The 55,426-nt window shown below is 71.0% G+C and carries 59 protein-coding genes and 2 pseudogenes (1 of these 61 cut by a window edge); 15 read left to right on the top strand and 46 right to left on the bottom strand.

The window, feature by feature from the left end; translation table 11 throughout:
- The 7 genes from tpiA to uvrC all read right to left on the bottom strand — a co-directional run.
- Positions 1-595, bottom strand: partial view of a triose-phosphate isomerase gene (gene tpiA / locus C1A33_RS08705; RefSeq protein ID WP_101831005.1) — the 5' portion only. It extends 242 nt beyond the left edge of the window; the window shows 595 of its 837 coding nt (coding positions 1-595); the start codon lies at positions 593-595; the stop codon falls past the left edge of the window.
- A gap of 17 nt (positions 596-612) precedes the next feature.
- Positions 613-1,815: a phosphoglycerate kinase gene (locus C1A33_RS08700; protein WP_101831004.1), complete on the bottom strand. Its 1,203-nt coding sequence runs from the start codon at positions 1,813-1,815 to the stop codon at positions 613-615.
- Between the two features lie 88 nt (positions 1,816-1,903).
- Entirely contained in the window at positions 1,904-2,911 is a 1,008-nt protein-coding gene (gene gap / locus C1A33_RS08695; protein ID WP_101831003.1) for a type I glyceraldehyde-3-phosphate dehydrogenase, read from the bottom strand.
- A gap of 442 nt (positions 2,912-3,353) precedes the next feature.
- Positions 3,354-4,340 (bottom strand): DNA-binding protein WhiA, encoded by a 987-nt coding sequence (whiA, locus tag C1A33_RS08690; protein WP_101831013.1) that lies wholly within the window; start codon positions 4,338-4,340, stop codon positions 3,354-3,356.
- Between the two features lie 5 nt (positions 4,341-4,345).
- Positions 4,346-5,440: a gluconeogenesis factor YvcK family protein gene (locus tag C1A33_RS08685; protein ID WP_480014314.1), complete on the bottom strand. Its 1,095-nt coding sequence runs from the start codon at positions 5,438-5,440 to the stop codon at positions 4,346-4,348.
- A gap of 2 nt (positions 5,441-5,442) precedes the next feature.
- Positions 5,443-6,312: an RNase adapter RapZ gene (gene rapZ / locus C1A33_RS08680; RefSeq protein WP_101831001.1), complete on the bottom strand. Its 870-nt coding sequence runs from the start codon at positions 6,310-6,312 to the stop codon at positions 5,443-5,445.
- On the bottom strand, positions 6,309-8,504 hold the full coding sequence (gene uvrC / locus C1A33_RS08675) for an excinuclease ABC subunit UvrC (protein ID WP_101831000.1): 2,196 nt from the start codon (positions 8,502-8,504) through the stop codon (positions 6,309-6,311). The genes rapZ and uvrC overlap by 4 nt, the downstream gene beginning before the upstream one ends.
- 250 nt (positions 8,505-8,754) lie before the next feature.
- On the opposite strand from uvrC, the gene C1A33_RS08670 reads away from it, so the two are divergent.
- Positions 8,755-9,168 carry an SsgA family sporulation/cell division regulator gene (locus C1A33_RS08670; RefSeq protein ID WP_101830999.1) on the top strand — a complete coding sequence of 138 codons (414 nt, stop codon included), beginning with the start codon at positions 8,755-8,757 and terminating at the stop codon, positions 9,166-9,168.
- Positions 9,169-9,209: 41 nt separating this feature from the next.
- Here the strand turns inward: C1A33_RS08670 and uvrA are convergent, their stop codons facing one another.
- Positions 9,210-12,131: an excinuclease ABC subunit UvrA gene (gene uvrA / locus C1A33_RS08665; protein WP_101830998.1), complete on the bottom strand. Its 2,922-nt coding sequence runs from the start codon at positions 12,129-12,131 to the stop codon at positions 9,210-9,212.
- Between the two features lie 237 nt (positions 12,132-12,368).
- On the opposite strand from uvrA, the gene C1A33_RS08660 reads away from it, so the two are divergent.
- Complete coding sequence (locus C1A33_RS08660) at positions 12,369-13,061, top strand: MBL fold metallo-hydrolase (RefSeq protein ID WP_101830997.1); 693 nt, start codon at positions 12,369-12,371, stop codon at positions 13,059-13,061.
- Positions 13,062-13,631: 570 nt separating this feature from the next.
- On the opposite strand, the gene C1A33_RS08650 is transcribed toward C1A33_RS08660, so the two are convergent.
- The 7 genes from C1A33_RS08650 to C1A33_RS08620 form a co-directional block, all read right to left on the bottom strand.
- Positions 13,632-14,117, bottom strand: coding sequence for a Panacea domain-containing protein (locus tag C1A33_RS08650; RefSeq protein ID WP_101830995.1), 486 nt, complete (start codon positions 14,115-14,117; stop codon positions 13,632-13,634).
- Positions 14,118-14,377: 260 nt separating this feature from the next.
- On the bottom strand, positions 14,378-14,794 hold the full coding sequence (locus C1A33_RS35615) for a hypothetical protein (RefSeq protein WP_101830994.1): 417 nt from the start codon (positions 14,792-14,794) through the stop codon (positions 14,378-14,380).
- Between the two features lie 176 nt (positions 14,795-14,970).
- Entirely contained in the window at positions 14,971-15,366 is a 396-nt protein-coding gene (locus C1A33_RS08640) for a hypothetical protein (protein WP_133150608.1), read from the bottom strand.
- Between the two features lie 130 nt (positions 15,367-15,496).
- Positions 15,497-15,811 (bottom strand): helix-turn-helix transcriptional regulator, encoded by a 315-nt coding sequence (locus C1A33_RS08635; RefSeq protein WP_115537928.1) that lies wholly within the window; start codon positions 15,809-15,811, stop codon positions 15,497-15,499.
- Positions 15,808-16,023 carry a hypothetical protein gene (locus C1A33_RS08630; protein WP_243407332.1) on the bottom strand — a complete coding sequence of 72 codons (216 nt, stop codon included), beginning with the start codon at positions 16,021-16,023 and terminating at the stop codon, positions 15,808-15,810. The genes C1A33_RS08635 and C1A33_RS08630 overlap by 4 nt, the downstream gene beginning before the upstream one ends.
- 198 nt (positions 16,024-16,221) lie before the next feature.
- A complete protein-coding gene (locus C1A33_RS08625) occupies positions 16,222-16,398 on the bottom strand; it encodes a DNA-binding protein (protein WP_101830992.1) in 177 nt (58 codons plus the stop codon).
- A gap of 101 nt (positions 16,399-16,499) precedes the next feature.
- Positions 16,500-16,757, bottom strand: a complete 258-nt coding sequence (locus tag C1A33_RS08620) for a hypothetical protein (RefSeq protein ID WP_133150607.1) — start codon at positions 16,755-16,757, stop codon at positions 16,500-16,502.
- Between the two features lie 112 nt (positions 16,758-16,869).
- On the opposite strand from C1A33_RS08620, the gene C1A33_RS37370 reads away from it, so the two are divergent.
- Positions 16,870-16,998, top strand: a complete 129-nt coding sequence (locus C1A33_RS37370; RefSeq protein WP_279354599.1) for a hypothetical protein — start codon at positions 16,870-16,872, stop codon at positions 16,996-16,998.
- Here C1A33_RS37370 and C1A33_RS34075 read toward each other — a convergent pair.
- From C1A33_RS34075 to C1A33_RS08585, 8 genes are all read right to left on the bottom strand, one after another.
- A complete protein-coding gene (locus C1A33_RS34075) occupies positions 16,972-17,313 on the bottom strand; it encodes a hypothetical protein (RefSeq protein ID WP_133150606.1) in 342 nt (113 codons plus the stop codon). The genes C1A33_RS37370 and C1A33_RS34075 overlap by 27 nt on opposite strands.
- 1,377 nt (positions 17,314-18,690) lie before the next feature.
- Complete coding sequence (locus C1A33_RS08615) at positions 18,691-19,101, bottom strand: hypothetical protein (RefSeq protein WP_101830990.1); 411 nt, start codon at positions 19,099-19,101, stop codon at positions 18,691-18,693.
- A 46-nt stretch (positions 19,102-19,147) separates the two neighbouring features.
- Entirely contained in the window at positions 19,148-19,711 is a 564-nt protein-coding gene (locus tag C1A33_RS08610; protein ID WP_133150605.1) for a hypothetical protein, read from the bottom strand.
- A complete protein-coding gene (locus tag C1A33_RS08605; protein WP_133150604.1) occupies positions 19,708-20,013 on the bottom strand; it encodes a hypothetical protein in 306 nt (101 codons plus the stop codon). Before C1A33_RS08605 ends, C1A33_RS08610 begins: the two co-directional genes overlap by 4 nt.
- Positions 20,010-20,324, bottom strand: coding sequence for a hypothetical protein (locus C1A33_RS08600; RefSeq protein WP_101830987.1), 315 nt, complete (start codon positions 20,322-20,324; stop codon positions 20,010-20,012). The genes C1A33_RS08605 and C1A33_RS08600 overlap by 4 nt, the downstream gene beginning before the upstream one ends.
- Entirely contained in the window at positions 20,321-20,701 is a 381-nt protein-coding gene (locus C1A33_RS08595) for a hypothetical protein (RefSeq protein WP_101830986.1), read from the bottom strand. The genes C1A33_RS08600 and C1A33_RS08595 overlap by 4 nt, the downstream gene beginning before the upstream one ends.
- Before the next feature lie 110 nt (positions 20,702-20,811).
- Complete coding sequence (locus C1A33_RS08590) at positions 20,812-21,345, bottom strand: hypothetical protein (protein ID WP_101830985.1); 534 nt, start codon at positions 21,343-21,345, stop codon at positions 20,812-20,814.
- A 156-nt stretch (positions 21,346-21,501) separates the two neighbouring features.
- Positions 21,502-21,717 (bottom strand): hypothetical protein, encoded by a 216-nt coding sequence (locus C1A33_RS08585; RefSeq protein ID WP_101830984.1) that lies wholly within the window; start codon positions 21,715-21,717, stop codon positions 21,502-21,504.
- Between the two features lie 129 nt (positions 21,718-21,846).
- Here C1A33_RS08585 and C1A33_RS08580 point away from each other — a divergent pair, with 129 nt between their 5' ends.
- Positions 21,847-22,737, top strand: a complete 891-nt coding sequence (locus C1A33_RS08580; protein ID WP_101830983.1) for a GntR family transcriptional regulator — start codon at positions 21,847-21,849, stop codon at positions 22,735-22,737.
- Here C1A33_RS08580 and C1A33_RS34070 read toward each other — a convergent pair.
- The 4 genes from C1A33_RS34070 to C1A33_RS08565 form a co-directional block, all read right to left on the bottom strand.
- Positions 22,734-22,988 (bottom strand): hypothetical protein, encoded by a 255-nt coding sequence (locus C1A33_RS34070; protein ID WP_207770219.1) that lies wholly within the window; start codon positions 22,986-22,988, stop codon positions 22,734-22,736. The genes C1A33_RS08580 and C1A33_RS34070 overlap by 4 nt on opposite strands.
- Positions 22,989-23,075: 87 nt before the next feature.
- Positions 23,076-23,843, bottom strand: a complete 768-nt coding sequence (locus C1A33_RS08575) for a hypothetical protein (protein WP_101830982.1) — start codon at positions 23,841-23,843, stop codon at positions 23,076-23,078.
- On the bottom strand, positions 23,840-24,220 hold the full coding sequence (locus C1A33_RS08570; protein WP_101830981.1) for a hypothetical protein: 381 nt from the start codon (positions 24,218-24,220) through the stop codon (positions 23,840-23,842). Before C1A33_RS08570 ends, C1A33_RS08575 begins: the two co-directional genes overlap by 4 nt.
- A gap of 42 nt (positions 24,221-24,262) precedes the next feature.
- A complete protein-coding gene (locus tag C1A33_RS08565; protein ID WP_101830980.1) occupies positions 24,263-24,892 on the bottom strand; it encodes a hypothetical protein in 630 nt (209 codons plus the stop codon).
- On the opposite strand from C1A33_RS08565, the gene C1A33_RS08560 reads away from it, so the two are divergent.
- Positions 24,873-25,313: a hypothetical protein gene (locus tag C1A33_RS08560; RefSeq protein WP_243407331.1), complete on the top strand. Its 441-nt coding sequence runs from the start codon at positions 24,873-24,875 to the stop codon at positions 25,311-25,313. The genes C1A33_RS08565 and C1A33_RS08560 overlap by 20 nt on opposite strands.
- Here C1A33_RS08560 and C1A33_RS08555 read toward each other — a convergent pair.
- The gene (locus C1A33_RS08555) at positions 25,310-25,912 is read right to left on the bottom strand and encodes a hypothetical protein (RefSeq protein ID WP_243407330.1); all 603 of its coding nucleotides are present in this window, start codon (positions 25,910-25,912) and stop codon (positions 25,310-25,312) included. The two genes, C1A33_RS08560 and C1A33_RS08555, sit on opposite strands and share 4 nt — an antisense overlap.
- 290 nt (positions 25,913-26,202) lie before the next feature.
- On the opposite strand from C1A33_RS08555, the gene C1A33_RS08550 reads away from it, so the two are divergent.
- The 3 genes from C1A33_RS08550 (at position 26,203) to C1A33_RS08540 (ending at position 28,952) form a co-directional block, all read left to right on the top strand.
- The gene (locus C1A33_RS08550) at positions 26,203-27,534 is read left to right on the top strand and encodes an NsdA family TPR-like regulatory protein (RefSeq protein WP_101830979.1); all 1,332 of its coding nucleotides are present in this window, start codon (positions 26,203-26,205) and stop codon (positions 27,532-27,534) included.
- A complete protein-coding gene (locus C1A33_RS08545) occupies positions 27,531-28,097 on the top strand; it encodes a GNAT family N-acetyltransferase (protein ID WP_101830978.1) in 567 nt (188 codons plus the stop codon). Before C1A33_RS08550 ends, C1A33_RS08545 begins: the two co-directional genes overlap by 4 nt.
- 207 nt (positions 28,098-28,304) lie before the next feature.
- Entirely contained in the window at positions 28,305-28,952 is a 648-nt protein-coding gene (locus C1A33_RS08540) for a hypothetical protein (RefSeq protein ID WP_101830977.1), read from the top strand.
- A 307-nt stretch (positions 28,953-29,259) separates the two neighbouring features.
- On the opposite strand, the gene C1A33_RS08535 is transcribed toward C1A33_RS08540, so the two are convergent.
- From C1A33_RS08535 to C1A33_RS08505, 8 genes are all read right to left on the bottom strand, one after another.
- On the bottom strand, positions 29,260-33,912 hold the full coding sequence (locus tag C1A33_RS08535) for a phage tail tape measure protein (RefSeq protein ID WP_101830976.1): 4,653 nt from the start codon (positions 33,910-33,912) through the stop codon (positions 29,260-29,262).
- Positions 33,913-33,915: 3 nt separating this feature from the next.
- Positions 33,916-34,395 carry a hypothetical protein gene (locus tag C1A33_RS34705; protein WP_165818293.1) on the bottom strand — a complete coding sequence of 160 codons (480 nt, stop codon included), beginning with the start codon at positions 34,393-34,395 and terminating at the stop codon, positions 33,916-33,918.
- A 194-nt stretch (positions 34,396-34,589) separates the two neighbouring features.
- The gene (locus C1A33_RS08525) at positions 34,590-35,300 is read right to left on the bottom strand and encodes a recombinase family protein (protein ID WP_101830974.1); all 711 of its coding nucleotides are present in this window, start codon (positions 35,298-35,300) and stop codon (positions 34,590-34,592) included.
- A gap of 253 nt (positions 35,301-35,553) precedes the next feature.
- Positions 35,554-35,991 (bottom strand): hypothetical protein, encoded by a 438-nt coding sequence (locus tag C1A33_RS08520; RefSeq protein ID WP_101830973.1) that lies wholly within the window; start codon positions 35,989-35,991, stop codon positions 35,554-35,556.
- The gene (locus tag C1A33_RS08515) at positions 35,988-36,665 is read right to left on the bottom strand and encodes a hypothetical protein (protein ID WP_101830972.1); all 678 of its coding nucleotides are present in this window, start codon (positions 36,663-36,665) and stop codon (positions 35,988-35,990) included. Before C1A33_RS08515 ends, C1A33_RS08520 begins: the two co-directional genes overlap by 4 nt.
- 40 nt (positions 36,666-36,705) lie before the next feature.
- Positions 36,706-37,287, bottom strand: coding sequence for a hypothetical protein (locus tag C1A33_RS08510; RefSeq protein WP_101830971.1), 582 nt, complete (start codon positions 37,285-37,287; stop codon positions 36,706-36,708).
- Positions 37,284-37,451, bottom strand: a complete 168-nt coding sequence (locus tag C1A33_RS34700; protein ID WP_165818292.1) for a hypothetical protein — start codon at positions 37,449-37,451, stop codon at positions 37,284-37,286. Before C1A33_RS34700 ends, C1A33_RS08510 begins: the two co-directional genes overlap by 4 nt.
- Positions 37,451-38,026, bottom strand: a complete 576-nt coding sequence (locus tag C1A33_RS08505) for a hypothetical protein (protein ID WP_101830970.1) — start codon at positions 38,024-38,026, stop codon at positions 37,451-37,453. Before C1A33_RS08505 ends, C1A33_RS34700 begins: the two co-directional genes overlap by 1 nt.
- Before the next feature lie 110 nt (positions 38,027-38,136).
- On the opposite strand from C1A33_RS08505, the gene C1A33_RS34695 reads away from it, so the two are divergent.
- Positions 38,137-38,283 carry a hypothetical protein gene (locus C1A33_RS34695; protein ID WP_165818291.1) on the top strand — a complete coding sequence of 49 codons (147 nt, stop codon included), beginning with the start codon at positions 38,137-38,139 and terminating at the stop codon, positions 38,281-38,283.
- A 5-nt stretch (positions 38,284-38,288) separates the two neighbouring features.
- Here C1A33_RS34695 and dnaB read toward each other — a convergent pair whose 3' ends face one another.
- The 4 genes from dnaB to C1A33_RS08485 form a co-directional block, all read right to left on the bottom strand.
- A complete protein-coding gene (dnaB, locus tag C1A33_RS08495; protein ID WP_243407329.1) occupies positions 38,289-39,617 on the bottom strand; it encodes a replicative DNA helicase in 1,329 nt (442 codons plus the stop codon).
- Positions 39,614-40,561: a hypothetical protein gene (locus tag C1A33_RS34065; protein WP_133150602.1), complete on the bottom strand. Its 948-nt coding sequence runs from the start codon at positions 40,559-40,561 to the stop codon at positions 39,614-39,616. The genes dnaB and C1A33_RS34065 overlap by 4 nt, the downstream gene beginning before the upstream one ends.
- Positions 40,562-40,765: 204 nt before the next feature.
- Positions 40,766-41,035 (bottom strand): hypothetical protein, encoded by a 270-nt coding sequence (locus C1A33_RS08490; RefSeq protein WP_101830967.1) that lies wholly within the window; start codon positions 41,033-41,035, stop codon positions 40,766-40,768.
- Positions 41,032-41,262, bottom strand: a complete 231-nt coding sequence (locus C1A33_RS08485) for a hypothetical protein (RefSeq protein WP_207770218.1) — start codon at positions 41,260-41,262, stop codon at positions 41,032-41,034. Before C1A33_RS08485 ends, C1A33_RS08490 begins: the two co-directional genes overlap by 4 nt.
- A gap of 134 nt (positions 41,263-41,396) precedes the next feature.
- Between C1A33_RS08485 and C1A33_RS36385 the strand changes: the two genes are divergently transcribed.
- Positions 41,397-42,266, top strand: coding sequence for a hypothetical protein (locus tag C1A33_RS36385; protein WP_243407328.1), 870 nt, complete (start codon positions 41,397-41,399; stop codon positions 42,264-42,266).
- 573 nt (positions 42,267-42,839) lie between these two features.
- Here C1A33_RS36385 and C1A33_RS36380 read toward each other — a convergent pair.
- Positions 42,840-43,592 (bottom strand): annotated as a pseudogene (locus C1A33_RS36380) (recombinase family protein); the annotation flags it as partial.
- Positions 43,593-43,625: 33 nt separating this feature from the next.
- Between C1A33_RS36380 and C1A33_RS36375 the strand changes: the two are divergent.
- A pseudogene (locus C1A33_RS36375) lies at positions 43,626-43,811 on the top strand (MBL fold metallo-hydrolase); the annotation flags it as partial.
- A gap of 123 nt (positions 43,812-43,934) precedes the next feature.
- Here the strand turns inward: C1A33_RS36375 and C1A33_RS08470 are convergent.
- Both C1A33_RS08470 and C1A33_RS08465 read right to left on the bottom strand, forming a co-directional pair.
- A complete protein-coding gene (locus C1A33_RS08470; protein WP_165818289.1) occupies positions 43,935-44,762 on the bottom strand; it encodes a methyltransferase domain-containing protein in 828 nt (275 codons plus the stop codon).
- A gap of 166 nt (positions 44,763-44,928) precedes the next feature.
- The gene (locus C1A33_RS08465; protein WP_101830963.1) at positions 44,929-45,888 is read right to left on the bottom strand and encodes a glycosyltransferase family 2 protein; all 960 of its coding nucleotides are present in this window, start codon (positions 45,886-45,888) and stop codon (positions 44,929-44,931) included.
- A gap of 656 nt (positions 45,889-46,544) precedes the next feature.
- On the opposite strand from C1A33_RS08465, the gene C1A33_RS08460 reads away from it, so the two are divergent.
- On the top strand, positions 46,545-47,273 hold the full coding sequence (locus C1A33_RS08460; RefSeq protein ID WP_101831008.1) for a helix-turn-helix transcriptional regulator: 729 nt from the start codon (positions 46,545-46,547) through the stop codon (positions 47,271-47,273).
- A 38-nt stretch (positions 47,274-47,311) separates the two neighbouring features.
- Here the strand turns inward: C1A33_RS08460 and C1A33_RS08455 are convergent, their stop codons facing one another.
- Both C1A33_RS08455 and C1A33_RS08450 read right to left on the bottom strand, forming a co-directional pair.
- Positions 47,312-48,382, bottom strand: coding sequence for a TerC family protein (locus C1A33_RS08455; RefSeq protein ID WP_101830962.1), 1,071 nt, complete (start codon positions 48,380-48,382; stop codon positions 47,312-47,314).
- A gap of 287 nt (positions 48,383-48,669) precedes the next feature.
- Positions 48,670-50,043, bottom strand: a complete 1,374-nt coding sequence (locus tag C1A33_RS08450) for a zinc metalloprotease (RefSeq protein ID WP_101830961.1) — start codon at positions 50,041-50,043, stop codon at positions 48,670-48,672.
- Positions 50,044-50,214: 171 nt separating this feature from the next.
- Here C1A33_RS08450 and C1A33_RS08445 point away from each other — a divergent pair, with 171 nt between their 5' ends.
- Positions 50,215-51,819: a PucR family transcriptional regulator gene (locus tag C1A33_RS08445; RefSeq protein ID WP_101830960.1), complete on the top strand. Its 1,605-nt coding sequence runs from the start codon at positions 50,215-50,217 to the stop codon at positions 51,817-51,819.
- Positions 51,820-51,886: 67 nt separating this feature from the next.
- Positions 51,887-54,019, top strand: coding sequence for an excinuclease ABC subunit UvrB (gene uvrB, locus C1A33_RS08440; protein WP_101830959.1), 2,133 nt, complete (start codon positions 51,887-51,889; stop codon positions 54,017-54,019).
- A gap of 10 nt (positions 54,020-54,029) precedes the next feature.
- Here the strand turns inward: uvrB and coaE are convergent, their stop codons facing one another.
- Positions 54,030-54,641, bottom strand: coding sequence for a dephospho-CoA kinase (coaE, locus tag C1A33_RS08435; RefSeq protein WP_101830958.1), 612 nt, complete (start codon positions 54,639-54,641; stop codon positions 54,030-54,032).
- Between the two features lie 170 nt (positions 54,642-54,811).
- On the opposite strand from coaE, the gene C1A33_RS08430 reads away from it, so the two are divergent.
- Positions 54,812-55,357: a hypothetical protein gene (locus C1A33_RS08430; RefSeq protein WP_243407327.1), complete on the top strand. Its 546-nt coding sequence runs from the start codon at positions 54,812-54,814 to the stop codon at positions 55,355-55,357.
- Positions 55,358-55,426: the final 69 nt, after the last annotated feature.

Genomic DNA, 55,426 nt, shown 5'->3' with positions numbered 1-55,426 from the left:
TGCCGATCGCCCACACCGGCTCGTAGGCGATGACGATGGTCGCCGCCTGCTCGGCGGTGATGCCGGCCAGGGAGCCGCTGAGCTGGCCCAGCACGTGCTCGACGTGGGTGCCGGCGACCCGGATCGCCTCGACCTCGCCGACGCACAGGATCGGGGTGAGGCCGGCCGCGTACGCCGCCTTCGCCTTCGCGGCGACGGTGGCGTCGTATTCGTGGTGGTCGGCGCGGCGCTCGGAGTGCCCGACGACGACGTAGCTGCAGCCGAGCTTGGCGAGCATCGCGCCGCTGATGTCACCGGTGTGCGCGCCGGAGCCGTGCGGAGAGAGGTCCTGCGCGCCGTAGCCGAGGGCGAGCTTGTCCCCGTCGATCAGCGTCTGGACGCTGCGCAGGTCGGTGAACGGCGGCACGACGACGACCTCGACCGCCTCGAGCTCGGCCGGCTTGAGGTCGAACGCGACCTTCTGCACCAGAGCGATGGCCTCGAGGTGGTTGAGGTTCATCTTCCAGTTGCCGGCGACGAGCGTCCGCCGCCCGCTGCCCCTGTTCGTGCCCACGGTCCTGCCCTTCTCGGATCGTCCGCGTCCCAGCGGTGCCATGTCGATCGGCCCCGGTCTCAGACGCCGAGGGCCGCGAGGCCGGGCAGCGTCGCACCCTCGAGGTACTCGAGGCTCGCGCCACCGCCGGTGGAGATGTGACTGAAGCCGCTGTCGGGGATGCCCAGCGTGCGGACCGCCGCCGCGGAGTCCCCGCCGCCGACGACGGAGAACCCGTTGCCGGCGGCGATCGCCTCGGCGACGCCGCGGGTACCGGCGGCGAACGGCGCCATCTCGAAGACGCCCATCGGGCCGTTCCAGAACACGGTGACGGCACCACCGAGGCGCTCGGCGAACGCGCGGGTGGACGCGGGGCCGATGTCCAGGCCGAGCCAGCCCTCCTCGATGGCGTCCGCGGCGACGACCTTCGTCGCGGCGTCGGCGGCGAACCGGTCGGCGATGACGACGTCGGTGGGCAGCACGATCCGCTCGCCACCCTCGGCGAGCAGCTCCTTGCAGGTGTCGATCATCTCGGCCTCGAGCAGCGACGAGCCGACGCCGTGGCCGAGCGCGGCCAGGAAGGTGAAGCACATGCCACCGCCGACGAGCAGCGCGTCGACCTTCGGCAGCAGGGCGCGGATGACGCCGAGCTTGTCGGAGACCTTCGAGCCGCCGAGGACGACCGCGTACGGCCGCTCGGGGGTGGCGCTCAGCCGGCGCAGCACGTCGAGCTCGGTGAGAACCAGCCGGCCGGCGGCGTGCGGCAGCCGCTTGGGCACGTCGACGACGCTCGCGTGCGCGCGGTGCACGGCGCCGAACGCGTCCCCGACGTAGAACTCGGCGAGCGCGGCCAGCGCGTCCGCGAACGCGGCCCGGACCACGGCGTCCTTGCTGGTCTCGCCCGGGTTGAAGCGCAGGTTCTCCAGCATCGCCACCTCGCCGTCGGCCAGCGCGCCGACGACCTCGCGGGCCCGCTCCCCGGCGATGTCGCCGCTGCCGTCGCCGGCGAAGGCCACCGGGCGGCCGAGCAGTTCCCCGAGCCGGGCCGCGACCGGCTCCAGCGAGTACTTCGCGTCGGGCTCGCCCTTGGGGCGGCCCAGGTGGGAGGTCACGATCACCCGGGCGCCGCGGTCGAGCAGCGCGGCGATCGTCGGGACGCTGGCGCGGACCCGGCCGTCGTCGGTGATGCGCGGGGCGTCGCCGGAGCGGTCCAGCGGCACGTTGAGGTCGCTGCGGACCAGGACGCGGTGCCCGGCGACCTGCAGGTCGTCGATCGTCCTCACTCTTCGCTACTCCAGGGGTTCGAGGCCGGGAACTGCGGGATCGGGGCCGGAACCGGCGAGTGCCGGCCCCGGCCCGGGTGACGGGAACCTAGAGCCGGGCGCCGACCAGCGCGGTCAGGTCGACCAGGCGGTTGGAGTAGCCCCACTCGTTGTCGTACCAGCCGATGACCTTGACCTGGTTGCCGGCGGACATCGTCAGCAGCGAGTCGAAAGTGCACGAGGCCGGGGTGTTCACGATGTCCGAGGAGACGATCGGGTCCTCGGTGTAGACCAGGTAGCCCTTGAGCGGGCCCTCGGCGGCCGCCTTGAACGCCGCGTTGACCTCCTCCTTGCTCGCCGGCTTCGCGAGCGTGGCGACGAGGTCGGTGACCGAGCCGTCGAGCACCGGCACGCGCATGGCCAGGCCGTCGAGCTTGCCCTTGAGCTGCGGCAGGACCAGCGCGGTGGCCTTGGCGGCACCGGTGGTGGTCGGGATGATGTTCTGCGCCGCCGCCCGGGCCCGGCGCAGGTCCGAGTGCGGGAAGTCCAGGATGACCTGGTCGTTGGTGTAGGCGTGCACGGTGGTCATGAGGCCCTGGGTGATGCCGAAAGCCTCGTCGAGCACCTTCGCCAGCGGCGCCACGCAGTTCGTGGTGCAGGAGGCGTTGGACAGGATGTGGTGCGTCGCCGGGTCGTAGGCGTCGTCGTTCACGCCCATGACGACGGTGATGTCCTCGTCCTTGGCCGGAGCCGAGATGATGACCTTCTTCGCGCCCGCGGCGATGTGCTTGCCGGCGTCGGCGGCCTTGGTGAAGCGGCCGGTGGACTCGATGACGATGTCCACGCCCAGCTCGCCCCAGGGCAGCGCGGCCGGGTCCCGCTCGGCGAGGACCTTGATCAGCGTGTCGCCGACCTTGATGCCGCCGTCGGTGACGCTGACGGGCGAGGCCAGCGTGCCGAGCGTGGTGTCGTACTTCAGCAGATGCGCGAGGGTCTTGCTGTCGGTCAGGTCGTTCACGGCGACGATCTCGAGGTCGCTGCGCTTGCTCGCCGCGAGCGCCCGCCAGAAGTTACGGCCGATCCGCCCGAAGCCGTTGACACCCACCCGCGTAGCCACGTCCTGGACTCCCTACCGTTGTGTCTCGTCGTTATCGATGTGTCGAGGGAGGAGCCTAACGAGTTCGCACATCATCGGCGGTAATCCGAAGCGTGCGGTGTTGGTCTCCTCACACGAGGCCGCCCGCCCGCCGACGGCACTGCTTCCCGTCAGCCACGCCAGCGTGCCGTGGCCGGAGGGACCGCCGCCGCCCCGCACGGCCCCCTGGCCTGGAACGACGCGCCAGCCGGGCCGGCACCGTCCGGCGTGGGCGCCCGTCCGGACGCGCCCCGCCGTGGGGCCGGTCCCGCTCCCGCGGGCGATCCCGATGGTGCTACACGGGTCATTATTCCACGCGGACCGGGCATCGTTGATCAGGGCCCGACCGGTCGGCGCGGCGGCCGCATTTGCCGATCTGGTTAGCGAAATGCCCGGAATCAACCAAATAGTATATTGTCGCGCTTCAGGCGTTCTCCAGGAGATCCGGTGAGACGCTCGCCTCGGTATTGGGGATACCGAGGGCGTGAGCGCGCTTGTCCGCGAGCGCGAGCAGCCGGCGGATCCGACCGGCGACCGCGTCCTTGGTCAGCGGCGGATCGGCCAGCGCGCCCAGCTCCTCCAGCGACGCCTGGGCGTGCTCGAGGCGCAGCCGGCCGGCGGCGAGCAGGTGCTCGGGCGCGTCCTCACCGAGGATGCGCATCGCCGCCTGCACCCGCGCCCCCGCGGCGACGGCCGCGCGGGCCGAGCGGCGCAGGTTCGCGTCGTCGAAGTTCGCCAGCCGGTTCGCCGTCGCCCGGACCTCGCGGCGCATCCGCCGCTCCTCCCAGGCCAGCAGGCTCTCGTGGGCGCCGATACGGGTCAGCAGCGCGCCGATCGCGTCGCCGTCCCGGATGACGACCCGGTCGACGCCGCGCACGTCGCGGCTCTTCGCCTGCACGCCGAGTCGCCGCGCCGCGCCGACCAGCGCCAGCGCCGCCTCCGGCCCCGGCGAGGTGACCTCCAGCGAGCAGGACCGGCCGGGCTCCGTCAGCGACCCATGGGCGAGGAACGCGCCCCGCCAGGCCGCCGCCGCGTCGCACGCCGACCCGGTGACGACCTGCGGCGGCAGACCGCGCACCGGCCGGCCCCGCTGGTCGAGCAGCCCGGTGGAGCGGGCGAGCTGCTCGCCGTCGCGCTCCACCCGGACGATGTAGCGCACCGAGCGGCGCAGGCCGCCCGCGGCGAGCACCGCCACGGTGGACGGGAACCCGAACACCTCCGCGACCTCACGGCGCAGCCGGCGCGCGGTCGCGCCCGTGTCCAGCTCCGCCTCGACGACGATTCGGCCCCCGACGATGTGCAGTCCCCCACCGAAACGCAGCAGGGCGGCCATTTCGGCCCGCCGGCAGCAGGGCTTCGCGACCCGCAGCCGGCTCAGTTCGTCCTTGACGGTGGCCGTCATCGCCGCCACACCGATCACTCCTTGGCTTCACCGGATGAGGTCCGGCGAACCGCTCCGCCGGACGATGGGTACGTGGTGACCGGCCGCCGGGAGGAGGCGGGCGGTCCAGTGCGGGCGGCGGGCGGTGCGGGCACCGCCGCTGCCGGCCGCGGCAGGGCCGCGAACAGCGTCCGGAAGGCGGCGGCGAGCAGGGCCGGATCGTGCACGGGAGCGCCGGGCACCCGCACCGGCGCCAGGTGCAGCAGCGCCCCGAGCTCGGCCGCCGCCCGGGTCAGGGGATCCGGCTCGGGCACCGCCGTCGGGTCGGCGAGGACGACGTCCACGCACAGGCCGGGCACGTGCCGGCGCAGCGCCTCCAGGTGCGCCGGCGGGGTGTAGCCGGCGGTCTCGCCGGGCTGGGCGGCCAGGTTCAGAACCATCACCCGGCGCGCCCGCGACTGGGTGATGGCCTCGCGCATGCCAGGCACCAGCAGGTGCGGCAGCATGCTCGTGTACAGGGAGCCGGGGCCGAGCACGAGCCAGTCGGCGGCCCGCACCGCCGCGACCGCCTCCGCGCAGGGCGCCGGCGCCGCCGGGGTGAGCCGCACGCCGACCACCCGGCCGGCCGTGGTCGCCACGGCCGCCTGCCCACGGACCTCGCTCGTCGCCGCCGGCGCCGCCGGGTCGAGACCCGCGACGTCGGCGACGATGTCGATGCCCTCGGTGGCCAGCGGCAGCACCCGCCCACGCACCCCGAGCAGGACGGCGGCCAGGTCCAGCGCGGCCACCGGCGAGCCGGTGCGCTCCGCGAGCCCGGTGAGCACGAGGTTGCCGACCGCGTGCCCGGCCAGCGGACCGTCGCCGCCGAAACGGTGCTGGAACAGCTCCGCCCACGTCGCCGGGACCCCGCCCGGCTCGGCCAGGGCGGCCAGGGCCATCCGCAGGTCGCCCATGGGCAGCGCGCCGAGCTCGGTGCGCAGCCGGCCGGACGAACCGCCGTCGTCGCCGACGGTGACGACGGCGGTGAGTGACGGGGTGAGCCCACGCAGCGCCGCCAGCGAGGCAGCGAGGCCGTGGCCGCCGCCGAACGCGACGACCGACGGTCCGGCGGACGGAGTGGGATCCGGCACGCTCACTCCCGTCCCAGGTCGCGGTGCACGACCCGGACCCCGACACCGTCGGCGGCGAGGCGCACGCCGAGCTGCTCCGCCATGGCGACGCTGCGGTGCTTGCCGCCGGTACAGCCGACGGCGAGCGTCAGGTACCGCTTGCCCTCCCGGGCATAGCCGTCGCCCACCAGGCGCAGCAGCGCCGCGTACTGGTCGAGGAACTCGGCGGCGCCCGGCTGGGCCAGCACGTAGTCCCGCACCTGCGGATCACGCCCGGTGTAGGGGCGCAGCTCCTCCACCCAGTGCGGGTTGGGCAGGAAGCGGCAGTCGGCGACGAGGTCGGCGTCCAGCGGCAGGCCGTACTTGTACCCGAACGACACGACCGTCGCGTTGAGCCGGTTCGCGGTCGGCAGCCCGAACGCCGCGTCGATCTTCGAGCGCAGCTCGTGCACGTTCAGGTCGGTGGTGTCCAGCACGAGGTCTGCCTCGCCCCGCAGCTCGGCGAGCAGGGCCCGCTCCCGGCCAATGCCGTCGACGACCCGCCCGTCGCCCTGCAGCGGGTGCGGCCTTCGGACGTGGTCGAAGCGGCGGATGAGCGCGTCGTCGCTGGCCTCGAGGAACAGCATCCGCGGATGCATGCCGCGGGCGTCGAGGGCGGCGACGGCGGCCCGCAGGTCGGAGAAGAAAGCCCGCCCACGCACGTCGACGACGACGGCGATGCGGCTGACCGCGCCGCCGGAGCGATGGCCGAGCTCGGCCATCGTGGACAGTAGCCCGGGTGGCAGGTTGTCGACGACGAACCAGCCGAGGTCCTCCAGGCACTTGGCCGCCGTGCTGCGGCCCGCCCCGGACAGCCCGGTGATGATCGCGAGATCGAGGGTGGGGGTGGTCATGACACGCTCCCCGCGTCGGCATGCTCCGCGTCGGCATGGTCCGCGACCGGACCGTCGTCGAGGATCTCACCGGTGGCCGGGTCGACGGCGGGCGCGGGTGCCGAGACGCCCCCTGGGGCGGAGCGGGCGAGGGTGGCGAGGATCGCCTCGGCCGTGCGCGGGCCGATCCCGGGCACCTCGGTGAGCTGCTCGACGCTGGCCGCCCGCACCTTCGCGACCGAGCCGAACCGCCGCAGCAGCGCCTTGCGCCGGGTCTCCCCCAGCCCCGGCACCTCGTCGAGGGCGGAGACCACCATGGCGGCGGACCGCTTCTGCCGGTGGTAGGTGATCGCGAACCGGTGCGCCTCGTCGCGCACCCGTTGGAGCAGGTAGAGCGCCTCGGACGTGCGCGGCAGGATCACCGGCTCGTCGCTGCCGGGCAGCCAGACCTCCTCGAGGCGTTTGGCGAGCCCGCACAGCGCCACCCCGCCGGGCCCGTCGTCGATGCCGAGCTCGTCGAGGGCGCGGGCGGCAGCGGCGACCTGCGGCGCGCCGCCGTCGACGACGACGAGGTTCGGCGGGTAGGCGAACTTCCGCGGCCGGCCGGTGTCCGGATCGATCGGCCCCCCGGCGGCCTCCCCACCGCCCGCGGCGTCGGCGTCGGCGTTGGCGTTGGCGTCGGCCGTGGCGAGGGCGTCCGCGCTGGCCGCGTCGTCCGGGGTGTCCGCGATGCCGACGAGCTCGCCGGTGCGGGACCTCTCGGCGAGGTAGCGGGAGAAGCGGCGGTGGATCGTCTCGTGCATGCTCGCTACGTCGTCGGTCGCGCCGTCCGACGCGGCGCCGCGGATGGAGAAGCGGCGGTACTCGGACTTGCGGGCCAGCCCGTCCTCGAAGACGACCATGCTCGCGACGACGTTGGTCCCCTGGATGTTGGAGACGTCGAAGCACTCGATGCGCAGCGGCGCGTCCGGCAGCTCCAGGGTCTCCTGCAGCTCGGCGAGCGCCCGGCTGCGCGCGGTCAGGTCACTGGCCCGCTTCGTGCGGTGCAGCGCGAGCACCTGGCGGGCGTTGCGCTCGACGGTCTCCAGCAGCGTGCGCTTGTCGCCCCGGCGGGGCACCCGCAGGTCCACCCGGCCACCGCGGATCTCGCCGAGCAGCTCGGTCACGGCGTCCGCGTCCGGCGGCAGGACGGGGACGAGCACCTCCCGCGGCACCCCGGCACCACCGTCCGCCGGCGCCCCGCCTCCCGACGGCTGCCCATCGCCGGCCGGCGCCCCACCGTCCAGGTACTCCTGGGTGAGGAACTGCTCGACGAGGTCGGCGGTCGTCACCTCGTCGACCTTGTCGATGACCCAGCCGCGCTGGCCGCGCACCCGCCCGCCGCGCACGTGGAAGATGGCGACGGCGGCCTCCAGCTCGTCCTCGGCGAGAGCGATCACGTCGGCGTCGGTGTCGTCGGGCAGCACGACGGCCTGCTTCTCGATGGCCCGGCGCAGCGCCCCGGCGTCGTCGCGCAGCCGGGCGGCCCGCTCGTACTCCTGGGCCTGTGCGGCCTCGCGCATCTCCCGCTCCAGCCGGCGCAGGTAGCGCGCGGTGTGACCGGACATGAAGTCGCAGAAGTCGTCGACGATCGCCCGGTGGGTCTCGGCGTCGACCCGGCCGACGCACGGCGCCGAGCAGCGGTCGATGTAACCGAGCAGGCACGGCCGGCCGACCTGCCCGGCCCGCTTGAACACCCCGGCCGAGCAGGTGCGTGCGGGGAACACGCGCAGCAGCAGGTCCAGGGTCTCGCGGATCGCCCAGGCATGGGCGTACGGGCCGAAATACCGCACGCCCCGGCGCTTCGGCCCGCGCATCACCTGCAGCCGCGGGAACTCCTCGTGCAGCGTCACGGCGAGACTCGGGTAGCTCTTGTCGTCGCGGTAGCGGACGTTGAAGCGCGGGTCGAACTGCTTGATCCAGGTGAACTCCAGCTGGAGCGCCTCGACCTCGGTGGTGACGACGGTCCAGTCCACGGCGCTCGCGGTGCGGACCATGGTCTGGGTGCGGGGGTGCAGCGTGTACGGATCGGCGAAGTAGTTGGCCAGCCGGGCCCGCAGGTTCTTGGCCTTGCCGACGTAGAGCACGCGGCCGTGCTCGTCGCGGAAGCGATAGACGCCGGGGGTCTCGGGAATCGAGCCCGGCGGGGGCCGGTAGGACGCCGGATCAGCCATGAACCGAGCCTACGGCGACCATCATCCGGAACGAGCAGCACCTGCACGTAACCATTTCATCACGCATAGCTCGGAGCCTCCACGGCGGGTCCTCGCGAAGCGTCTCGGAGGAGTGACGGACGGGAGTGGAGCCATGGGCGTAAAGTAATCACATCTACACCTTCCGCTGTCGTGGGTCACCCCGCTGGCGCCCGGGCGAGGGGGCTGCGACCCTCGACACACCGGGCAAGCGAACCGAGGGAGCCAGCACGTGCTTGGAAAGGACGTCACGGCGGAGTTCGTCGTGGACGACGGGGCCAGCCGCGGGCGGGTCACGGTGCTCCAGTTCGGCTGGCGCGCCTGCGACCCGTTGGCCGTGTCCCTGTCGCTGGTGTCCAGGCCGGAGCACCCCGCACTGCCGCAGGGCACCTGGGTGGCGCCCCGCGACGCGCTGCGCACCGGGCTGGAGACGGCCGTGGGCGACGGCGACGTGCGCATCGGCCCGGACCCGGCACGCCGCGGCGTCCGGCTGGACCTGCTCGACGGCGGCCAGCGCCGGGTGGTGGTGGTCGCGACCTCGTCCCTGCGCCGCTTCCTGGACCGCACCGAGCGGCTCGTCCCCACCGGCCAGGAGCACACCGAGGCGGAACTCGATACGGTCCTGGCCGACCTGCTGGAGAACTGACAGGCCTCCCCCGGCCGCCCGTCCCGATCCCGCCGCCGGCCTCAGCGGGCCGCCGCGGCCTCGGCGAGGCGCCGGCCGCGCCCCCCGTTCTTTCCGGGGCGCGCCTCGGCGGCGGCGACCCGGTCGCCGAGGATCTCCCGGAGGAAGACGGCGGTGTGGCTCTCGGCCACCGCAGCCACCGTCTCCGGTGCCCCCTGGGCGACGACCCGGCCGCCGCCGGTGCCCCCCTCCGGTCCCATGTCGACGATCCAGTCGGCCGTCTTGATCACGTCGAGGTTGTGCTCGATGACGATCACCGTGTTGCCGGCGTCGACCAGCCGGCCGAGCACGCCGAGCAGCTTGCGGATGTCCTCGAAGTGCAGGCCCGTCGTCGGCTCGTCCAGGACGTAGACCGTGCGGCCGGTGGAGCGCCGCTGCAGCTCGCCGGCGAGCTTGACCCGCTGGGCCTCACCGCCGGACAGCGTCGGCGCGCTCTGGCCGAGGCGCACGTAGCCGAGGCCGACGTCGTTCAGGGTGCGCAGGTGGCGGGCGATCGCCGGGACGGCGGCGAAGAACTCGGCGCCCTCCTCGATCGGCATGTCGAGGATCTCGGCGATGTTGCGGCCCTTGTAGTGGACCTCCAGCGTCTCCCGGTTGTACCGGGCGCCGTGACAGATCTCACACGGAACGTAGACGTCCGGCAGGAAGTTCATCTCGATCTTGATGGTGCCGTCGCCGGAGCAGGCCTCGCAGCGGCCGCCCTTGACGTTGAACGAGAACCGGCCGGGAAGGTAGCCACGCACCTTCGCCTCGGTCGTCTCGGCGAACAGGCGGCGGATGTGGTCGAACACGCCGGTGTAGGTCGCCGGGTTGGAGCGTGGCGTCCGCCCGATCGGCGACTGGTCGACCCGCACGGCCTTGTCCAGGTGGTCGAGCCCGCTGACGGTGCGGTGCCGGCCGGGCACCTCGCGGGCGCCGTTGAGCCGGTTGGCGAGCACGGTGGCGAGGATGTCGTTGACCAGCGTCGACTTGCCGGAGCCGGACACTCCGGTGACGGCGACGAAGCAGCCGAGCGGGAACGACACGGTGACGTCGCGCAGGTTGTGCTCGCGGGCGCCGTGGACGGTCAGCGCCCGGCCCTTGGTCGGCGTGCGACGGATGTCGGGCACCGGGATCTGCCGGCGGCCGGACAGGTAGGCGCCGGTCATCGACTCCTCGCTGGCCAGCAGGTCCGCCACCGGCCCGGAGACGACGACCCGCCCGCCGTGCTCCCCCGCGCCGGGCCCGATGTCGACCACCCAGTCCGACGCCCGGATCGTGTCCTCGTCGTGCTCGACGACGATGAGCGTGTTACCGAGGTCACGCAGCCGCAGCAGGGTCTGGATGAGCCGGCGGTTGTCCCGCTGGTGCAGGCCGATGGACGGCTCGTCGAGCACGTACAGGACGCCGACGAGACCGGAGCCGATCTGGGTGGCGAGCCGGATGCGCTGTGCCTCGCCGCCGGCGAGCGTCCCGGCGGCGCGGTCGAGGGAGAGGTAGTCGAGGCCGACGTCGAGCAGGAAGGTCAGCCGCGCGTCGACCTCCCTGATCACCCGGCCGGCGATGGTCTGCTCCCGCTCGGTGAGCTCCAGCTCCCGCAGGAACGCCGCGCACTCGCCGATGGCCATTCCGGACACCTCGGCGATCGACCGCCCGCCGACGGTCACCGCCAGCGACTCGGGCCGCAGCCGCGCGCCCCGGCAGGCCGGGCACGGCACGTCGCGCATGTAACCCTCGTACCGCTCGCGGCTGCTGTCGGACTCGGCCTCCCGGTGCCGCCGGCCGAGGAACGCGATCACACCCTCGAACGAGGTGTAGTAGGAGCGATTGCGGCCGTAGCGGTTGGTGTAGCCGACGTGGATCTCCGTCTCGCCACTACCGTGCAGCACCGCCTTGCGGGCCCGCTCGGGCAGGCCCTCCCAGGGCGTGTCCATCCGGAAGCTGAGGTCCTCGGCGAGGGCGGTGAGCAGCCGCTCGAAGTACTCCTTGTTGTGCCCCGCGGACCAGGGGGCGATCGCGCCCTGCGCCAGCGACAGCGTCGGGTCGGGCACGACGAGCTCGGGGTCGACCTCCTTGCGGGTGCCGAGGCCGGTGCACTCCGGGCAGGCGCCGTACGGCGAGTTGAACGAGAACGACCGCGGTTCGAGCTCCTCGAAGGAAAGGTCGTCGTAGAGGCAAGCGAGGTGCTCGGAGTACATTCGCTCGCGCTCCGGGTCCTCCGCCGGCCGGTCGACGAAGTCGACGAGGACGAGCCCGCCGCCGAGGCGCAGCGCCGTCTCCACCGAGTCGGTGAGCCGCTGCTTGGCGGACGCCTTCGCCGCCAGCCGGTCGACGACGACCTCGATGGTGTGCTTGCGCTGCTTCTCAAGCTTCGGCACGTCGGTGAGGGCGACGACGGTGCCGTCGACCCGGGCCCGGGCGAACCCGGAACTCTGCAGCTCGGCGAACAGGTCGACGTACTCGCCCTTGCGCCCGCGCACCACCGGGGCGAGCACCTGGAAGCGGGTGCCCTCGGGCAGCTCGAGCAGCCGGTCGACGATCTGCTGCGGGGTCTGCCGGGAGATCGGCCGCCCGCACTTCGGGCAGTGCGGCCGGCCTGCGCGGGCGAACAGCAGCCGCAGGTAGTCGTAGACCTCGGTGATGGTGCCGACGGTGGACCGCGGGTTGCGCGAGGTCGACTTCTGGTCGATGGATACCGCCGGCGACAGGCCCTCGATGAAGTCGACGTCCGGCTTGTCCATCTGGCCGAGGAACTGGCGCGCGTACGCGGACAGCGACTCGACGTAGCGCCGCTGACCCTCGGCGAAGATCGTGTCGAACGCGAGGCTCGACTTGCCCGACCCCGACATCCCGGTGAAGACGATCAGCCCGTCCCGGGGCAGATCGAGATCGACGTCGCGGAGGTTGTGCTCACGCGCGCCACGCACGACAAGTCGGTCGGCCATCGTCGATCCCTCGTGATCTTCCGGAAAATCGGACCTGGTCGGGTGTGGCCATGCTACGGACGGGGTCCGACAGTTTTCGTGGCCGCCCGCCGGCGCCACCGCAGGACCGGGCGCGCCCGCCTCCGCGTCGCCCGCCACCCGCCGGACCGTAACGACCTGACGGATGATGGTGTTCCACCCACGTGTGGTCCCAGCACGGTCCGCCCAGCCCCGCCGGGGGCGAGAGGAGTCCCCTCCATGACCAGCGAGCACGACACCGCCACGCCCGCGGCCGGCGGCGCCTACACGGGCCGGGTCACCGTCGGCGGCCCGGCCGACACCCGCGCGCTACCCGGCCTGATGGTGACGAAGGTCGCGGTCGGCCCGATGAACAACAACGCCTATCTGCTGCGCTGCCCCACCACCGGCGAACAGCTGCTCATCGACGCCGCGAACGAACCCGGCACCCTGCTCACCCTGATCGGCGACGCCGGTCTCGCCACCGTGGTCACCAGTCACCGCCACAGCGACCATGTCCAGGCCCTCGCCGAGGTCGTGGCCGCCACCGGCGCGACCACGGTCGCCCATGCCGACGACGCAGCCGAGATCCCGGTACCGACCGCTCGGATCATTCACGACGGCGACGGGGTCACCGTCGGCCGCGCCACCCTGCGGGCGATCCACCTCGTCGGCCACACCCCCGGCTCGGTCGCCCTGCTCTACGACGCCGACCCCGCCGCCCCGCACCTGTTCACCGGCGACTGCCTGTTCCCCGGCGGCCCTGGCCGGACAACAACTCCGGATGAGTTCACGAGCCTGATGGACGACTTGGAGCGCAAGGTCTTCGGGCCGCTGCCGGATGAGACATGGGTGTATCCGGGCCACGGCTGGGACTCGACGATCGGCGCGGAGCGGCCTCATCTGGCCGAGTGGCGGGCCCGCGGCTGGTAACCACCTCTCGGGCTGGGTGCAGGGCTCTTCGGGTTCGCGCCCCGCTCACTGGACATGGTCGTCGAGGCCGCATCACTCGGTCGTACGAGGATCAGGGCAGGATCCAGCGGCCACCAGACCACCTCGAACCGCTCGGCCAGATCTTGTGCTCCGGGTCCCACCAAAGGACATGGAAGACGTTCCCGACCCTTAGCCCGTAGATCCGGATCGGTCCACCATGCCTAAGCCGGGACACCCGATCTTGATCGTCAAGACCGAGTGCCTGCCACCGCCTGTTCGCCTCGTCTTGGGGGAACCCACGCTCCAGGGAGTAGTCCTTCCCCGTATCCCTGCCGGCGGCGAACAGTTCGTGCACAGTCATGCTCTCGAACTGTCTGAGATGCCCGATGACCTCGGGCCATGATGCTGGCGTGATCGCCCATGAGCCTTCGGTGTCAGCGAGGTTGAACCGCCAGCAGATCCGCGCAGAGCTTGTGTCCTGGTCCGGGACCTTGGAGGCACGCCGGGGGGCGTCGTGGCGCTGCGGAGGGAGCGTGATCGGCGGGGTCTTCTTCGATCGCCCCTTGCCCATCAGTCTTCGGGAACCGCCGAGCCACGCACTGGCTCGCTGGGGCTGTCGTCCTGGAGCAGGGAACCGTAGTAGTCGGCCATGGTCGTGGGCTCGATGACCTCGGAACCCCGCTCAAGCGGTTGCAGGCCACGGCGAGCCTCCTGCCATGGCCGCTCGCTGTGCGACAGGACGCTGAGCTGTTGGGCGGTGAAGCTGCCGTAGGCGTTCAGCACCTCGTCGATGCTTTCGCGCTGCGCGTCGGTGAGCGCGTCCCCGCTGCCCCACCGCCAGGGGGCTTCCACCGTGTACCGGCCGCGGTGCTGGGCGTACAGCGCGGGGACGACGGGGCCGTTGGCCCATGCCTCGATCGGCTCGGGGAACAGGACGTCGTCGTCCCAGACGAGGTGCCATGCCTGCGAGTAGTAGACGAGCTTCTGGAGCTTCATGGCGGTCATGGGGCCGGCCTGGTCGAGGATGTAGGCGGCGACGTCGTGCACGGAGGGCATCTGCCTGGTACCTCCCCTCGGTAGTTGCGTCCGACGTGGCGGTACTGGAACAACGCTAGATCTACTGTCCATCATTTCCCCCGTGGAGCGACGTAGAACACGCTGCAACGTAGCAGGTTTCCACTCGCCGCCTAGCCCGGAAGCGCCTGCCGGGAGGGGGCATGCCCGAGAGCTGTTGATCCATCGGGCACGGCGTGGGACTTGGTGATCGTCAAGGTGTGGCTGAGCGGCGGCCCCGCAGTTGACGACCAGCGGAGCGGCTATGGCCCCCCTTCCGCTGGGCGGCCGAGCAGGCGGCGGACGAACTCGACGGACGCCCAGCCATTCAGGACAGCGCCGCCGGCGAGCAGGTAGCCCTGCCATCGGCGCGCGTCGCGGACGAGGATCACGATGCCGACAAGCACGGACGCCGCGACAACGAGGGCCGCTAGCGTTGCCATCCACCGGACCACAGCGCGGTCGATTCGCGCTGCTGGTCCAGGTCGCAGTCCGAACCCTCTGCGGTCCGCGATCAGGATGGGAAGTGTGGCTGTGACGACGCTGGCGGCCATGAGGAACAGGCCCATGGTCGACGTGTCGTAGAGCTGGACGACCACGATCCCGAAGGACCCGCACACAAGGCTGACAGTCGAAGCAAAGATCACAGTGAACAGGAAGTCGCGATCGATCGGCCGCATCCAGTTCCCCTCGCCGGTCGCATACCCGGCCGAGTCTCACGCCTCCGGAACGGCGCGGGCGACGGGTTGGCTGGTTTCGTCACCGCCGTGACGGCTTGCTGCGCTCTGTCCGACTTGCGGATGGTCGAGGGCATGGGGAACGGCGCGACTACCCTGCGATCCCGCACTGAGGGCTCTCAGATGCCAGGTGGCCGGCTCAGGATGCGGTAGCCCAGAGCCCGGAAACCGGCAAGCGCACAGAGGGATTCAAAGATCAGCAGGTATCCCCGCCACTGGCGGATCCCGTCTCGCGTCACCGCAGTAACGCCCAGCCCGAAGGCTGCGGCCACTACGACTCCGATCAGCGCGAGGACGGCGCCGGTCGTGGCCCGGTCGGCGCGTGCGGTGCCGCCGTGCCGTTCGGCGGACACGAGGGCGGCTCCGACTAGCAGGATGCCGACGGCCACAGGCTCACATATGAGGTCCGCCGACCAGCCGAGGGCGACAGCGACGACGCCTTCGGCGGCGCACGCGGCAGCGAAGAACGCGGTGAAGAACATGACGCCCAGCGGGTAGCGCCCGGTCGACCCCATCTGCGTCCCCCTCGCCGGTGGCATTCCTGGTTTGAGGGTCGGCGCTGGGCCATCTCTGTGACGCAGGTTCCGGACGATTCGTCGGGGCGGTGACCGTCCGGTCGGGCTTGTCCGGTCCGCCGGTCTACTGCTACTTGCCGATCAAGGGCACCGCCTGTCGATCACTCTCGAACTGCTGGTCCAGCCAGGCGCGGACGTCAGAGGGACGGTAGCGGACAAGCCGGCCGAGTTTCGCGTATGGCGGTCCTGTGTTGGTCTGCCGCCAGTAGCGGACAGCTCCTTCGCTGACGTTGCAGTGCTCGGCGACGTCGTTGGTGGTCCACAGCTCGTCGAGGTCCACGACCGACACCGGCTCGACACGGACCGATCGAACGCCCGACCACCGAGGGTCTTCCTTGATGTCCGGGGCGCCGGAAGGCTTTCTCGCGGCCGGGATCGCCGTCACGCGCTCTCACCTCGGCGCCGTGCCTGCCGCACCTTCACGCTGCGTACCGCCATCTGCTGCATGTGCGCTTTGAAGGCGTACTCGGCGCGTCTGGCCCGCTCGTCGGCTGAGAGCACCCCATCCGGGTCGACCTGCGTCTCGAACCGGGCCAGCGCCGCCGCCCGCGCGGGCGCCGTCCGCCCCGACCGGTCCACCGTCCGCGCCCACGACACGTTCGCTGCCGCGCGAGCTTTCAATGATCGAATTGCGGGGCTCAGCTTCTCCATGCGCTGTGCATGCCCGTCCAGAGCACGACGACAGCTGGACCGCTGTGGCCCCCATGTGGCCCTTCGCTCAGCACCTAGACCGGGGTCCGGCCGCGTCGCACATGCGGTGCCGAGTCGTGATCGCCTCGGCTAAGGCCGCGATGGTCAGGGGGTCTTCGCGGTCCGGCCGGTGGTGCGCATCCACGTGTCGATGTCCTCAGCGAGCCAGATCCGGCCGGCTTTGATCACGTCGTAGGCGGCAGGGAAGCTCGGGTGTTCGGTGAGCTGGTGTGCTCGTTGGCGGGAGACGCCGAGCTTGTCTTCGATCTCTCGGAGGCCCATGAGGCGGCCTGTCGCCCGGTGTTCTGCCATAGGCAACAGTCTACCGGGCAGTCACCATCTAGGGGGTTGCCTAGCTAGGTAGTTGCCTACTAGGGTGTTGCCTACAGGAAGTCGGCAACCCGGGGGCAGCGATGACGATCACCGAACTCACCACGTACACCGCCGCCCCCGTTGAGCACCCCGTCAGCATCACCAGCGCCGCGGCCACCCTCGACGTTCAGCCCCAGACCATCCGCCGCTACCTGCGAGCCGGGAAGCTCGACCGGCTCGGCGACGGCGTCAGCGCCGCCAGCGTCCACACCTACGCCGAGCGGCGCGCCGCGAACATCACCCGCACCCGCGCCGTCCCCGGCTGGCACCGCCGCCGCATGGGCCGAGGCTGCCCGACTGGAGGCCCTGGCGCGGAAGCTGAAGGCCAAGGCGCGGCCCGTACTGGAAGAGGCAGGGCCGGGGGTCTACGGCCGGTACGAGGTGCGGTTCACCGACGGGCAGATGCGCCAGGACGGCGAGCTGATCGAGCGGATGTGGTTCCTGGTGTTCGGCGAGGCGGCGCCGCGGCGGCGTACCGCACCGTCACCGAAGATCATCCCTGCCGTCTGATCGCGTAATGGTCATTGTGACCATATTGCGGTCGTCGGCCCCCTCGGCGCTGCCGTTCTCGGCCGGGTCCTCCGCGGCCCGGTAGACGGACCGGAGCCGCTCGTAGGTCGTCGGCGTCAAACCCAGCTCACGAGCCACGATCGACGACACCTTGCCGCGGTGGGTGTCCTCAGCACACTCAGCATCACCGGATGCTGAGTGTTGGGCGGCTCGCCCTGGAGCCGTCCCGCCGTGCTCTCGACGCCGCTCCCGGGCCTTCGGCGCTTCCAGCTCTTCCAACGCCTTCCCGAGTGACATGAGTTCGGACAGTTCCATCTCCTTCCGGGGGACGCCGTCTCCGCGGCCCGTCGAGGTGACGCACCGGGCAGTGCACCTCGGCCGCAGTGCAACGCAGCGACGCAGCGCAGGCGGCCGGCGCAGTGCAGCGACGCAACGCAACGGGCGGCAGCGCAAACCCCGGGGGCAGCGCAGCAGCGCAGCAGCGCAACGCATCAGATGCCCGGCGCACGGTGCAGCGCAACGAACGCACGTCGAGGTTGCGTCGCCACCCTGCCCCGACGCAGCGCAACGCAACTTTGCTTCGCATGGCTAACAACGCAAATATGCAGGCCAGCACCGGTGTGCATCCGCTGGTTGCGTCGGCTGGCGGTGCAGCGCACGACGCAAGTCCCGACGCACCCGACGCAGCGCATCAGCGTCGAGCAGCGCAGCCGGTGCAGGGACCCCAGCGCAACGCAATGGCAATGGGACCGTATGGCGCCGCCGTACGCTTCCGGACGGTTGGCCGCCGAAGCGGTCCCCGCGCCGTACGGCCGTACGGACCGCGCCGCACCGTACAAGCTGGCGGCGTTCACCATCTCCGTACGGGATCCGCAGGCCGCACGGCCACCATGGGGAACCTGGCCGTACGTCTGTGGGCCTCGGCCGCCTTACCAACGGCGCGTGGATGCCGGACGTACTGACCGCGCCGCACCGAACGCCATATCCGCGCCGGCCAGCGGCACTGTTCGTACGGACCCGGCCGCACCAGCCGGGACCACATCGGGTGCCGCGGCGCCGTACGGACGGTGCCGCACCGTACGGGCCGCAGCCCGGTCGTACGGGCCGGGACCGCACCGGCCACCGCCTCCCCCGGGCCGCACGACCCGCCATGCTCGTCCCGATGCGGCGGGCCGGGCCGCACCGCGGCCGTACGTACGGTGCCCGCCGCAACCTCCGCACCGCAGGCCCTGGCGCAGACCGCACCGCAAGTCCCGCCGAGCGCCGCACCGCACGACCACCGCAATGCGGCACCGGGTGCGGCGTGCGGGTTGGCACCGCACCGCATCACCGCAGGACCGCAACGCCGCAACCCCGCACCGCACCGCACGTCCTGCGACACCGCACCGCAAGAAACACCGCAAAATCGCAGGTCAGCTCGGCACCGCTTGCGGTGTGCGGCGCCGCACCGCATCCCGTCCAGACCGCACCGCATGCGGTGTCAACCGCAACGCCGCGCGCCGCGAGGAGGCCCACCGCACCGCAGCCGACACCGCACCGCACCACCGCAAGAGGTGCCACCACCGCACACCGCACCCGCGGGCCGCAAACGCCGCAGCCCCGCACACCGCACCGCAACCGGCTCCCCGCACCATTGCGGTGCGGTGTGCGGTTGCGGTGGTCAGCGTGCGGGGCTGCGGTGCGGCGACCGAGTTACGCCGCGGTGTCGAGCGTCGCCGTCTTCACGTTGAGGGGGGACACAGTGGCGAGCAGACCGGCCGCGCCGTTGAGCAGATGCCGCCGACGCGACCGATCGTCACGCAGCACGGTGCAGGTGTCGACGAAGTCGGCGAACAGCTCGGCGATGGTCCGGCACTCGTCGGCCGCCAGCCTCGGCGCGTCGCGGCTGGTGTCCCCCTGGTCGCGTGCGTCGCCGTCCTGCAACGCAGCGAAGATCGTGAAGGCGCCAGCGGCCATCATCTGAATGATCTTGATGCTGTTCTCGGACAGCTCCCCCCACTCGCTGAGACCGCGCAGCGCGTCGGCGATGTCCTCGAAGACGGAGACGGTTTCGTTCTCGGTCTCGTCCGTTTCGGGGCTGTCCGCGTCGAGGTCGATGCACATGGCCTGGTTCATCCTTCCGATCGGGTGGCGCGAGTGGTGCGGTCTGTCAGCGGGCCAGCTGCGCGGCGATACCGGCCGTGCAGATCAGTGCGGTAGCGGTGGTGAGGAGCAGCAGACCGGCCCGGGTCCTCTGCCCCTGCACGTCGACAGCGCGGGCGAGACGGCTGATCTCCGCGTCGGCCGTGTCCTCGTCGCCGGGGTCGCTGTCGACGACGCCGCCGGGCGCGGGCTGGTGGGCGACCAGTCCGAAGCCGAACATCGCGGCGGCGGCGAGCATGGCGGCCAGGGCGGCGCAGACGAACCCGGCGGGCAGGGTCCCGAGCCTGCCGGGGTTCCAGATGGCGGCGGTGAACCCGGCGGCGGCGAGGCTGACCGCCAGCAGGGCCACCGCCCGATTGCCGGCGTGGGTGATGTCGGCGCGCATCCGGGCGAGGAGTCCGGCCCGGTGCCGGGCGTGCGGGCAGGGTTCGGCGTCGATGATGCCGGCGATCTCCCGGGTGGACAGGGCGAGGGACAGCAACGCGGCGGCGGTGGCCTGCTCGACCGGCGGTGTGGCGCCGCCGGACCGGCCGAGGGCGGCCACAGCCTCGTTGAGGGGATCGGTTCTCATGTCGGCTGCCCCGTCAGAGGAAGCGTTCCCGTGGCGGGGTCCAGCTCGTGCCAGCGGGCCCGGCCGGCACGGACGTGGGCGACGATGCTGCGGATCGCTGCCGCAGCGAGGGCCGGGTCGTATGCGTCGAGCGCGTCGACCAGCACCTCGGCGTAGGGCAGGGTGACCGTCGCCATCCTGCGCGGCCACTCGTCCACCGTGGCGACCCGGGACAGCATCCGGGTGGCGTGGGCCTGCCCGGGGCTGTCGGGGGCCAGGTCGGCAAGCAGGATCGCCACCGCGGGTACCGCTACGGCGCTCATACGGTCAGCTCCCTGCCGGGCGGCCACGCGGGATAGTCGGCGTCCCAGATGTCGGCGGACTGGCGCCACCGGGCGGTCCACTCGTCGTGGACTCGGAGCGCCGCACGCATGATCCGGATGAAGTGGGCGGCCTGGTCGTGGTCCCCGCGGGCCAGGGCGGCGGCGAGGTCGTCGAGGTGGACGGCCCAGATCGCCAGTTCGCGTTTGCAGTCGTTGTAGCTGTCGCAGTCGGCGAACGACTTCCGGGCGTCGGTCAGCTCGGCGGGGGTCGGTTCCAACTGGTCGACGGGGACGATCGGCACGGCGGTCATCCCTGTGCCGCCTCGTCGTCGTTCTCGTCGTCGTCCGACGCTCTGACGAAGATCAGCTGTGTGGATTCGTTGCCTTCGGTGTCCCACGGCATCCATCCGCCGGCGAGGAAAAGGTCGTCGGGCAGACCGTTCAGGGCCTCGCGAAGCAGCGCGACGGACGTTGCGCTCCGCGCCTTCGACCCGAGGATCTTCGCGTGCGGGATTACGACCGCGACGAGCTGGTTACTCCAAAAGTCGTCGATGACGTCGCCGATCCCGCAGAACACGTCCGCGTGGTCCTGGCCCATGCGGCGCAGGTCCCGCCAGGTCACATCCACGGGTCCGATGGGCGTCCCGGTGCTGTCCGGGCTGGTCAGAGCCCGGTCGTCGAGGTTCATGCACGTTCCTTTGAGAAGGTGGTGAAACGGCGACGGCCGCCCCGCCGCTGGCGAGTGGGAGAAGCGGCGGGGCGGCCGTCGGGGGATGACCGGCGCGGATGGAGTCCGGTCTAGATCAGGGGTGCGTCCCGGACTTCACGGACTGCTCGGACCACCTCGACGACCTTTTCGAGGATGTCGAGGGCCCCGCCAGCCCTGGAACTGGCGGTCAGGCTGGCGGCGGTGATGGGATCCACCTCAACCGGGTATCCGACCGGGACCGGCTCTCCCTTGGGGAGCTGACGCGCCTGCTCCGACCAGTCGTTGACCGTCATGGCCAGCTCGACGAGGCAGCCGGGCGAGCAGGGCGAGAACTCGCGTGCCACCCACCACTCGTCGAGCAGCAGGGACGACGCGGTGACGCAGGCGGTGGAGCAGGTTCCGACGGAGATCAGGGGCTTGAACTCGCGGCCACCGGCGGCCTTGCCGGCGCGGGCGATGTGGACGATGGTCTTACGCTGCGCGAGGAACGCTTCCGACGCCCAGTCGCTGATCATCGTGTCCGCCAGCATGACGCTGATCCGCGTGACGGGATCGAGGAGCGGGTCTGCTAGCGGCTTGTCCAGGTTGGCGACGATGGGATCATCTGCGACAATGTGGTTCATGATCTTCTCCTCAGGTGTGTGAGAGTTGATCAGCCGGCCCCCTTTCGGTGTTCACCGCACCTGAGGGGGCCAGTTCTTTTCCGTGTGTGGCCTTGAGCGGCTAGTCGCCGTTCGGCCCGCACGGATCGCGGCGATGCCTTCGGATGTCGGGTGCTACTACTGGCCGCCGGTCGCCTTGTGCAGGGCCTCCAGTGCGGCGGATCGCCGTGCCGGGTCGACGATCTGCCGGGCGGCGTCGGCGGCCGCTTCGACCAGCGTCGCCGAGGTGGCGGGCAGCATGTGCCGGATGATCGTCGTGAGCTGGTGCGCCTTGTCCTGCGGGTTGGTGATCTCCATGGCGGCGGTGATCGCTTCGTCCCGAATGCTCGCCACGTGGCTCCCCTTTGCTGTGGGTGTCGGTGTGATGCGGGGAACGATACGCAGCTCACCTATGCATGTCTAGGGGAGTTGCCAGGATGGTGACAACCCGACAGGTCGACCTGTCTAGGGGAGTCCGGTAGCGTGATCGCCGTGACAGACGGTGGCGACGGGCGCGCGCTCTACATCCGCATCGGCGATGACATACGGTCCAAAATCGCCAGCGGTGAGATCGCCAGCGGCGCCCGGGTCGGATCAGAAAGCAGCCTCGCCGCCGAGTGGAACACCACCCGCGAAACCGTCCGCAAGGCACTCGAAGTGCTGCGCGTCGAAGGCTGGATCGTCCGCCAGCACGGCCGCGGATCCTTCGCGCGCCGCCGGCCAGCGGTTGACGTTCAGTGGGCCACCGACCGCTATCAGCGGAGCGCCAGCGGTCCGACGTCGCCGTTCGCCCGCGACACGGCGAAGGTCAAAGCCACCCCGGACTGGCAGTGGGTCACCCGCAGGGAACGCGCAGATCCGGACGTCGCGGCCCGCCTCGGCATCGACGTCGGCGAGCATGTGATGCGCACGGAGTACGTCTTTCGGGCGAACGGCGAGCCGACGCAGACGTCGGTGAGTTGGGAACCGTTCGCGCTCGTCGGCGGCACACCGATCGAGGAACCCGAAGGCGGCGACGGCCCGGTCGGTGTGGTCGCCCGGTTCGACTCGATCGGCGTCCTGATCGACGCGGTAGAGGAGATCGTGACCGCCCGGCCTGCGACGGACAGCGAACGGGCTGCGCTCAGCCTCGCGTCCGGCGCATGGGTGCAGGTCGTGGAACGAACTCACCTTGCAGGGGATCGGCGCGTTGAGACCGCCGACATTGTGCGTCCCGCCGAGCAGGCCGCCCGCGGCTACCGGATCCCGATCCCGCTTCCCGCCGAGAAAGACCGGCCGGCGGCGACAACATCGGACGACCGCGGCACGCACGGCAGCGAACCGGAGGCGGCGGCCGGCGACACCAGCCCGCAGCCGGACGCGACGTCCGGTTAGACCGTCACCTGAGACTTCACCGCGGCCCACACCTCGGCGACACCGGCACGGAAGCCGTCACGGTAGCCGGTGGCACCGGTGTTGGTAGCGCCGATCTCGACGGCGGCGCCGAGCACGTCATCCCCGCCGAACCCGTCCGGCGCGGTCGAGGCCATCACCCGTTCAACGTCGGGCAGCGACCGGGCCGTGTTCTTCGCCCAGCTATGCCCATCGCTGCGCCCCCGTTCCCGGTTCTGCCCTGTTGTGGTCACAGTTCGGGCGGCGTCCGCTGCCACCTGAAGCCGGCTAATCGTGCTGCTGAAATCCTCTGCCATGGCCTGCCTCCATTCCGCCAGTTCCTATGATCGCGGATCCGACGTCTCCGGTGCGGCTGCGGCCCCGAGTAGTAGCAGCCTTCCGGCGATGGTCAGCGCCAGCGCGCCGCCCTTCGCACGGGACAGGGCGCCGGCCCGCACAGCCTGATCGGTCCACTCGTCGAACCTGGGCAGGGTGATGCCCAGCCGGCGGGCGACGGCGTCCGGATTGATGGGCCGGTCGGGGTGGGGCTGTTCGGCGGCGATCGCGGCCCACGCTTCCCCGTCGGTGAGGCGGGCGGTGCGGACCTGCTCGGCGCGGGCGAGACCAGCCCGTGTCAGCGTCCACCGGTGCCCGTCAGTGAGCGCGAGCAGCTCCGCGGCCGTCCACGTCGCCAGGCGCAGCGCGAGCCAGGTCCGATCGACCGGGCCGGCGGGCGCGTCGAGCGCGACGGCGATGGTCTGCGTGGTCGCGTCGCCGGTGCTCCGCCACACCCCGGCGACCGCCGCCCACAGTTCCCGCCGGCTGATCCGGGCAGGCGGACGGCAGCCGGCCGGGGTGAGGTCGTCCAGGCCGGCCCGGTAGTAGATCGACAGACCGTGGCGGGTGCGCTGGGAGGTGAGCAGCTCGAGGGTGGCGAGGACGTCGAAGGCCGCGGTGATGCCGGCCACGGAGGCGTGGAGGCGATCCGCGGCACGCTGCGCGGTGAACCCACCCGACGCCCCGGCGGCCTGGTTGTGCGCCCAGAGCAGGACCCGGTGCAGCTCAGCGGGGTCGATGGCGCCGACCGGCCGGACCGGCGCGGGGCTCACGATTCGCTCCGCGCGTCGGCGAGCTCGTGGTCGTCGGCGTGGGGCAGTTGGTCCAGCGTGCCGACGCAGACGGCGGCGGCCAGGGCCCGCCAGACCGGCGCGGGCAGCGTGGCGGTGCGCTGATGCAGGTAGCCGTAGCCCAGTTCGATCGTGCCGTCGTGGAGTCGGGCTCGGCCGCCCGACGCGGTGAGCGAGGTCCACGCCTCGCCGAGCCGGCCGGCGCGCATCGCGCGGACGACGCCGAACCAGACGACCAGCGGAAGACGAAGGTCACGGCGGGTGTGGCCGGTGTGGTGGCGGATGACGACGTCGGCGCCGGAGCGGGCGACGCGGACTGTCGGTGCGTCCGAGGCGACCGGGGTGGTCTGCCAGGACATGTGATCTCCCCCGTACGGTTCGTGCCCGGCGGCAGCCGGCGGTCAGGTGGTGGCGGTCTCGGCGTCGCGGACGAGCGTGTCGAGCTCGCCGGCGAGGGTGGTGGGGATCCGGTGAGCGGTGGCCGTGTGGAAGGCCCGCAGGTACGGCACCAGGTCGAGGAACGGCCGCCGTGCCGGCCAGTAGGCGGCCGGGTCGGCGGTGTGCTGGGCGCCGCGCAGCACATACCCCACGCTGACGATCTTGTCAGCGGTGAGGGCGGCTGCGACCAGGTCGGGAAGCCGTTCCAGGCGGCGCAGCGCCATCGCCGGCGCGGCGCCATAGCTGTCCATGGCGGTGTGCTCGCCGTACATCAGCCACACCATCGTCAGGGTGCGTTGGCCGCACTGGCGAGCAATCGTGCTGTCCACCAGGTCGGAACCGCGGTAGTCGAGCACGTCGTGCAGGAGAATCGCCGCGGTCAGCTCGGGTGGGACGGCGGGCAGGTGCCGGCCGAGGGTGAGCGCGACCCGCACCGCGTGGCCGAGCGCGGGCGCGCCGTCGATGATCTGCCCGGCGCACCAGTCGCGGGCGATCCCGAGAGCGTGTTCGATGACCGGTGACCGTGGCCGGGTGAGTACGGACCTGCGCGTCGGATGCGGTGATGATGGGCGGGTGGGGTTCGGCGAGGTCATGGATCATCCCTGGGATGAGGATGCGCTGTGCGCGGTCTGCCCGGGTCAGGTCCACGACCCGGGCCGGTTCGACGTGGTCGACGGCCCGCAGCCCGGATGCCGGTACGACTCCACGACCGGGTATCGGCGGGAGGCGGCGAGCGGGGTGCCGGTGTGCATCCACCCGGAGCGGATCGGGGTGCGGCCCGGCCGGTACGCCTCCGCGGGTGAGCGGTGGCCCGCACCGACGTCTTCGGGTGCGGCGGTGGGGCCGATGCCGACGGACGCCGACGCGCTGGCCGGATGGGTGACGGCGCTGGTCCGCCACGCAGGTCCCGGCCGGGTGGATGTGGTGCTCGGTGACGCGGAACGGGAGGCGGCCCGCAGCTTCCCCGCCGAGGTGGTCGTCGAGGCGCTGCGGGCCGCGCTGTCCGCTCTCTAACGGCCGAAGGTGAGGAAGTGGGCCCGGCCGCCGGCCTGTACGCCGATCGACTCGTAGTGTTCGAACAGGATGTCGAGACGCCGCTTCGTCTCGGCCTTTCCGAGCCAGTAGCGGCGCGGCAGCTCACCCCAGCCGGCCGCCCGGTACACCTGGTCGGTGTAGCCGTCGACGTCGTAGTCGAACCGTTCCGCGTCGGTCGAGTGGATGAAGACGAGCGCCAGGTCGTTCTGGATCCGCGAGAGGATCGTGAACTGCGCGGTCAGCGCGTGAACCATCTCGTCGACCGGCGCGGAGACGAGCAGCTCGGCGGCCCGCTCGTCGCGGGTCAGCTCGAACACCGCGGCCTTCATGGCCATCGTCCGCAGACCCTCGACGAACAGGTTCGGCCCGTCGGCGTCCAGGTCCCACTCCGCGATCAGCGGGTAGCCCGTGAACGTAGCCCAGCAGGTGGGGTACTTGAGCGTGCTCGCGCGCAGCCGGTTGAACTCGGGGTGCTCCTGGATCAGGTCGAGGATCACCGCGGCACGCTCACCGGCAGTATGCGGGCTGGGCAGGTCGACCGTCGCGGTCGCCGCCGAGCCTGCGGTCTCGTGGTTCATGGCGCATCCTCCTGTGGGGTTGGGGTGCGGGTGGGCCGGTCTCGACGCTCGGGCCGAGACCCGGGTTGGCGGGGAGAGGCATGATCGTCCGGTGGCCTCTCCCCGCCTCGGGCCGCCGAAGGGCCCGGATGCGGCGGGATGCCGGCGTTGAGGGAGTGGCCGGCATGTTTCCCGCCGTGCACGACCTATGACACAGCGCGTGACATCCGGCGGGGAGGGTGAGATCGTCCCCCGCAGGGGTGAGGCATCATGTCCCACCCATCGCGTTCCGCCGGCCGAGGGGAACCGCCGTGCACGCTGATGCTGTGGACGCCCTACGCCAGCGGCTCGCCGCACGGTTCCGCGACCTCCAGGACGACCACGGCCTGTCGGGGAAGCAGATCGAGGCACGGACCCGCTACGACCGCAAGAACGTCTCCCAGGTGCGCAACGGCGGCCGACTACCCGCCCGCCACGTTCTCCAGGCGTACGACGAACTGTTCGGCTGCGGCACCGAGCTGACCGACCTGGGCGACCGGATCCGCGCCGCCGACCAGGCCGAGCGACTACGCGGCCTGTCCGCACGCGCCAGCATCCCCGCCGAGGACACCCCGAACGCCGGCCCGTCGGATGGTGCGGACCGGCGGGAGTTCGTCGAACTCGGCGCGCTCACCGTCGCCGCCGGCCTCGCCGCCGAAGTCTCCCGCCGGGTAGCCTCGGCCGACCCGGACCCGCTCACCCTCGACGAACTCGACGAACACCTCGACCAGATCGGCAGCAGCTACACCAGCACCCCACATGCCACGCTCACCCCGCTGATCGTGGCGGGATGGCGGGACGCGGAACGACTGCTCGACAGCCGCCTGTCCGCCCGGGTCCGGACCCGGGTCACCACGATGGCTGGGCTGTTCTCGTTCTACGGCGGCCGGCTCGCGTTCAACCTCGGCGACGACGCCGCCGCCCGCCGCTTCGCCTCCCTCGCCGAGCTGTACGCCCGCGACGTCAACGACCCGCTGCTCTCCGGCTCGGTAGCAACCCTGAAGACGTCGATCGCCTACTACACCGGCCGGCACACCGCCGCCGCCGAGATCGCCGCACAGGCCCGGATCGGCGCGCACCCCTACCTGCGGGCCCGGCTCGCCGCCTACGAAGCACGGGCCCGCGCCGCCGCAGGCCAGCACGACCAGGCCCGCCAGGCACTGCGCGACATGCAGGACTCGGTGTGGCTCGGCGAACCGATGGTCGGTACCGAACCGTTCGGTGAAGAGCTGATCCACTGCTTCCTCGCGGTCGTCTCGGGCCGGCTCGGCGACGGCGAGTACGCCGAACCGCACGCCCGCCGATCCCTGGCGATCCTCCAGACCACCGGCGGCGGCTACGAGGACATCGGCGGCACCTACAACGCCCTCGCGCAGGCGTTCCTCCGGCGAGCCCAGCCGGATCCCGAGCAGGCCGCCGACGCCGCCTCCCGCGCCCTGGCCGTGCTCGACGGGCGGCCGACCCGGACCGTGATTCAGCGGTCCGGGCAGATCTGGCAGGAACTCGGCGCACGCTGGGACGGTCAACGGGCCGTCGTCGAACTCGGCGAACGACTCCAAGCACACCGGCGGGCACTACCGGCAGGAACAGGGAGTGGCGCATGACCCTCGACTACGGCGAACCCGACTCCCACGGCGTTCCAACCGTCCTCACGCCGCGGCTGGTGCTGCGCGGCTGGCAGGCCGGCGACGTCGCCGACTATCTGGAGATCGTCACTGGGCCGGGTATGGCCGATCACACTCCCCAGCCGAAGACGGACGCCGCGGCCTGGTCGCAGACGGCGTTTCAGATCGGCCACTGGGCGTTACGCGGCTTCGGGATGTGGGCGGTCGAGGACCGGGCCACCGGGCAGCTTCTCGGCCGGGCTGGGCTGTATGAGGCGTTGGGCTGGCCGGGCTGTGAGGTCGCGTGGACGATCCGCCGGGAACGGTGGGGTGAGGGGTTGGCGACCGAGGCGGGGCGGGCTGCGGTCGAGTTCGCGTTCGACGTGGTCAAACGTGACGGGCTGATCTCAATCATGACCGCCGACAACACCGGCTCGATCCACGTCGCCACGAAGCTCGGCCTCACCTTCGACCGCGCGGAGACGATCCAGGGCGGCGAGTATTCGATCTACACGATCAGCCGGGCGGTGTGGGAGACTTCCGCAGATGGGCGCCCGGCCTGAGTCGGGGTTTTCCCTTGCCGGCGTTGCGATCCGACGCGGCGGGTAGTGTCCGGCCGCATGCGAATTGTCAGGATCACGGGGGCCTGTGTCGCGCTTCTCGCTGCTGCCGCGTGCGGAAGTAGCGGACACCCGCAGCCGGCGGCCCCCCGCGCAGCATCCCAACCCGCTCCGGTCCGCTCGACGCCGGGCGACGCCGCGGACCGGTTCGTGTCCGGGTTGACGGTCACCACTGTCAAAGCCCAGCAGGACCTGGTGCCCTTGACGTCACCGAACTCGGCGGCACGGGCGTACATCAACTACATCGTGGCCTACACGGACGCGGTGACGTCCGCGGGGCACACGCTGCCGGCCGGACGGTTCACGAGCCAGGGGAAGCCGGGGACGTTGACCGAATGCGACAACGTCCCAGAAGATCAGCATCCGTGCGCCGAGTTCTCGAACTTCCACTACGACGGGCAGGGGCGTATCGCCAGTTTCGACATCGACGGCCAGCCGGTGCGCACGGTCGTCGCAGTCGGCGGCCCGGCGCAGACCGTCAGCGGTGTCACCGTCGCGCCGATGGGCGCCTACTCGGACACCGGCAATGGCACGGTGGTGGTGGCCTACCGGGTGACGAACGGGACGTCGGGGACCATCACGATGGCCTATAACGGCGCTGAGATGGTCTCCGGCGGCAGGCAGCATGACACGTCGGGTGGCAGCGGACCGGACAAGCTGCCGCCGCAGGTGAGCGGCCTGTTCCTCGCAGGGTTCGCCGCGCAAGATCCGACGGGCACATTTCAGGTCGAGGCCGACCGGGACGGCGGCGGCGGTCCGCTGGCGAACCTGACGGTCAACCTGGTCTCGGTGCCGTAGGCCAGCCGCGAGGCGGGGCATGCCGAGCTGGGCCGGGTGCCCCGACCAGCGTCTCCATTGCCGTCCGAGGCGGCCAACATCCGGACTACTGCATGCCGGGCCGCGACCGGACCATCCTCGTCTGCATGGGCGTCGAGTCACCCCGTGAGAGGCAGAATCCGGCAGCGATTGTCCTGCGATGCCGGATGCATAGGCACCGGCGGAGGGGGCCGGGGGTCACCCTGACCTTCCGGCCGCTTCCATCGAGGAGCACATGCCCGGACTGTCGGATGGTGCAGGCCCGGGACCAAGCCGAGGATGACGCAGGTTAGACCTCGCCCCCGACGCCTTGGGTGAGCATCTGGTCGAGGGTCACCATGTGATCCGCGATCGCGCGGCGGGCGCCGCGTTCCGCGGCTTCCTCGGTAGCCCGCGGGTCGGTGGCGCCGCGGGCGTCGACGTTGAAATGGTTCACGACCTGCACCGACCGGCCGCCGGACACGGGAACGCTGGCCTTCGCCGCCAGCTGCGATTCCCGCCAGACGTACTCGTTCTCGCCCGACAGGTTGTAGCCCAACGTTCCGGACGGCCACCGCTTCCCGTTCCCCGTGTCATAGCCACCCGGACGGCCCCAGGCGGACAGACTGCCGTAACGGCCCAGCGTGTACATGGTCGCCGCGTAGATGTTCGCGGTCGGATCGGTCGACACCCCGTACAGGAACGGGCCGGTTCCCGCATAGCGGCCGGCGTAGGCGCGGAACGTCGGGCCGATCACCTGCATCAACCCCACCGACGGGGTGCCGTGCTGCCAGTTGATATCCGTCCGGTTGACCGCCGTCGGGTTACCGCCGGACTCCTGGTTGAGACGTTGCAGGCCGAGCGCCAACCACGACTCGGGCTGGCCGACCATGCCGAGGACCTGCCGGAACACCCCCGCCCAGCGGGCGGCACCCCCGGGTGTGCCTGCGGGAGCCTCGGTGTCCTTCTTGTCCTGGCCGCGGAGCAGCTCGACGATCGCGTCCATCGGCCGCACCGCGAGCCGACCGGCAGCACCCTTCCAGTCCTCGCCCGTGCCCAAGGTGCTGTTCACGATGGCGCGGATCGGCGCGAACGCGGCCTGAGCGGCAGCCGCCAACGCCCCCCGCACCCAGTGCACCGCGGTCCCCAGCACGTCGAGGGTGCCCTCCCCCAACGATTCCAACGTGTCCAGCGGATGGGTGACCGCGTTCCCAATCGCCGAGACGACACCGCCGAGCGCGTAGCCGCCGCCGCGGGACTGCCGGCCTTTTCCGAACAGCTGGCGCATCGCGAACATGGCCTGCTGGCCGCCGGCCGCAGCAACCTCATCAGCGGTCCACACATGCTCACCGGGCATCAGCATCGCGAGGACGGAGTCACGGCCCGCGACGCCGCCGGTGATGGGACCTCCAGCGGCGAGACCGTTGATCGGCTTCAGCTCGTCCTCGTGGACGATCTTCGCGAAAGCGTTCCACACCTTCAGGATCCCGTTGTCGTACACCGTGTTGATCAAGAAGTTGATCGGGGCCTTGAAGATCTCCTTCAGACCGTCCCACGCGCCCTTCACCCAGCCGGTGGCCGTTTTGACGCTGGTCGTAATGTCATTTTTGATCCGTTCGAACCAGCCGGTCACATCCTTCCACAGATTGGAGGCGGTGGTGACCATCTCATGCCACAGGTTGACGAACGGTGTCGACGTCTCATGCCAGATACGACCCGCCCATCCGGTCACATCCCGCCACATGTTCGAAAACCAGTTGGCCACGTCATGCCACAGGTTGGACACAAATCCGGACACGTCATGCCACAAATTCGTGAAGAATCCTGCGACGTCATGCCAGGCCCGTGACGCCCAGCTGGTCGCATCCCGCCAAAGGTTCGAGAAGAAACCGGCTACGTCATGCCATATCCTCGACGCGAAACCGGTAACCTCCGACCACATGCGGGAGAAGAAACCGGCGACGTCATGCCAGGCTCGGCTCGCCCAGCCAGTCACATCGTTCCACATGCGGACGAAGAAGCCGGCGACATCCGAGGCCATGCGGGACACGAATCCGGCGACCTCATTCCACATCCGCTGGAAGAATCCGGCGACATCCCTCCAGATCCGCACCGCGAAGCCAGACACCTCCGACCACATACGCGCGAAGAAACCGGCCACGTCATGCCAGATACGCGAGGCGAAACCGGAGACGTCGCGCCATAGGAACGCGAAGAAACCGGCCACCTCATGCCAAGCTTTGGCGGCGGCACTCGCGATCTCACGGCCTAGGAACATGAACGCGTCGGCCACGCTGCGAACGATGAGCAGCGCGAAGTTGTGGATTGCGTTCCACATTTCGGCGAAGAAGTTGACGATCCGATTCTTGTTGTTGACGATGACCACGATGATCAGTCCGAACACGCCGGTTATGATCACCAGGATGAGGCGCCAATGCCGTCCGACGAAATCAACCACCTCTGACACGACATGAGCCACCGCGTCATACACCGCCTTGAACGCGCGGCCCACATCGCGGGCGATACCAGTAACGATGTTGACCAGGTCGTTCCACATTCGGCGGAACCAGCCGGCCGCATCACCCGCGATACGCGACACGAACCCGGACACGTCATGCCACATCCGCTCAAAGAAACGGCCGACCGCCTTCGTCGCGGCTTCCACCGCGCCGAACGCGGCGGTGAGCCCACGGCCGACCGCCTTCCCGGCATCCACGACCGCATGGAAGGCACGGTCGATGCCATGCCACATCGACTCGGCCCAGCCAACGACAGCATGGAAAGCGTCAACCAGCCCATGCCAGATCGTGACGCTGAGATGCGCCACCCAGACCGCGGCCTCTTTCAACGCCCGGCCGACCGCGTTCACCGCATCCCGGAACCAGCCAACATGCTTATAGGCCAAGATCGCGCCAGCCACGAGGGCCGCGATCGCTATCACCACCAGCATGATCGGATTGGCGTCCATCGCCGCATTCCACAGCCATTGCGCAGCGGCGATAAGCCGCAACGCGACATTCAGAGCAAACAGCGACACCTTCTGGAAAATGAAAGCCGCGGTGTTCCGTAGCACCGTCACCAGGCTGGAGTTGTAGGCGGCAGTCAGCAGGCGGGTACCGATCAGATTCTGCGTTTTCGCCGCAGAGTTCGCACCCAACGCGGCCGTGAACCCGGACTCGCGGATCACGCTGATCAACCTGACCGCGTTTCCTGCCGCTGTCGCCGCGGTCAAAGCGAACGTCGCAACCTTGTTCGCGAGCATCACCCCACCGATCGCGATCAGCGCCACCTTCAACACGGTGGTGTGCTCAGCGGCCAAATGGATCACAGACTCGAAGGCGTGTAGACCGACAAGGAGACCACCACCAACAGCGGCTGCCACGGTCAGGAACGTCGGCGCCAAATCGGAGACGATCTTCTTGACGTCACCCATCGTCTTCCCGAGACGTTCCATCTCCGCCCGCACGACCGCGCCAACAGTCGCGATCTTGTTGAATGATCCGTCATCGAACTCGGTTTTCCCTGTCCGCAAACCACTAGAAAGCGCCGGAACGCGCAGCGAAACCGCATTCAGCGCCTTCGTTCCCACCTCAGCCAGCTTGCCTTGCAACGGCTGCGACGCAGTACCGAGTTTCACCAGGAACGTGTCAAACGAGCTGCGGAGCGTCGCAAGCTTCTGCGACGTTGTCCGCTGCGTGTCCGACCATGCCTTGTCGAACTGCTTCGCGCTCGACATGCCACCGGACTCAAGCTGCGTGTACTTTGTTTGCAGCCGGTCCATCTGGCCGAGCAGTGTCATAATCGCCGACGACGATCGGCCACCACCAAACGCCCGGGAGATCACCGCAGCCTGCTCGGTTGCCGACATCCCCGACTTGTCCAAATGGGATTTCAGGTCCTGCAAGGCGACAAGGAGGCCGTTCGGCTTGCGCATGTCGCTACCGAGTTGCGTCGCGCCGATACCGATCGACCCCAAAGCTTTCTGCGCAGCCAGCGACGGGGCACCCATCAGCGAGAACGTCATCCGCAGCCGGGTGGATGCTTCCTGAGCGGGGATCGCGTTGTCCGTCAGCGTCGCCATCGACGCGCCGACGTCCTGCATCGACAGGCCGAACGTGGCCGCGGCCGGGACAATACCTGAGGACATGGAGGAGGCGAAGTCCTCCATGCGGGTATCACCCACACCGACGATTTTGTTGAGGAGGCCCATCGCGTCCGCGGCCCCGTTCACACCTTTGATGTGGGAAGCTTCCACCGCGATCGCGGCCTGCACCGTCTTCTCTAGATCGGCGTGGCCGATCCGGGCTTCTTTCGCCGCAGCGCCGAGAAGATCCATCGCTTCGGCACCGCGGAACCCGGCGGACTCCAGGTGGTACAAACCCTCGGCGAGGCCGGTCGGGCCGATACCCACCGTCTGCGAGAGTGCCAGCACCTCCGGTGTCACCTTCGAGACTTCGGCTGCGCTGGCACCGGCCTGCGTGCTCAGCTTGGCCATTTCGGCTTGGAACTTGTTAGATGCCTCTGCGCCCTTGACGAACGTGGCGACGACGCCGACACCGACACCAAGGCCCGCGAGTTTCGATAGCTCGCCAACGGCGCCGATCGCCTTGTCTTTCAGCCCGCCGAGGCTGATACCGAACGTGGACGTGTCCCTCTCCGCAGCGCGCAGCGCACCCCCGGCGCTTCCAGCCGCGCGGCCTGCGTCGCCGATCCGCCCTGCCGCGCCAGCGGCCCCCCGCTCGGCCTGCCCCAGACCGCCGGCCGCACCCGCCGCGGCAGCCCCAGCGGCACTCACCTCCGCTTTCGCTCCGGCCGCAGCCTTCTCCGCAGTCCCGAGGTTCCCGGCCATACCGGTTGCGGCGGCGCCGACAGTGCTCAACTCCGCGCGGGCCTGCGCACCGATGTTCGCGAAGCCTTTGAGAACCGGGATGATTAGCACCTCAGCGGTGCCGACCACGGTCATCGATCAAACCCCGCGCAGCGGACGCCGCGCATAGCGGAGAACCGTCTGGCCGTCGGCGTTCACGTCACGCTCGGGAATGAGGCCGTCAGCGTCGTATCCGGCGGCGGTTTCCAGAATCCGCACGATGTCGGCGACCGTGTCCTCGGTCAGCGGCGCCGCAGCCTGGTATGCGGCAACCAGGCCGGTCAGGAACCGACCTGGTGACCAATGCTCCGGCACCTCGGCGAGGAAGGGGTCTATCTCGGCGGGGGTGGCGAGGAAACAGCCGCCGGCCTGGTCGGCGAACGCATAGTCGGCGAGGGCGTCGAGACGGGGGTCGTCGTCGGAGATTCCACGTTCGACGCGGTCGGCGAAGCGGGCGAGTTTGGCCGCGTGGGCGGTGGTGAGTGGCCCGGGGTGGCGTTCGTGCCAGGTGGGTTGACTGATCGTCGCCGCGGTGTTCCGTAGACCGGAGGCGATGGTTTGGGGGGTGACGGTAGGCATCGTGGTGATCTGCTTTCGGGCACGCCAAAATGGATTGGCGTGCTCGTCGGCGGTTTCACCACCCGGACGGCCTGACGGCAGCTACGCTGCCGGAGCCAGCAGTCCGATTCTACGTCCGGGACGTCCCGCGGCGCGAATATCGCGGATTGGTGTGTTCCCTCGGCGTGGGCGGAAAGCCGCCCGGGAAGGCCGGCTCAGGCCGCAGTGCCATTCTCTGCGCGGGCCCGAACGAGGGCACGGTTCACGGTGGTTGGGTGCCACCTGTCCCCGCGCTTCGGCCGGTGCCCCTCAGCGGTAAGCGTGTCCGCGATGGTGCGCAGGGACGCGCCTTCCTCTGCGAGTTCCACCATGCGTGTCAACGCGGCCTGCTCTCGCTCGTCAGCCGTGAGTTGCTTACCTTCGGCACGCACGCCGAACGCGGGGGCACCGTAGGCGTATCCCCCGGCGGCTGCCTTCTGCTTCCGCCCGGAGCGCAGGCGGAGCGCGATCATCGCGCGCTCGTACTCGTTGACCGCGCCGAGGATTTGCCGGATCAGTTTCCGGGACGGGTCGTCAGGGTCATCGACCAGGTAGGCGGCTTCACCTGCGACGGCGGAGTGAATGTCCGCGCCCATCCGGCGGATTTCCGCGATGAGCTGTTCTTGAACAACGAGGTCGCGGGCGAGCCGGTCAAGCTTCGGGACCACGATCCCGTCCGCCGACCCATCCCGTAGGGCTCGCAGCGCGTCACCGAGAGCCGGCCGGTCTTCCAGCTTTCCGGAGACGCCTGCCTCGGTGAAGATCTCGGTGATGCGGTGGCCGTTGGCCCGGGCCCACGCGCGGATGCTGTCGGTCTGGACGTCGAGGCCCATGCCGTCCTCGGCCTGCCCCACGGTCGACACGCGGATGTATCCGATCAGCTTCATAGAGCTAACAACCCCCCGACCTGCACTGTTACATCTATGCTCATAACTGTAACAGGCGGGGGGGTGTCAGCGACGCCCCGCCCGGCCGAAGATGCGGGCGAGCGACCATCGGGCACACCGCCGACACAGCCACGAACGGCGCGGCCACTCCGTCAGCAGTGCCCCCGGCTGGCCGCACAGCATGCACGCACCCCCCGGCCGGCGACGGCGTCGAGGTATCCGAACCCTCGACGCCGCGCCGGCTACATCCGTCTCACCCATGACCGTCCCCGGTAGCGCGCACCGCGTCCGCCCACGCGCGAGCGGAGATCCCTGCCAGAAGACGGCCAGCCGGGATGCCGTCCGCGGCGAGCAGATCAGCGAACGCGCCCAGCACGACGACGAACACCTCCGTTCGCCTGGCGAAGACCAGCGGAACCGTGCGCGGCCCGTTCCCCCGGCTCAGTGCCCGGTACCGCTCCACAGCGAACCGGTACCGGGCGTACCGCTCGTCCCGATCCGGACCTCCGGATACCGCGTCGGTCGCAGCCTCGACCGCGGCCAGCTCGGCGAATGCCCGGTCCATCTGATCACGGGCGGCGCCGATCGCTGCCGTCCCCGCGCCGCTCTGGGCGAGGCCGGCGAATCGGGCCTCAACGGTCAGTGCTCGCCGCCGGGCGACTGCCACCCGCCCCGGCAGCTGCCCACTCACGGCGCACCACCGCCAAGCGCCGGCCGGTCCTCGTTGGCGGCGAGCCGGGACAGCGCCCGTGTCACCGCGTCGACGATCAGCGAACTGTCCGGGTCCTGCCCGAGCTGCCGGGCGACATCCGCCACCACCTCGTCGACTACGTCGAACAACCTGGCCTCGTAGGCGTCCCGAAGGTCGGTCATGGCCTGCTCAACTCCGGCGTCGATCGCAGCTTTCGCAGCGACGACCAGGTGGCGGCGCTCAGCATGATGCAGCGCGACCAGCGGCGCCGGCCCGGGGTGCAATCCGGCCGTGTCCACCAGGATCGGCTGGCCATCCGAACCGATCGTCCGGTTGATCTCATCCTCGATGGTGGCGATCAACCCGGCGGTGCGGCCCACCTCGTCGCGCAGCGCCGCCGTGGGCGTGACGGCAATCGGCTGGCCGAACCGGCGGTACTGGTCGACGGCGTACTCGCGGGCGGCGGCGAGCCGACCCCCGGGCGCACGACCGCCGTGATGCTTACACCGGCCCGTGCCGACGTGGTCGGTTCCGCGGCCTGCGGTGGCGCGGCACCGACCGGGTTCCTCGCCGCGGCGGGCGGCGTTGCACCTGCCAGGGATCGGGTCGGGGAGGTCTTGCTCGTCCCAGCCCATCACACCCCCCCTTCGGTCACCGTCGGTGATGATGTTCACGAAATCCTCCTCAGATGCCTGTTTCTGTCACTACCGGTTATCACCGGCGGGGTGGGAGACGCCGCGGAACCGGCTGTGTCCGACCCGCCGCCCGGGGGTTCACCGGCGGCGGCGGGGTCCGCCTGGTGGCGGGCACGGCGGGCAGAACGGGGCGGCCTGTGGGCTTCGGTGGTGCGGGCCGTGGCCTGCTTGTGGCCGGCTTCTCCGGCGGCTTCGGGGTTGTCTTCGCCGGGGTGGTTGTTCTGGTCGAGGTCGCCGGCTTCGGCTTCGCCGTGGCCGCCGTGCTGGTCTTGGTGGTCCGCGGCGGTGTCGGCTTCGGCTTGCCGGCGGCGACGACCGGACGGCGGGCGGGTACCCCCAGACCGGCCGACGCGGCGAGGGCAGCGCGAACCCGTGCCCGCGCCCTGGCTACCCGCTGCCGCCGGTGGGCGGCGAGCCTGCCCCGCAGCTCGCGGGCCCGGTCCGCCCGGCGGGCGACGTTCAACGCCTCCAGCTCGCCGCGGACACCGGCGACTTCGTCGCCGAGGCGAACGGCCTGCTCGGATGTGGCGAAGGCACGGTTGAATGCGCCGTCGAGGTCGGCGGCGATGAGTGGCCGGCTGGCCGGGGTGGGGCTGGTCATCGTGGGTTCCTCTCTCCTGTTTCGTCGTCGAGGCCCAGCATTTCCAGGACTTCGCGGCGCTCTTCTGCGTTAACGATCAGCCGGGTGATGTTCTGCCGTGCGCGGGCGATCACGCCGTCGGGCAGCGGCGGCAGCTTCGTGTGATCCGGGCGGATGGGGTCCATCAGATCGCCAGCTGTCCGGCTTCGACCTGCTCGGCCAGTTCCCGGAGGCGGGCGGCGACGGCGGACGGGTCGGTGTTGCCTTCGACGGCGAACCTCACGGTGGGCGGCGCGATCGGGGCGGACGCCAACGCCGAGGCGGGCAGTGGGATGCGGCGGCCGGCGGCGAAGATCGAGGCGTCCTCGCCGATCCTGAACTGCGCGAGATCGCGGCCGAAGGCGGTGGCGAAGTAGCCAGCCCACACGAGCGTGCGTCCGCGGACGAGGTCGCCGAGCAGATCACCGGCGATGGAGACGGCGACCGCCTGATGGTCGTCTCCGCAGATGTCAACGAGCTGATCGACCGTCGTCATGGTGACGGCGTGCCAGTTGTCGATCTGGCGGAGCAGTTCGTGGACAGTGGCGGCGAAGTTTCGGCTGCCGTCGGCCTGCTGGACGCCGGTGATGGCGGGCCCGTCCGGCCGGATGATCGTTTCCCGCCAGGTGCGGGTTGTGCTGTCGTGCCGGCTGAGGATCGCGTCAGCTTCTCGACGGAGGCGGGTGGGGAGGGCGGCGAGTCGCTCGTCGTCGTTGCTCATGGGAGATCCCTTCGTGGGTGGGGTTGCGGTCGGTTCCCGGCCACCCCTGCGGGCGGTGACCGTCCGGCCTGCCGACGGGCAGGCTCGACGGGGCGGGCGAGTTTCCGCCGGTGGCGGGCGGCGTTGCCGTGGACGCGGGCTGCCCGTCGAGCGGTGAAGTGGGCGCGGCGGGCGTCGGCCCGGATCCGGGCCGCTTCGATCTGGGCGGCGACGCGGACGGTCACCTCGGCGGCGAGCGCATCTCGATCCGCATCTGAGATCATCAGCAGCCCATATCGACGAACCGCGAGTAGTGGCCCTGGAAAGCCACGGTGAAGGTGCCCTTCGGGCCGCTGCGGTTCTTCTCAATGATCAGGTCGGCCTCACCTGCGCGGGCCGAGTTCTCATCGTGGGCGTCTTCCCGATGAATCATGATCACCATGTCGGCGTCCTGCTCGATCGCACCCGAGTCCCGCAGGTCGGAGAGCTGTGGGCGTTTGACGGCGCGCTGCTCGACCGCGCGGTTGAGCTGCGACAGGGCCACCACAGGTACACCAAGTTCGCCTGCAAGCAACTTCAACGAGCGAGAGATCCCGGCGACCTCCTGCTGCCGGTTCTCCTCCTTTTTCGCTGTGACGAGAAGCTGCAAGTAGTCGACGATCAGTAGGTCGAGACCGTGGCGGCGCTGCATGCGCCGGGCGCGGGTTCGGATCGCGGCGACACCGAGACCGGGGCTGGTGTCGATACGCAACGGGGCGTCGACGGTGTCAGCCAGGACCCGGGTCAGCCGGGACCAGTCGTCTTCGGTGAGCTGTCCCGTCTGGATGTTCCGCAACGAGATGCGAGCCTCAGCCGCCCGAATCTTCTGTCGTAGCTCCTTGTCGGTCATCTCCAGGGAGACGAAAAGGGTGGGCCGGCGGGCTTTGATCGCGGCGGCCCGGGCGACGTCCAAGGCCAGCGTTGTCTTACCGACGGACGGGCGGGCCGCGATGATGACGAGCTGCCCCGGTTGGAATCCGCGGGTCACCTCATCGAGGTCGGAGAAGCCGGTAAGGACACCGGCCGGTGTCACGTCACCTCGCTGGAGGGCTTCCAGTTCGTCGAGGAACGCCGCGCTGTCCGCGCCTAGGAGAACGGGGCCATTGCCGGTGTCGGGGCCGTTGAGGGCTGCGTGGAGGGTCTGGTCGGCCAGCTCCTGGGCGTCGGTGGCGGCGCCGGCGGCGGTCTGCCCGATCTGCGCGATGCGCCCGCCGGCTTCGAGGAGCCGGCGGAACACCGCCTTCTCGGCGACGATGCGGGCGTAGTAGCCGCCGTTCGCGGCAGTCGGGACGGCGGCGATCAAGGTGTGTAGGTATTCGGGGCCGCCGACGCGGTCGAGGTGGCCGCGACGAAGCAGGTCGGCGGCGACGGTGAGGGCGTCGGCGGGTTCGCCTTGGCCGTCGAGTCGCATGACCGCCTCGAAGATCGAGCTGTGGGCGGGGCGGTAGAAGTCGGATGGTTGGAGGATCTCGCTGATGTCGCCGCGGGCTTCGCGGCTCATGAGCATCGCGCCGAGCACGGCCTGTTCCGCGGGCAGATCGTGCGGCGGGGTGGTGATGGTCTCGTCGCTCACGCGGTTCTCCTCATGTGGTCGGGGTGGCAGTGCGGGCATGGGATGCCGTCGGTCGCGCCGCTGTCGGTGCGGAACCGGGCGTTGGTGCGGGCAGCCTGGTTGCCGCCGCCGCATGCACCGCACCAGGGCGGGGTGGCTGGAATGGTCGGGCTCGCTGTCTTCCGCCAGTCGGCGATCAGCCCGGGTAGGTCGCCGTGGTCGGCGACGGTGCGCCACCAGCCGGCGCTACGCGGCTGGTGCTCTTCGGTGACCCAGTCCCGAAAGTTTTTGATCTCTCTCTCGTCGAGGCCGGCGGCACTGATCAACTGGTCGATCGATCGGGGCTGCTTCGCGAGAGAGAGGGGATCCGAGGGGAAACAGAGGAGAGAGGGGTCATGGGGACGATGACCCAAACCGGGGGTTTGCGTCATGGGGACGATGACGCTTTCGACTGTGGACGATGACCCATTCGCCACGGAAGGGTCATCGTGGCCATGACCCATCTCAGGGGATTGGGTCACGGGGACGGTGACACTTTCGGGCTTCGTGCACAGGCCGCGGTGACCGTCGTGCGGCGGGTCGGGGCACAGGCAGGCGATCCGGTAGACGGCGGTGCTTCCCCGGTGCCCGGCGACCTTCCGCCCGTCGTGCTCGGCGTGGACGATGACCCCGATCCGCAACAGGCCAGTGATCGAGTTCCGCCAGGCTGCGGCGCTCTTGCCTCCCGCCCGACGGCGGATGTAGTCGGCGTGAACACCGTCGAAGCGGCCGTCGGGCCTCTTCGTCAGCCACGTCTCACGGCTCTCATCGTTCGCGTTCTCGGCGAGGACAAGGAGGTCGCGTAGCTCGCCAGCAGCGAGTCCTACGCGCGCTTTCGACCGAACTCGACCTTGACCGTCGATGACCTCCGGCACCGGCACGTCCCCGTGATGGTCGAGGATTTCGACGATCAACCGGATGCCCATCAGGCGGACCGCCGCCCATGGGCGGCAGTTGCCGTGGGCCGTGAGCAGCCGCAGACCGCGTCGGCGAGCTGACGCGCGAGGACCTCGTACTCCCAGCCATGCCACCCGCGTGGGGCGGTGGCGGCAATGTGCCGACGTGCCCAGGGCAGACAGCGCCACGCGGCAAGGTCGACGACCTCGGCGCGCTGCCCACTCAGGTGGCCGTCAGGCAGCGTCGGCGCTGACGTCGCTGGTATCGTCATGGTCACTGACCTCGTAGCCGGGGTTGTTGGTGGTGGCGGCGGTCGGGGGTGGTGCCCCGACCGGCCGCGTACACATCGGGGCCGTCAGCGGCGCGCCGAACGGCGCTGGAGCCGTGTCGATGCCGAGGATTCGGCGCAGATTCCGGATCTGAGCCGGGGTGAACGGCGGCGCCTGAGCGGCAACCTCCCGGGCGCGGGCCCGAAGCTCTTCACGGCTCCACCTGCGGCTCACGCGGCATCCGTCCCGTCGAGCACCGCATCGATTTCCAAGATCCTGCGGAGCGCCGCGGTTGGTACTCGCCACCGTTTCCCCGCGCGGATCACCGTCACGGGGAATCGGTCCTCCCGCGCCAACCCGAGCGCGGCTGTACGGCCGATCCCTAGAGCCGTCGCAGCCGTCGGCCACAGCGGCACGGTTGTGGGCGCCTTCGCCAAGTCGCCGATCAGCACTTCAGGCACGGTCTCACCTCCACCTGTCCAGGTCGCAAACACCACGCGCCCGGTCGGATATCGATCCGGGCCTGGAACAGGTGTATCACATCGCGATCAGGGTCGTCCGGTCGAGTTTCCGTCCGTTCCGGTACGGTCATCGCGTGCCCGAGGAAGCGTCGTCGTTGCGATCCGTGATTGGTCAGGGTGTCCGCCGTGTCCGCGAGTCCAGCGGTGACATTCGTCAGGAAGACGTCGCCATGGCGGCGAGACGCCACGGCCTCGCCTGGTCGCGCAGCAGGGTCGGGCAGCTCGAACGCGGCCTGAAGGCCCTGCCTGTCGACGAAGTCGCTCTCCTGCCGTCGATCATGACCGAGGCATGCGGACGGCCTGTGAGCCTGCACGATCTGATCGCCGCGGACGCCCGGATCGCTCTATCGCCGCTGATCGAGGTGGAAGGGAAGACGATCACTAGTGCGTTCGGGGGCACCGCGCCTCGATACCCGCTCACGATGCAGACCGCGCCGGCCACCGATCGACAGGTCGGCGAGCGAGACGGGCCCTTCGTCGTCACAGGGGTACCCGACCCCTACGTGAAGATCGGGCCGCATTGGATGACCGGATGGAACGTCGACGTGGCGTTGCAGGATGCCGGCGAAGCCGAGGCGAACATCGCTCGCAAGCTCGGCGTACCGCTGGTTCACGTCGCAGTCGCCGCCCACACCCTGTGGGGACGGAGTCTGTCTCGTGAACGGGATCGGCTGGTATCCACCACGCCCGATGTGAGCCCTTCCCGGCGGGCAGCGGTGCGAGGTCGTGTGACACGACAACTCACCGCGAAGATCACAGAGGAGATCGGAAGCTGGGCAGAAGGCGCCGAAAGGCCAGCGGACGTCGAGCCGGCCCCGGCGTCAACCTCCGCTGATGCCGGGCCAAGTGATCTCGATGGCGTCGGGGTTGAAGCCGGGTCCGCGGCCAGTGGGCAGGATCCGGACGAACATCCCCACGCCGACGAGGAGGGCATGCCGGGATGACACCTCGCCGAGTCCCTGCCAGGTGGCCTCGGGATCGGCGATCATCTGCCGCATCAAGTCTGGTCGGACGCCCGGGATCGCCCGGCGCGACGTTGCCTCGGCCTGTTCGAGCTTGGGTCGGATCTGCCCGGTGATGCGGGTGAGCTGTTCGCGGGTGATCAGCCCGTCGGCGTAGTCGTCGGCGGCGGCCGACAGCCGGGCACGTAGCTCGTCCGCTTCCGCGTGGGCCCGCTTGGCGCTGTCGTCGCTGCGGACGAACAGGGCAGCGGCATCCGGCATAGAAAGGCGCTCGACGAGCACGAGTCCGACGTACTCGTCCACCCGTGTCTGATTCCGGCCGACGCATCCTTTGGCCTCGCACTGGTACAAAACGTGCTTCCCGACTTTCCCGACGCGCAGCTCACCGCCGCAGACCCCGCAGACGGCCAGGTCGGCGCTGTAAGAGAGCAGGTGGCGGCGGGCACCGGAACGGCTCGTCGCCCGCGCCGGATCCGAAAGCATGGCCGTCACCATCGCATGCCTCACCGGATCGACGATCGGACCCGCCGCCGACTTCCCGATGACCTTCCCGTGGTACACCCGGTCGCCGATGTTCATCGGCCTCAACGCGATCTTCCGGACGCTGCTGTCCCCCCACGTGCCACCGGTAGGACCGGGCTCGCCGCGGTCGTTGAGCTGCTTCGTGATCGCGTCCAGAGACACCCCTGCGAGCAGCTGGTCGACAATCCAGCGCACCACGTCGGCCTGGTGCGGGTCCTCAACGTCGTTGAACCCGAGGACCTGACCGCGGTCGTCGCGGATGTACTCGCGGCGCCAACCGAAGGACACGCGGCCGTTGGCGCGCCCCTCGACGGCCCGCTGATAGGCGGCGTCGGCAACCCGCTCGGCCTTCACCTCCGACTCCATCGAGTCGAACTCGCCGAGCATGGCGGCCTGCGCGCGGCCGTACGCGGTGGTGAAGTCGAACGACGGGCCCCGCACGGCAAGGAGCCGACCGCCGGCCTTCTGGAGCAGTTCGATGCCTTCGGCGCGTTCCCGGCGGTTCCGCCACAGGCGCGACAACTGGTAGACGATGATCGTGTTCACCTCCCCCGCGGCGACGGCCTGCATCAGCGCCGTGTACCCCGGCCGGTGCGCACCGGTGAGGGCGCTGATGTCGTTGTCCCGAAAGATCAGGTTGTCCGTGATCGTCCATCCGCTGCGGCTGGCGAGGTCGCGGCCGGTGCTGATCTGCCGCCCCACGCCGCGTTCGAGCCCGAGCGGATCTTCGCTGATGCGGGCGTAGATCGCAGGCAGCACAGGCGATTCGTCACCCCGGGGCACCATCATTCCCCTATTGTCCTCTGCCACCCCCAATGGTTCCCCGGCGGCCCCGGCAACACCTTCGGTGACGCGGACGCCTTCACCACCCTCATGGACGACCTGGAGCGCAAGGTCTTCGGCCCCCTGCCGGATGAGACGTGGATCTACCCCGGCCACGGCGACGACACCACCCTCGGCGCCGAACGCCCCCACCTCGCCGAATGGCGCTCCCGCGGCTGGTGATCAGCCCACCCGCGGGGCTGTCAGCGCAGGCCAGGGTGCCGGACTGATAGGCCCCTCGGTCTCGCCTGCGACCACACGGAGACTGCGACCACACAGAGACAAGGGCCGCTGGCGAGGTGTGGGTCAGCGGCGGGCGGTGATGTGGAACATGGTGACGGTGGCGGTGATCGGGTCCGGGGCGGCGCCGTCCTGGAGGGTGGCCAGCCAGGTGGTGAGTGAGGCGGGCTGAGGTTCGAGGCGGGCGACCGTGCGGCTGACGTCCAGCAGGGCGTCGACGGCGGCGAAGCCCTCGGCCGTGACGAGGTGGCCGGACAGGGCGACGTCCCGAAAGCCCGCCTGACGGGCCATCCGCGGGAGGTCCCGGCCGATCCAGCCGTGGCGGAAACCGTCACACCACGCGTCGGTGAAGCGGCGGGTGGCCGCACGGACGGCGCTGGTGATCGTCACTGTGCCGCAGTCGGGTTCGACGAGCGCCATCCGGCCGCCCGGCCGTAGCACCCGGTACGCCTCGGCGAGCACGCGCGACGGTTCGTCGAGGTGCATGAGCAGCCGGTCGGCCTTCACCGCGTCCAGCGAGGACTCCTCGAGGTCGAGATCGTCCGCCGAGCCGACGGTGAACGAGACGTTCGTCAGGCCGTCCGGGACGCGAGCGCGGGCCAGTTCGACCAGTCTGGCGCTCAGATCGACGCCGACGCAGGAACCCGTCGGGCCGATGGTGGCCCCGATCGCGAGAACGTCGTGCCCGAGACCCGAGCCGAGATCCGCCACCGCGGAATCCGGCCGCAGGTCCAGATCCGCCAGGACGGCCTTCTTGTACGCGCGGAAGGACGGCAGCGTGTACTGCAGTTCGATGGTGTCGACCACGTCGTGGATGTTCCGGCCCTGATCGGCCTGGCGGAACGCGTCTCCGCGGGAGACCGGGACGTCGGTGGATTCCTTCGGGTTCCGCACGGTTGTCCTTTCCCTGTCCGCACAACACCCCCGTACACAGCCCTCACGGTAGCGAGGTACTGCTTTCGGAGCAGCCTGCTGAGAGCCGGGCGTACAACGGACGTCGGGCATCCCCGCAGAAGACGAACAGCAAACGAACTACTGGTGGCTTCGCCGGCGGATCCCGCTATCCGCCGGCCAGCTCCTGCCGGGGCAGGCGGCCGAGGCGGTGGCGGGCCGCGGCGGGGACGGCGTTCCAGCGGGAGCGCACCGCGGGTTCCCAGGACGGGCGGACCAGGCCGCCGAGGAGACCGGCGAGGATGCGGGCGGCGCGCAGCGCGTCGTGCGGATGGCCGGTCACGAGCTTGCGGGCGGTCAGCAGGACGAGCTGACCGGCGTACACCGCGGGCCAGGCCCAGCCGAGCGACGCGCGGTGGCGGCGGGCGTAGAGGGCGCCGGCACGGCCGAGTTCGGCGTGCAGCAGTCCGGAGCGCCCGACGGTCTCGCCGCCGAGGTGGACCACCGGCCACTCGTCGTCGGCCCAGGCGATCCGGCCTGCGGCCGCGTGCAGCCGCGCGAACAGGTCCGTCTCCTCGTAGTACATCCAGAACGACGGGTCGAAGCCGCCCATCCGCAGGAAGGTCGGCACGCGGATGGCGAAGAACGCGCCGACGGGATAGCGCAGGTCAGGCCAGCGGGCGACGGCGGCCGCCTCCCCGCGCACGGCGATGAAGGCGCTGGTCCGCGGGGTGGGCAGGACCGTCCTCGAGCGCGCCGGCGGGCCGCCGGCGGTGGCGAGGAACGGGAAGGCGACCGCGTCGACGGACGGCGGGTACCAGGCGAGCAGCTTGGGCAGCACGTCCGCGGTGTCGGCGGGGATCGTCACGTCGCTGTTGACGACGAGCAGCCACTCCGGCGCCGATCCGTCCTCGAGCTCGGCGCGGACGGCGACGTTCACCGCCGTGCCGTAGCCGACGTTGCCCTGCCCCTCGAGGACGCGCACCCCGTCCGGCACGGGGCAGTCGCCGAGCGTGTCGTTCTCGACCAGCACCACCCGGGAGCCTCTGATCGCCACCAGAGCCGAAAGCAACCGGTGCAGATGGGTCGAGCCACCATAGGAGACGACGACCGCCAACAGAGGGTGCATTATCCGCCTTCAGTAGAAGAGAAATCCGGAAACTTCTTCAATCGGTTAAGGCCGGCAGCGACGCACGTTCGGCGCGATGGGATCACACCGGACAAGGGCGATCAGTCGGAATTCGGCAGTGGCCGCCGCGAAGGCGGCCGGGCCTGCGGTGCGCCGCTAACCGGCCGGAACGGACCCACCCCGGTCCATCGACCCGGACACCGACCGCCACCAGGGTAACGACCTGGCTGTGGCGGTCCAGGTTCTTCCTTCCGGCGAGTCGCACCCGCTCTTCCCGCGCCATAGGCACCACGTCGCACGAGTATCACCGCCGATCCACGTGAAATGCGAACCGAAAACGCACACCGTGACCCCGCCGCGACGACAACGAGAACACAAATAATGGATCTCTCGGGTGGCGCACACCCCGGGGCCGCCGTGCGCGACTGTCGCCGCGGGCCGCGGGCTCCCCCGGGCCGACGGACACCTCGGCGACGACGCACCGGCGCGCCGCGTCCCGGGAAGGGCGCCCCCAACGCCCGCGGAAGGCCGGCGGCGCCGCGCTACCCGCCGGCGGCGTCGGCCTGGCGGCGCAGGCCCGGGTCGGATGGCCGTGAGTTGATGGAAGTCCGCCGTTTCGCCATCAGTCATGACAGCGCCCTGTCAACGTGGAACGCATGCCGCACCCAGATCGACTGACCGCGATCGTCGAGGAGCTGCGCCGGGCCGGACCCGCCGGGCGCACAGCCGCGAGCCTGGCGGCCCGACTGGACGTCAGTGTACGGACGATTCGCCGGGATCTCCTTGTCCTCCAGGGCGCCGGGGTGCCGGTGGGGGGGATCTCGGGGCCGGGCGGCGGCTACGTGCTCGCCCAGCACGCGATGCTGCCGCCGGTCGCCCTCACCCAGGGCCAGGCCACCGCGGCGGCCGTGGCCTTGGCCGCCGCCTCCACCGGCCCGCTGACCCGGGACGGCGCGGCGGCCCTGGAGAAGCTGCTCGACACCATGCCCCCGGCGGAGCAGAAGCAGGTCGCCGAGGTGGCGTCGCGGGGCTGGGCGGCTCCCCCGGCGGTCATCCGCTCGGCGCTGGCCGCCACCGTCGAGGAGGCGCTGCGCGGTGGCCAGATCCTGGTCATCGACTACCAGGACGCGGCCGGCAGCCGCACGGTCGGCCGCCGGGTCGAGCCCCATCTGCTCGCCTTCACCGGCGGCCAGTGGTACCTGCTGGCCTGGTGCCTGGAGCGGCGGGGGCCGCGGTGGTTCCGCTGGGACCGCATCTCCCGCGCGGTGAACACCGGCCAGCAGATGGCCGACAGGGACCCGTTCGCCCTGTTCACGGCGCCGCCGCCCGGTCCGCGGCGGATCCGCCGGGCGCCCGCCCAGGGCGAGCCGGCTCGCCCCACCTGACGGGCGCCCGGGCCCGGTGGCACCGGCCACCAGGCGGCCTAGCCGCGAGGCCCGGAGTCCGACCCGGCGCCACGGGCCGGGACGGCCGTCCGGTCGTCGTCGGCGACGTGCTGACCACCAGCCGTGTGCTGACCACCAGCCGTGTGCTCACCACCGGAGACCGCCGGGCTGGCTGGCGCGGGCTCGTCCGGTGCCTCCTTGTGCGGAGGCTCGGTGCGCAGCGACCAGATGATCGAGGCGGCCAGCGCCACGGCGATCACGCCGAGGGACAGCCCGATCGGCATGTGCCACACGTCCGTGAGCAGCATCTTGACCCCGATGAAGGCCAGGATGAACGCGAGGCCGGTGGCGAGGTGGTGGAAGCGTTCCATCAGCCCGGACAGCAGGAAGAACAACGACCGCAGGCCCAGGATGGCCAGCGCGTTGCTGGTGTAGACGAGGAAGGTCTCGTCGGTCACACCGAGCGCGGCGGGCACCGAGTCGAAGGCGAACAGCACGTCGGCGGTCTCGATCGCGACGAGGACGGCGAGCAGTGGCGTCGCGGTGAGCACGCCGGCACGCCGCAGCCAGAATCGCTGGCCGTGATATTCGTCCGTGACCGGAACGAACCGGCGCAGCAGGCTCACCGCGCGGTTCTTGCCGGGGTCCATCTCGACGCCGTCGTCCCGCACCATCTTCACGGCGGTGTAGATCAGGAAGGCACCGAACAGGTAGATGACAAAGCTGAACCGGTCGAGTAGCGCGATGCCGGCGGCGATGAACAGAAATCGCAGCACCAGGGCGCCGAGCACGCCGTAGAACAACACCCGGTGCTGGTAGGCCCGGGGCACCCGGAAGTACGAGAAGATCAGCGCGAAGACGAACAGGTTGTCGACGGACAGGCTCTTTTCGAGCAGGTACGCCGCGGTGTACTCACCGGCGGCGCCCGGCCCCTGCCAGGCCCAGATCACGCCGGCGAAGCCGAGGCCGAGGGTGACCCACAGCACGCTCCACGCGGCGGCCTCACGGAAGCCGATCACGTGGGCACGCCGGTGGGCGAGCAGGTCGACGGTCAACAGGGCGAGCAGAACGCCGACGAAGGCGGCCCAGGCCCAGAAGGGCACATGCACGGATGTCTCCAGTAACTTCGGGTCGTCTGGCGGTGCGGACGAGCGGTCGGGGCGGCGGATGTCGCCCCGAGCGGCCGGGCTCCGTTGCCTGCGGCCGGTCGGGGCACGGGGGGTCGTCGCGTCGCCGGGAGCCGTGGGTCCGGACGGCGGCGGCGCACAAGTCTCAGTTGTCGATCGGGTAACTGGGTTTTTCGGATGTCACTGGCCTGAGGGGCAGGGGCATGAGGGGCAGAGGGATGAGGGGTTGGCGCGGGCCGCGTGACGGCCGGTCCGCGCCAACCCGTGGATCAGCGCCAGAAGCTGCCGGGGCGCATCGGGCCTGCTCCGCCGCCGCGCAGGGGCGCCGTCTCGATCGCCTGGCTCAGTTCGACCGGGCCGACGGTGCCGACCATCCGCACCCCGCCGTCACCGGTGGGTTCGACCACGACGACGCAGCCGGCGGCCGGCCGCTCGACGAGCCGCCCGGGCAACTCCGCCAGCGGGTCCTGCGGCGCGGCCGTGGCGACCATGGACAGCGGGACGAGCACCCGGTTCACCCGGGCCAGGCCGCGGTCGTCCATCGGCACGGCCGCGAGATCACGCAGCAGCGCCACGCCCGCGAGGGAACCGTCGAAGTCGGCAACACCGAAGACGGCCTGGCGGGACGGCAGCACCACGTCCCGCAGCGCGTCGTCCACCGTCGACCAGGAGGACAACGCGGGCGGCGCGGGCGCCATCACGTCGCGGGCGGCGAGACCGGCGAGCGCGGCCTGCGTGCGCTGCTGGGACTGGGCGAGCCGGGAGGCGCCGAGGGCCAGCCAGCCGAGCAGGGCCGCCCACAGGGCGACGAACCCGACGACGAACACCCCGGCGGCACCGATGAGGATCAGCGCCCAACCACTGGCGACGCCCGCCCGGGCCACCGCCCGTTCGGCGCGCTCCCGGCTGCCGGTGCGGCGCAGCACCCGGTCGGCGATCAGCCGGCCACCGGCGCTGCGCGGGCTCGGCAGCGCGTCGACGGCCGTGACGAGCAGGGCGAACGTGCCGACCCAGAGCGCCACCTGGCCGGCGAGGGCCAGGGTTCCGCCGGGGCTGAGCGCTCCGAGCGTGACCAGCACGGCACCGGCGAGGGCAGTGACGGCGAGGCCCGCGCGGGCCATCCCCGCCTCGGCCCGCACCGCCTCGGCCCCGGCCACGTCGCCGTCGGCGGTGGTGCCGGCGCCGAAACCCGTGGATCGGCCCGCTGGCGGGGGTGGGACCAGGTCGACGCCGGCGGCGAGACCGCGGATCTCCTGGTCGCGGGACGGCGCCGACGAGCCGCCGGCGCGGCGGTCGAGGGTCGCCGAGCCGGCACCGCCCGCCCGCGACCAGCCCGCCATCCGCTCACCCGCGGCGACGGACAGCCGGCTGCCGAAGGCGCCGAGGGTGATGCCGACGACCGTCAGCCCGGCGCGGCGCGCCGCCCGGGCCCGCATCAGATCGGCACCGACCAGGATGAGGGCGAGCAGCCCGGCCCCGATCAGCCCGCCGCTGAGGTAGGCGAAGCCGGGACGGTCCGGGACGGTGGCCGGCAGCGTGAGCGCGCCGAGCAGGACGGTGACGACCGCTACCGAGACGGCGAATCCCGGACGCACCGCGATTGGCGGGATCCCTCCCCGTCTGGTGGCGTCATCGGTGGTCATGTCCGCTCAGACTCCTTTCCGGATGGACCCGGGCGGCGTTCGCGTCCGGGCTCCTGAACATCTCAACGACTAGCCTGCCCGTCGAAGTCCCGGCAGACACCGCATGGAGTGCGCGAGTTCCTCTATGATCCCGTTGCCGAACCTCGGCAAGGACGGGCGGGAGGCGTAGAGGTGGACGAAGCGGACAAAGCGGCTGAACTTCTCCTGGTCGACGACGACATCCCGGCCGGCCTGCCCGGGACGAGCCTCACCCGGCTGCCGCGCGCGGCCGTGCTCGCCGCGGCCGACTCCCGGCTGCACGCCGGCCTGCTCGGCGACTACCTCGACCTGCTGGCCGTCGCGGCGGACACCGGCAGGCGCCTGACCCGGACCGAGCTCGAGGCGTTCCGCGGCCTCGGCCAGGCGGCGGCGGAGTCCGGGGCGTCCCTGCGGGCGCTGGTCGACCTCTACCTGTCGGCGACCTGGCGGATCTGGCCGTCGCTGCCCGCAGTGCGGGCGGCCGACCGGGCGGCCCGCACCGCGCGGGAGGCGAGCCACGCCACCGACGGCCTGGCCGACGAGGAGCTGCTCGCCGACCCGGCGTCGCGGCTCGCGGACGTGATGCGGTCGGCCGGCGAGACCGTCGACGCGGTGTCCCGGACCCGGGCGGCCGCCTCCGCCGTGCTGCGGGCCAGCGACGACGCGGTCGCCGCCGTCTGCGAGGGCTACGAGGCGGCCCGCACCGCGCGGGCCCGTTCCGAGGAGGCCCTGCGCCGCGAGCTCATCGACGACCTGCTCACCGGCACGTCCGCGGTCGGTCAGCTGCTGGAGCGGGCCGGGGCGTTCGGCCTGCGGCTGGAGGCGCCGCACACGGTCCTCGTCGTCGGCGGCAACCGGCGTTTCCTCGACGGCCGGGCGCTGACCCGCGCGGCCGAGACCATCCTGCGTGGCGAGGGCGGCGGCGGCGAGCCGCTCGTGGCGACCCGGGACGGCCTGCTCGTCGCGGTGATCGCCGCGGCGCGGCCGCTCACCGGCACCGCCGACGCTCCCGACGGGGCCGGGCCGTCGGCCGGGACCGTCCCCGGCGCCGCGGCGCCGCCCCCGCCGCAACCGGCGGCCTCGCCGGCCGCGGCGGGCCCGCCAGGGCTGGTGGGCACGTCCGGGCCGGCCGGCCCGGGGGCCGTCGCGGGCAACGTCCGGCGGGGCGGTCGGCCGCCGGGGCGGCGGCGGGCCGACGCCGCGGCCGCCTCCGGGCTGGGCTTCTCGCCGCTGCCCGCCTTCGCGCCGACACCGGAGTCCACACCCGGCGTCGCCGCGCTGGCCCGCCGGCTGCGCGCCGAACCCGGCCTGGTCTGGCGGATGGGGGTGAGCCGGCCCCGCAGCGGCGTCGCCGGGGTGCGGATCGGCTTCGAGGAGGCCCGGTCCGCCACCGAGCTCGCCGGCCGCCTGGGCCTGGCGGGCAGCGTCGTGCACACCGACGACCTGCTCATCTACAAGGTGCTGCTGCGCGACCGGGAGGCGCTCGCGGAGCTGGTGGAGGCGGTGCTCGCCCCGCTGCGCACGGCGCGCGGCGGAGCCGGGCCGCTGCTGGACACCCTCGACGCCTACTTCACCACCGGCGGGGTCGCGTTGGCCGCGGCCCGCCGGCTGCACCTGTCCGTGCGCGCGCTGACCTACCGTCTCGACCGCATCCACGCGCTGACCCGGCACGACCCGACCCTGCCCACCGACCGGTACGTCCTGCAGACGGCGGTGCTCGGCGCCCGCCTGATCGGCTGGGACCCGGCCGTGGACTGACCGTGCCGCCGGGCGGCGCCGCCGGGCCGGACGGAAACTGTCGGAGGGCTGTGGTGTTCTGGAAGACGTGAGCACAACGTTCGAACGGCCCACCACCGACATCGAGCGGACCCGCACCCCGTTCGAGGTCGTGTCCGACTACGCCCCGGCCGGCGACCAGCCGGCCGCCATCGACGAGCTGGCCCGGCGGATCGGGGCCGGCGAGTCCAACGTGGTCCTGCTCGGCGCCACCGGCACCGGCAAGTCCGCGACGACCGCGTGGCTGGTCGAGCGGCTACAGCGCCCCACCCTGGTGATGGCGCCGAACAAGACGCTCGCCGCCCAGCTCGCCAACGAGTTCCGCGAGCTGCTGCCGAACAACGCGGTCGAGTACTTCGTCTCGTACTACGACTACTACCAGCCCGAGGCGTACATCGCGCAGACGGACACCTACATCGAGAAGGACTCCTCCATCAACGAGGAGGTCGAGCGGTTGCGGCACTCCGCGACGATGAGCCTGCTCACCCGCCGTGATGTCGTCGTCGTCGCGAGCGTGAGCTGCATCTACGGCCTGGGCACCCCGCAGGAGTACATCGACCGGATGGTGCGGCTGCGCGTCGGCGACGAGATCGAGCGCGACACCCTGCTGCGCCGCCTCGTCGACGTCCAGTACGCCCGCAACGACCTGGCCTTCACCCGCGGCACCTTCCGGGTCCGCGGCGACACGGTCGAGGTGTTCCCGGTCTACGAGGAGCTCGCCGTGCGGGTCGAGATGTTCGGCGACGAGATCGAGAAGCTGTCCTACCTGCACCCGCTCACCGGGGAGATCGTCCGCGAGGTCCCCGAGATCTTCGTCTTCCCGGCCACCCACTACGTCGCCGGCCCGGAGCGGATGGAGCGGGCGATCGCCGGCATCGAGGCGGAGCTCGAGGAGCGCCTGGCCACCATGGAGGGTCAGGGCAGGCTGCTGGAGGCGCAGCGGCTGCGGATGCGGACCACCTACGACATCGAGATGATGCGCCAGGTCGGCTTCTGCTCCGGCATCGAGAACTACTCCCGGCACATCGACGGCCGCGCCGCCGGCACCGCTCCGCACACCCTGCTCGACTACTTCCCGGACGACTTCCTGCTGGTCATCGACGAGTCGCATGTGACCGTCCCGCAGATCGGCGGGATGTACGAGGGCGACATGTCCCGCAAGCGCAACCTGGTCGAGCACGGTTTCCGGCTGCCGAGCGCGATGGACAACCGGCCGCTGCGCTTCGAGGAGTTCCTTGAGCGGATCGGGCAGACCGTCTACCTGTCGGCGACGCCCGGCCCCTACGAGCTCGACCGGGCCGACGGTATCGTCGAACAGATCATCCGCCCGACCGGCCTGCTCGACCCGGAGGTCGTGCTCAAACCGACGAAGGGCCAGATCGACGACCTCGTCCACGAGATCCGGCTGCGCGCCGAGCGCGACGAGCGGGTCCTGGTCACCACGCTGACCAAGAAGATGTCCGAGGATCTCACCGACTACCTGCTCGAACTCGGCATCCGGGTGCGCTACCTGCACAGCGAGGTCGACACGCTGCGCCGGGTGGAGCTGCTCACCGAGCTGCGCCGCGGCGAGTTCGACGTCCTCGTCGGCATCAACCTGCTGCGCGAGGGCCTCGACCTGCCCGAGGTGTCGCTGGTCAGCATCCTCGACGCGGACAAGGAGGGGTTCCTGCGCTCCGACAAGTCGCTGATCCAGACGATCGGCCGGGCGGCCCGCAACGTGTCCGGCCAGGTGCACATGTACGCGGACTCGATCACCCCGTCGATGCGCCACGCCATCGACGAGACGAACCGCCGTCGCGAGAAGCAGATGGCCTACAACGCCGAGCGCGGCCTGGACCCGCAGCCGCTGCGCAAGAAGGTCGTGGACATCCTCGACGACATGGTCCGCGAGTCCGCCGCGGGCGAGCTGATCGGCGGCGGCGGGCGGGCGCAGTCGCGCGGCAAGGCTCCCGTGCCCGGGATGAAGTCCCGCGGCGGGCGCGACGACGTCGTCGGCCGCTACGCCAGCGAACTCGCCGGCATGCCGTCGCACGAGCTGGCCCAGCTCATCCGCCAGCTCGACGACCAGATGCACGAGGCTGCCCGGGAGCTGCAGTTCGAGCTCGCCGCGCGGCTGCGCGACGAGATCGCCGAGCTGAAGAAGGAACTGCGCGGCATGGGCGCCGCCGGCGTCCAGTAGTGGCGGCGAGCTAGCCGCCCGAGGCGGAGGCGGCCTTGGCGTCGCGGCGGGCGAGCAGGTCGCGCCAGACCTTCTCGACGCGGGCGTCGAGGTCGTCGAGGCTGCCGCCGTTGTCGATGAGGACGTCGGCGACGGCGCGCCGGCGCTCGTCGCTGGCCTGTGACGCCATTCGGGCCAGGGCCTCGTCGCGGGGCAGGCCGCGCCCTTCCAGCCGCGTCAGCCGCAGCTCACGCGGCGCCTCGACGACAAGCACCAGGTCGTAGCCACCCTCGGCGCCCACCTCGACGAGCAGTGGGATGTCGTGCACGGCGATGCCGCCGGCGGGGATGGCGTCGATCCGCCGGGCGGTCTCGGCCCGGACCAGCGGATGCACGATCGCCTCCAGCCGGGCGCGGGCCTGCGGGTCGGCGAACACGATCCGGCCGAGCGCCGGCCGGTCGAGGCTGCCGTCGGGCGCGGCGACCGTGGGGCCGAAGGCGGCCAGCACGTCGGCGAGCCCCGGGGTTCCCGGCGCGACCACCTCCCGGGCGATCCGGTCGGCGTCGATCACCACCGCGCCGCGGGCCGCCAGCCGCGCCGACACCGCGCTCTTCCCCGACCCGATTCCGCCCGTCAGCCCCACTGTGAGCACGACGCCGAGTCTGCCAGCCTCGTCCTCGACGCGCCTCGCCCGCCCTCCCCCGTCCAGCCGGGGCGCGCGTCTCGGCCGACCACCTCGGCCCGACCCAGCGCGAGCTGGTCAGACTAGGGCCTGTGGACGTCGTGGGTGGGGACCGGACACGCGCCGGGCGGGTGGCACGACTCGTCCCCTCGCTGTGGCCCGCGGTGCTCACCGGAACGCTGATCGGCCTCGGCGTGCTCGGGCTGGCGCTCGTCCCGTCGCTGTCCCGCCGGGCGCCGCTGCTGCTCATCGCGCTGCGCCCGACCTGGGGGGTGCTGGTCCTTGTCGGCGGATCGGTGCCGTTCCTGCCGGCGCTGCTGCTCGCCGCGACGATGCGGACCCTGCTCGACGTCGGCTACTTCGGGCTGGCCCGCAACAACGTCCGGTCGGTGCTGCTGCGCTCGGTCGGCGGCAACCGGCTCGTCGCGTCACTGGCGCGGACGAACACCCAGACGCCGCTGCTGTGGTTCTGCCTGCTGAACACCAACGTCGCCGTGGACGCGGCGCTCGGCGCGGGCGGCGTGCCGATGCGCCGGTTCCTGCGCTTCCTGATCCCGGGTTCGGTGCTGTCCAGCGTGCTCTACCTGTGCGCCGCACGGGCGGTCTCCCCCTGGATGCTGGCCGGGGTGGACTGGCTCGACGCGCACATGACCTGGTTCGTCGTCGGCATGTCATGATCGCTGCCGCGTGGGCGTGGGCGTGGGCGTGGGCGTGGGCGTGGGCGTGGGCGTGGGCGTGGGCGTGGG

The sequence above is a fragment of the Frankia canadensis genome (assembly GCF_900197875.1).
GTDB lineage: Bacteria > Actinomycetota > Actinomycetes > Frankiales > Frankiaceae > Frankia > Frankia canadensis.
Note: the sequence above shows the minus strand (reverse complement) of the source record. Positions and strands in the feature narration are given on the sequence as shown.

Bases quoted from the DNA above. Each gene is read 5' to 3' on its own strand.
- uvrC (WP_101831000.1), bottom strand. From the start codon at position 8,504: ATGGCTGATCCGGCGTCCTACCGGCCCCCGCCGGGCTCGATTCCCGAG.
- C1A33_RS08590 (WP_101830985.1), bottom strand. From the start codon at position 21,345: ATGAACCACATTGTCGCAGATGATCCCATCGTCGCCAACCTGGACAAG.
- C1A33_RS08525 (WP_101830974.1), bottom strand. From the start codon at position 35,300: ATGAAGCTGATCGGATACATCCGCGTGTCGACCGTGGGGCAGGCCGAG.
- C1A33_RS08505 (WP_101830970.1), bottom strand. From the start codon at position 38,026: ATGAGCAACGACGACGAGCGACTCGCCGCCCTCCCCACCCGCCTCCGT.
- C1A33_RS08465 (WP_101830963.1), bottom strand. From the start codon at position 45,888: ATGCACCCTCTGTTGGCGGTCGTCGTCTCCTATGGTGGCTCGACCCAT.
- C1A33_RS08555 (WP_243407330.1), bottom strand. From the start codon at position 25,912: ATGAACCACGAGACCGCAGGCTCGGCGGCGACCGCGACGGTCGACCTG.
- C1A33_RS35615 (WP_101830994.1), bottom strand. From the start codon at position 14,794: ATGCGGCCGATCGATCGCGACTTCCTGTTCACTGTGATCTTTGCTTCG.
- C1A33_RS08450 (WP_101830961.1), bottom strand. From the start codon at position 50,043: ATGACCACCGATGACGCCACCAGACGGGGAGGGATCCCGCCAATCGCG.
- C1A33_RS34065 (WP_133150602.1), bottom strand. From the start codon at position 40,561: ATGGGCATCCGGTTGATCGTCGAAATCCTCGACCATCACGGGGACGTG.
- C1A33_RS08615 (WP_101830990.1), bottom strand. From the start codon at position 19,101: ATGTGCATCGACCTCGACGCGGACAGCCCCGAAACGGACGAGACCGAG.
- C1A33_RS08625 (WP_101830992.1), bottom strand. From the start codon at position 16,398: ATGGGCCTCCGAGAGATCGAAGACAAGCTCGGCGTCTCCCGCCAACGA.
- C1A33_RS08545 (WP_101830978.1), top strand. From the start codon at position 27,531: ATGACCCTCGACTACGGCGAACCCGACTCCCACGGCGTTCCAACCGTC.
- C1A33_RS34075 (WP_133150606.1), bottom strand. From the start codon at position 17,313: ATGGAACTGTCCGAACTCATGTCACTCGGGAAGGCGTTGGAAGAGCTG.
- uvrA (WP_101830998.1), bottom strand. From the start codon at position 12,131: ATGGCCGACCGACTTGTCGTGCGTGGCGCGCGTGAGCACAACCTCCGC.
- C1A33_RS08600 (WP_101830987.1), bottom strand. From the start codon at position 20,324: ATGACCGCCGTGCCGATCGTCCCCGTCGACCAGTTGGAACCGACCCCC.
- C1A33_RS08565 (WP_101830980.1), bottom strand. From the start codon at position 24,892: ATGACCTCGCCGAACCCCACCCGCCCATCATCACCGCATCCGACGCGC.
- C1A33_RS08605 (WP_133150604.1), bottom strand. From the start codon at position 20,013: ATGAGCGCCGTAGCGGTACCCGCGGTGGCGATCCTGCTTGCCGACCTG.
- C1A33_RS08535 (WP_101830976.1), bottom strand. From the start codon at position 33,912: ATGACCGTGGTCGGCACCGCTGAGGTGCTAATCATCCCGGTTCTCAAA.
- C1A33_RS34705 (WP_165818293.1), bottom strand. From the start codon at position 34,395: ATGCCTACCGTCACCCCCCAAACCATCGCCTCCGGTCTACGGAACACC.
- C1A33_RS08595 (WP_101830986.1), bottom strand. From the start codon at position 20,701: ATGAACCTCGACGACCGGGCTCTGACCAGCCCGGACAGCACCGGGACG.
- rapZ (WP_101831001.1), bottom strand. From the start codon at position 6,312: ATGACCACCCCCACCCTCGATCTCGCGATCATCACCGGGCTGTCCGGG.
- C1A33_RS34700 (WP_165818292.1), bottom strand. From the start codon at position 37,451: ATGGACCCCATCCGCCCGGATCACACGAAGCTGCCGCCGCTGCCCGAC.
- C1A33_RS08460 (WP_101831008.1), top strand. From the start codon at position 46,545: ATGCCGCACCCAGATCGACTGACCGCGATCGTCGAGGAGCTGCGCCGG.
- C1A33_RS08660 (WP_101830997.1), top strand. From the start codon at position 12,369: ATGACCAGCGAGCACGACACCGCCACGCCCGCGGCCGGCGGCGCCTAC.
- C1A33_RS08640 (WP_133150608.1), bottom strand. From the start codon at position 15,366: ATGGGGTCGACCGGGCGCTACCCGCTGGGCGTCATGTTCTTCACCGCG.
- C1A33_RS08650 (WP_101830995.1), bottom strand. From the start codon at position 14,117: ATGCCCTCCGTGCACGACGTCGCCGCCTACATCCTCGACCAGGCCGGC.
- C1A33_RS08610 (WP_133150605.1), bottom strand. From the start codon at position 19,711: ATGAGAACCGATCCCCTCAACGAGGCTGTGGCCGCCCTCGGCCGGTCC.
- C1A33_RS08510 (WP_101830971.1), bottom strand. From the start codon at position 37,287: ATGACCAGCCCCACCCCGGCCAGCCGGCCACTCATCGCCGCCGACCTC.
- C1A33_RS08570 (WP_101830981.1), bottom strand. From the start codon at position 24,220: ATGTCCTGGCAGACCACCCCGGTCGCCTCGGACGCACCGACAGTCCGC.